This is a genomic window from Pseudomonas retamae (genome assembly GCF_043496865.1).
GTDB classification, from domain to species: Bacteria; Pseudomonadota; Gammaproteobacteria; order Pseudomonadales; family Pseudomonadaceae; genus Aquipseudomonas; species Aquipseudomonas retamae.
In genome coordinates this window covers 113,658-171,328 of record NZ_JBIEIL010000008.1, presented here as the reverse complement: position 1 = coordinate 171,328, position 57,671 = coordinate 113,658, and the positions used below count along the sequence as shown (strand labels likewise).

Here is a 57,671-nt window from a genome sequence, read left to right as displayed (position 1 = left end):
TTGGCATTAACTGGGTGCTTACAGCGTCTGGTGCGGTAGGAGCTTTGGGTTTGGTGCTTGCCATGCTCATACCTCAACCCGGGACTTCAATCGTTGGCTTTATCCTGGTGGGGATTGGACTGTCGAATATGACTCCCCTGCTTTATAGCCAGGCGAGCCGCGCATATCCTGGAGCACCTGGGTTGGGTTTAGCCATGAACGGCACTTTGGGATACGCTGGTTTCCTACTGGCCCCGCCCGTGATTGGCTTTATGTCGGACTCGGTGGGCCTAAAAATGGCGATGATAGTTCCTATGATTGCGTTCATGATGCTGATGAGCAGTCATCTGCGAAAGACCAGAATTGATCGTCGCGGCGCACAGGCTCGTTTGCTGCGTTCGACCTGATTTTATTCAGTATGTCAGCCTCATGCCTCGTTAGTCGAAGGCATCATTTCCGATTTTTAGGGGATGGTTTTGGATTATCTCGCGGCGCTAACGGCCTTTGTTGAAGCGGCCAATGGCAACAATTTTTCTCGAGCTGCGGAGCGGCTCGGGATAAAGGCATCCACGGTCTCGCGCTATATCAAGGATCTTGAGCAGGATCTCGGCATCGCCTTGTTCAATCGATCTACTCGCACTCTTCATTTGACCGAGGGTGGACAGACGTTCCTTCATCACGCACGACGGGTGCTCACAGAGCTGGATAATGCCAAGGCGGCAACTTCAGCCCTTAATCAGCACCCCAGGGGCCTACTTAAGCTCAACGTGCCGCCTGCGTTTGCCAAGCACCATTTGCTTCCAGTCCTAGGCAATTTTCTTGAAAAATTTCCTGAGATCAAAGTTGATCTGACGCTGGAAGACGCGCACGTGAATTTGATCAATGCGGGCGTCGATCTTGCTATCAGAATCGGCGTTCTTCCCGACTCTAATCTCAAGGCACGGAGGATTGCGGAGGAGCAGATGGTGTTGTGCGTGAGCCCTTCATTTTCTGAGAGCCATGAGTCTCCTGTTACTCCTAATCATCTAGATGCGTATCCGCTGATTTGCGCAACGGCATCTTCTTTCGATGTTGCATTCGTTCGTGCGGATGCGAGGGTCGAAGTGATGCTAACGACAGAGTTGCGAATTAACGACCTGGACGCGCAGCTGATAGCTACGAAAAATGGGTTGGGGATGGCATTACTGCCTAGCTGGCTGGCGGCGGAGAGTCTGAAAGAGGGGAAATTAGTCCGATGGGTGCCCGAATGGAGCAGCCAGCTCGCTCCGACACCCGCTTCACTGTGGTTCATTTATCCGCCTAAGCGAATAGTCTCTTCGAAAGTCCGTTGCTTTATCGACTTTATCGTGGAGCGCATCGGTGATCCACCATATTGGCAACAATAGGCCCCGACTCAGAAAAAAATCAAACCGAGGCGTTTTGTTAGCTGAATCGGATGTCCAGGGAGCGCAAGTGCGTCTGCAGTCCGGCGTCCTGAATCGGGATCAGATATGCCTCGGTATCCGACTCATTGAAGTGGGCGTGCCAGTAGCCAGGCGGCGTAACAAATGCTAGCCCAGGTGCCCAGTCAACTCGAGTCGGGTTGCGGATTTGACCGTTGCTATCCAGCTCAGTGCCTACGAGGGTGTAGCAACCCTCGGGGCAATCAATGATGAAGTCCAGAGCGATCGATTGGTGCCGATGAGGTTTTTGGATCGAGCCCGCCGGTAGGATTCCGTACATTGCCCACAGTACGTGAGTCACGGTACGAGTCTGGGGGAAATTGCGATTACCCAGCAGAATACTGATTCGGCTTCGATCCTGAGCGCGGGGATCATCGGCCGCTTCACGCAGCTTAGCGTTCGCCACGTCCGCAGGATAAAGCGTCGCATTGAAGCGATCTTCAGTAACCTTAACGCCCAGATAGCGAAGCAGCGGCTCATCATGAACGTAGTAAAAGCGAGCGTCTGAGGACGCCTTCAGCTCAGTAGAGTGCGTCCCAGGCAGCGCGATGAAACATCCTTTTGTCCAATCGAACGCTTGATCTCCATAGCTAAGACTCCCATTGCCTTCTATCACGTACAACACTTGTGACGTCGCATTTGGAGCGAGGGTCAACGTATCGTTGGTGTTGAGCCTGATGAAGTTTGCGCACAGGCCCGGGCCAGTGGCGGGGCCTTCACACCCCAAAGATTCACTGAGGTCGAGAGGTAGCAGTCGCGACGGGCCAGAATCGTATAACGATGATGGAAAGCAGTGGTAAGGAATTCGGCTGATCAGATTTGCACTGATTGGGTTTGCCGCTTTGCTGTACTCAAAATATTCGGCTTCAAGTTCGTGAGTAGCTAACTCCACAGCTAGATCAGGTTTGAATTCAGTGTTCATAGGCTTCACTCGTAATTGTAAGATCCTCGTTGCGCTGAGATTCGCGCGCATCACGGTGAGATCACTATACGAACGTCGACAGGCCGGATTAAGCGCCGCAGCGGAACAGGTGTTGTGCAAAAAAAGGAATTGCCATTTTCGCACAAATTAAGGGCTAAGCGCGGAATGCCAGACTGCGGCACCCTGAGAAAGGAAAGGTTAAGACTTACGTTTTTTTCTTGAACCCGATGACACCGCGTCATCACCTCTTCAACACTACCCGGATCCATCAGATACTAGACATTAGGTCTTACCGATCAACCAATCAGTCACCTGTAGTCCATAAAACAATTCAGCGCTGTACTCCTTTTTTTGAATAGCGATGAAGCTAGGGCTGTCGCAGCAGGTTTCGTCGTTATTAGCATTCACCATCCGCTGTCGTTCGGCAAACCTTGAGTGTACTTCGACACAGAACCGCGTAGCGGTGCTGTATCATTATGGTTAATAACTGCAATTCGAAACCCCTTGTTGTGGTTAATTCGACGAGCGCCCACGCGGAATCATCCGTCATAATTGGATTCGTTGAGCAGTAGGACAGGAGTTCAGGTCGTACGAAAATTGTCCGACCTGATGTTTAATGCATAATGAGCAAAAATTATGTCACAGCGGGATGTGGTGGAGCTTGGTTATATTTAGGCTTGGTTTGGGAAAGCCATTTTTCGATCTCCGCGACGACGTAACTCATAACTTGTCGATGAGATGAATCGTTCGGGATATCGTGGTGGCCGCCTGGTATTTCAATTGCAGTCGCCGTGGGCATCATCGCAGCCCATTCTCGTGCTAAAGCTGGCGGAGCGAATACATCGTGTTGCCCGTTTATCAGTAGAGCGGGCACCTTAAGTTGTGCTAAACCTTTTTTCAGTGGCTGAGTTTTCTCTGAAATCGCCGCCCACAAGTAGGGCTCTGCAGGGGCTGTATCGAATTTGTACGCATCATATTTTATAGCATCCAAATAGCTCGGATCCTCAGACATAACCAGTTCTATCGTACTGTCCATAACAGGCAGCCCTTCAAATGGAGTTCCAGTTAGCACGATGCCGATAGGCTCAGGTCTAAGTTCCAATGATAGAGTTGCCGCAGTGATTCCCCCTAACGAATGTCCACAAATTACTATTGGTAATCGAGGATAAAGATTTTGAATAAGCGCAGCAAGATTCTTAGCATTAGCAGACAATTCGTCAATAGAGTCGAAGCGGCCTGATATGCCGCCTGTCAATCCATGACCTACGTGATCAAGTGCCCAGACATCAAATCCGGAATGTACCAGCGACGCAGCGAATCGGTGGTAGTGCCCGCTGTGTTCGCCAAAACCATGTAGCAACAAAACAGCAGCACGTGGCGTCTCGCAGCCCCAATGCCGGTAGTAAAAACTACCATCAGTATCGTGGTGGAATGGCATATATTCAGACCTTCTTGTTCTGCGATTGGCGCAAATCTTCAAACCAGGTTGGTGAAATCAGCCACTCCACTGGAATAGGAGGGCTAGGGTAGCCAGCTACGAGAATCACATTGCTGTGGACGCCATAATCACCTGTTTGGATAAAAACCTTGCAGCGGTTGCGCAGGTCATAAAACTCCGGAAGATAGCGAAGTTCATGTATATGCTCGGGGCCTGTCATTCCTTCAACCCTATCTCGCGCTTTCGGGTTAGCTAGACGCATATTTTCAGTCACGAAAGCTGCTTCAAAGTCTCCCACTTCCCAAAGTACTCGGAGCAAATCTCCCACTGTTGGGCAGCCTGTGGAAATCGCCACATCGATGACCTCGACTTGAGGCGACAAAGGCACCAAGCTTGCAGCTGCAGTGCCGCTTCCAGCGTCTGCGATGTAGACCATTTCTCCATGGCGGAGGGTGCTAACGACTGCGGCAAGGCGTTCATGAAGTAGGCGATTCTTATTACTCATTATGACCTCTTAGGTGATGGCGATCGCGATCGCGATTGCACGATCGAGGGAACGGCACTTAGTGCCGTCTGGCGTTTGCGAGTTTATGAGAATGTTCTTGCTGATTATCCAAATCGATTTTTGATCCTGCAGTTTCTTTCAATGTCAGGACACTGAGTGTTGCGATGATTCCAGTTGTCAGTACGAGTAGGGCTGGAGACAGCGGTGAGCCTGTGAAGTCGATTAGGTAGGTTGCTACGTACGCAGCGCTGCCGCCGAAGATCGCTACGGATAAATTGAATCCCATCGAAAAGCCAGCGTATCGAACCCGGGTAGGAAAAATTTCCACCAATGCTGGGCCTGATGCCGACATGAAGACGGCAAGGCAAACTCCTAAGATTGCATGTCCCATCACAATAAGGCCGAATACTCCGGTGGAGAAAACCAAAAAGATAGGATAAATCGCTAGCGTGCACAGCAATGCACCGAGCAACAGAACAGGCTTGCGACCGATACGATCAGAAATTCTTGCGAATATGAAAATGCTGACTGACGCTAGAAAAAGGCATGTCACGTTAGAGACTGAGGCTTGTAGGAAGCTAACGCCCAGTTGCACCTTGAGGTATGTCTCTATGTAAACAAAAATGAAGTAGAACGCGGCGCCTTGAAGAGCAATGCACCCAGCTGTTTGCAGTACCTGACGCCAGTGAAAGCGAAGTGCTTCGGTGAGAGGTGCCTCACTGACGCCCTCGGTCTCTTGCATGGTTTTAAAAGCATGAGTGTCTTCGAGCTGAGAGCGTATGTAAAAAGCCACGACGCCCAGAACACCGGAGATCAAAAAGGGAATACGCCATCCCCAGCTCTGCAGCGCTTCGGCACTAATTGTCGCAGTAAGACCGAGAATGAATGCAGATGCGACAGCGTTCGCAAGAAAACTCGAGCAATGCCAGTAGCTCACTGTCCACGCGCGCTTTCCTGGTTGGGCAGATTCGACCAAGAAGGTTGCAGCTCCGCCAGGTTCACCTCCTGAAGCAAACCCCTGCAGCATCCTCATCATTACCATGAGGATAGGGGAGGCAATGCCAATAGCTGCATAGCTGGGTAACAGCCCAATTACGAAGGTTGACCCAGACATAAGTAGGATGACGCTGGCCAGAATTTTTTTCCGACCAACCCTGTCGCCTAACCGACCGAAGAATAGGGCGCCTAGCGGGGCCATGAGAAAGGAAATCCCGAAGGCTGCGAATGTTGCAAGCAGGCTTGCTGATGGGGTGCTGACGGGGAAAAACACTCGTCCCAGAATTACGGCAAGGAAACCGTATGAGGCGTATTCGAACCAGGTTATGAAATTGCCGATCGCAGCGGCAATGATTGCTCTATGCAGGGCAGGTGAGATGGGCGTAGTCGTTCCTTGGTGTTTCATAAGAATCTTCCCTTACCGTAATGGTTTTTGTTGGATGGAGGGGCAGATCAGGAATAGAGGTAAAGCAAACCGACGCTTTAAGACATTTCTTGTAATCGATTTCAGTCTTTTTTAACAGTTTTGAAAGGAGCTAGTCAAGGGCGGCGTTTCCGCTGATCCATTCACATTAAGATCGGTCTTTGAGGAATCTGGGGAAGTACAATTTTCAGTTTTCAAGCGCGCTTCATCTCGTTTTACCCACGTACTTTCAGCCGACAGGAACCAGAAAGCAGCCGTCGGTAGTGCGGCTGTACGTCTAGAGAAGAGGAGGCGAGCTATGCGATTTTTTAATGCATTGAAGAGGAGCGTGGCTATATCGTGTGAGAGGTTTCGCCAAATCCGAGGGCAAGAGTGAGCTCTGGCGTGAACGGAGATTTGATGTCGAGACAGTGGCGTACGGCGCCCACTGTTCGCCGGCCAGGTCAGGCCGGCAGCGTTCTGAAGTTCATTATGGAGAAATGTGTTAAATCGAGTGACTTGATTGACGAATCATTAGTTGAGTCCCAAGGAGTAACGATTTGATTTCAGTGCCGTTTTTCAAATTCGCAATTAGCGCCTCTGCACTACGCAAGCCCATCTCTCCAGCTGGTATTGCTAGGGTCGTAAGAGGTGGATCCAAATACTCGGCGAACTCAAGATTGTCATACCCCACGACCGACATTTCCCTAGGGACATCAATTCCCAGTTTTTTGCAGGCTGATAACACCCCAAAAGCGATGACATCGCTGTTGCAGATGACGGCAGTAACCTCAGGGCATTCAAGGCGGATTCGACGAAGGGTCTTTTCCCCAAACTCGATGGTGTACCCCCCAGCGCTTTCATAGGTGAAGTGGGTGCATTTCGATTTGTGCTCCTTGAGCGCGTCCAGGAATGCGCTGTGGCGTGCTTGCTGCCGATCATTTCCCTGCATGGGGCCTGTCAGCATTGCCATATTGCGGTGCCCAAGACCCAACAGGTACTCGGTCAATTGCTTTGTTGCCTGGTAGTTGTCAAAGCCAATAAATGGGAAAGATCTGTTTTCAAAATAGGAATATGTGCACACAACTGGCATGCGGTACTCCTTGAGGTAACGCGTCAGGTCGGGATCGGCAACATCTCCAACAATCAGCAGTGCCTCCGCTCCGCGTTCCACTAACAACCTCACACTCTCGTAAATTGAATTGGAATCAAATCCGCAACTCAGCACATATACGACATACCCATATTCAGCAAGTTTGTCTTGAAAGCTTTTAACCATCGTGGCGTAGATGGAGTGATCGAGAGTGGGAATGATTGCCCCAATAACATTCGTTTTTTGTAGCCTTAGAGCCTTGGCCGCAGAGTTGGGTGTGTACCCCATTTTACTCGCCGTCTGTAGGACTTTTTCTCGAACATCGTCGCGAACATGATGGGGTAGGTTGAAGCTCCTGGACACGGTAGCAACCGAGACGCCTGCAGCTTTTGCCACATCAGTGACGTTCACACGTCCTGACGGTTTTCGCTTAATAGTCACACATATTCCTCATTTTGGCGCATGCAGCTGATGACGCTGAGTCTGGAATGTCACTGATACCGTCTATTGCTCAACGCTGCTGTCTCTCCCCGAAGCTTTTCTAAGGGTCTATAAGCTGATTTTGCGGCATCCGGCCGCTTCCCGCATCAAAAAAATGCGAACGATTACATTCAATCCTCACTCTCACTCGCTAGGTGCTGTTTTACCGTCGGAGCATCGCTTCGTCACATGTAAATCGCAAAACCGGGAGATAGATGAATGACCCAGCAAGACGAAAGTTACACCGCGTGGTTGGTGAGTCAATCCATGCTGCAGGCCGCAAAGGACAGGGCTAGACTTTACTCCGGGCAAGGACGACTCTGGGCGCATCCGTACGCCGAGGGGCGGCCTAGAGACGCAAGCGCTATTGCTTCTGTCTGGCTTACAGTTTATCCGGATTCGATCATCGTCCCTGAGGAAGGAACTGTGTTGGCCGCGCTTGGAGACGATCAGCTTTGGCGGAGCCTTTCCGAAATCGGAATTCAAGGTATCCATACCGGCCCGCTTAAGCGTGCGGGAGGAATAAAGGGTCGTGAGCTGACGCCCAGTGTCGATGGCAATTTTGACCGAATTAGCTTTGAGATCGATCCGCGGTACGGCAGTGAGGATGAGCTAATTCAAGTAAGTCGTGTAGCAGCGGCTCACAATGCGGTGACCATAGATGATTCGATCCCTTCGCATACTGGCAAGGGGGCCGATTTTCGCCTCGCTGAAATGGCTTACGGTGATTACCCGGGAATCTACCATATGGTAGAAATTCGCGAGGAAGACTGGGGCCTTTTGCCTGAGGTACCAGAGGGGCGAGACGCCGTTAATCTTACTCCCGCACTCTGCGATGAACTGAAAGAGCGCCATTACATTGTCGGTCAATTGCAACGAGTGATTTTCTTCGAACCTGGAGTCAAAGAGACAGATTGGAGTGCGACTCCCCCAGTGAAGGGCGTTGATGGAAAGGTTCGACGGTGGGTCTATCTCCACTATTTCAAGGAGGGTCAACCTTCACTGAATTGGTTAGATCCATCCTTCACTGCTCAGCAACTGATCATCGGTGATGCCCTACATGCGATTGATGTTCTGGGGGCGAGAGGACTTCGTCTCGATGCAAACGGCTTTTTAGGTGTTGAGCGTCGAGTCAACGAAACGGCTTGGTCAGAAAGCCATCCTTTATCTGTAACTGGTAATCAATTGCTTGGCGGCATGATTCGCAAGGCCGGCGGTTTTAGTTTTCAAGAGCTGAACCTCACTCTGGACGACATTGCAAGCATGTCTAAAGGGGGGGCCGATTTGTCTTATGACTTCATCACTCGGCCGGCATATCAGCATGCGCTGCTGACCGGTGATACCGAATTTCTGCGCTTGATGCTGCATCAGATGCACGCTTATAAAATCGATCCTGCTTCGCTGATTCACGCGCTTCAAAATCACGATGAGCTAACCCTCGAGCTTGTCCATTTTTGGACGCTTCATGCTCATGATATGTACCTGTACAAAGGGCAAACCTTCCCCGGAAGCATCCTGCGCGAGCACATCAGAGAGGAAATGTATGAGCGCTTGGCTGGTGAGCATGCTCCCTACAATCTGAAGTTCGTCACCAACGGTGTTTCATGCACTACGGCGAGCATTATTACCGCCGCGCTAGGTATTCGTGACCTCAGCACCATCGCCGAAGCTGAGATCAACCTGATCCAAAAAATTCACATCCTGCTAGTGATGTACAACGCAATGCAGCCAGGCATTTTTGCCTTGTCTGGATGGGATTTGGTTGGAGCTTTGCCACTCGAAGCTGAACAAGTGCTACATATGATGCAAGACGGTGATACACGATGGATTCATCGTGGAGCCTACGATCTGGTTGATCTGAATCCTGGGGCTGAGTTGTCTGGAGAGGGCGTTCCTCGTGCGCGATCTTTATACGGCAATATCGTTGAACAGCTCCAACGACCGGATTCGTTCGCGTCTATGGTTAAGAAAATATTGTCCATTAGGGAAGGTTACTCCATCGCAAGCAGTCGGCAGATCCTTATTCCTGACGTGGCGAATCCTTCACTCCTTTTGATGGTGCATGAGCTGCCAGCAGGAAAGGGGATACAGGTAACTGCTTTGAATTTCGGGGCTGAAGCTATCACCGAAGATGTTCATTTGCCCGGTATCAGTCCTGGGGTTGTGGTCGATATGATCAATGAGCGGGTGGAAGGCGATCTGACTGAAGACGGGCAGATGATAATCAACCTGGACGGTTACGAAGGCCTGTCTCTGCGTATCGTCAACAGTACCCAGTCAATGTAATCCTTTGCAGAAAACGTTACCAAATTTCGCACATATTGAGTGCGGTAACACTTCAGAGGGTTGCGTTTTGGTGTCAAGAAGGGTTTCTCCGAAGCTTCAAATGGGGTCTGAGCGGTAATTTGTCATAAATTGCATTTCAGGCATGCGATTTGCTTCTTCCAGGAGCACAGATCCAAGAAACTGCAGTGATTTCCATATGGCGATTACCTTGTTTTTAGCGAACGGCTTTGTAAACGATTACAGCGGCGCTGACCGCGGTGAACCGACTTCTAGGTGAAAAAATGCGTGATATCAATGGGCGTAACATTTCCAATATCTATGACTACATCGTCATTGGCTCCGGATCTGCTGGCAGCGTTATAGCGGCCCGCCTTTCCGAAGATCAGGGCCGATCCGTCTTGATGTTGGAGGCTGGGCCGTCAGACAAGAGCATCTTCATCCAAATGCCAGCCGCTCTTGGCTTTCCTTTGATGAATGATAAATTTAACTGGTACATCCATTCGGAGCCGGAAAAAGAGTTGGATGGCCGTACGATTTATGAAGCCCGTGGCCGGGTTCTGGGCGGTTCATCCTCCATCAACGGGATGAACTGGGTTCGTGGTAACCCTTGGGACTACGACAACTGGGGCGCAATGGGTCTCAAGGGCTGGAGCTACGATGAGTGCCTTCCCTACTTTCGTAAAGCGGAGACATTTGATCAAGGCGGGAACGACTATCGCGGCGACAGTGGCCCAATGCACATCCAGACGTGCGAGGCGAATAACCCGCTCTATAAGGCATTCATCGAAGCGGGCGTGCAGGCAGGTTATCCCTACATGCAGGATCACAACGCGTATCGCCAGGAAGGCGTTCACATCACGCAGCGGAACGTGCACAAAGGGATTCGTTGGAGTACTTCGCAAGCATACATTCACCCGAACAAGCATCGCGAAAATTTGCATGTGTGCGACAAAGCTCAAGTCACCCGAATCGAGTTTGTAGGCAAGCGTGCGGTCGCTGTTAGTTTCCTGCGCGACGGAAAATCCGAAGTCATAACGGTCAACAAAGAAGTGATTTTGTGCGCTGGAGCTATCCACTCACCACATCTTCTGATGCTGTCCGGCATCGGCAATGCCGACCATTTGGCTGAGTTCGGCATCAAGTGCATTGCAGATCTACCGGGTGTAGGGGAGGGCATGAAGGATCACATCGCTGCTCCTGTGCAGTACCGAGCTACTCAAAACGTTTCGATCGCCAAGCAACTCACACCGATTGGAAAATTCAAGCTGGGAGCTATGTGGACTTTGTTTAAAAAAGGACTAGGTGCCACTAACTTCTTCGAAGTCGGTGCGTTCATTCGTACCAACGACGAAGTAAAGGTACCGAATGTGCAGTTTGAATTCATACCTATGCTGGGTGAGTTCCAACACGGCAGCGTGAAGCTGGAAAACGGGTTTCAATACTTTTTCAGCCTAATGCGTCCTACCAGTACTGGCCGCGTGTGGCTGGGTTCTGCTGATCCACTCGCAGCCCCGAAATTTAATTTCAACTTCCTTTCGACTCAAGAAGATCGGGATGACGCTGTCGCCGCCGTCAAGGCCATCCGACATGTTGTGTCTCAGGCCGCATGGGATCCATACCGTGGAGAAGAAGTCACTCCCGGCCCATCCGTTCAGACAGACGAAGAAATTCTCAAGGCTCTCCGTGGCCTCGCTGGCACCAACTATCACCCGTCATGCACATGCCGCATGGGTACGGACAACATGAGTGTGGTCGATGCTCGAGCACGAGTGCATGGCATAGAAAATCTCCGGGTCGTTGACGCTTCGATCATGCCGGAGATTGTCAGCGGTAATCTTAATGCTCCAGTGATCATGATGGCGGAAAAGATTGCTGATGATATTCGTGGAGTCGCGCCCCTTACCAAAGCCAAAGCTAAGTACTACTCGCCGGCGTGAGATGGCAGGGCTTTGCCGCGAAATCTAATTAATGATGCTTAGCGATACTTGAAGGAACCGGACAATGAAATTGCAAGATAAAGTCGCACTCATCACGGGTGCTGGTGCAGGAATCGGTGAGGCTACTGCCAAATTGTTTGTGAGTGAGGGGGCGAAGGTTGTCGTCGCCGATCGCAATATCGAACAAGCGTTGGCGGTGGCGGAGGCCTTGGGCAACCAAGCATTTGCTGTTCAAGCGGATGTTTCCGACGCTGCTCAAGTTAAAGCTATGGTAGAAAAAGCAGTCGCCCATTTCGGTGGAATCGACATCCTCGTCAACAATGCTGGCTTCGGTACCCTGGGTACGGTGGTCACCGTGGATGAAGAAACCTGGGATCAGGTAATCGACGTCAATCTCAAGGGAGTATTCCTATGCTCGAAATACGTCATTCCTGAAATTATTCAGCGTGGTGGTGGAGCTGTCGTGAACCTGGCATCCACAATCTCTGTAGTTGGCATCAAGGATCGAGCGGCCTACGTCGCTGCAAAGGGTGGCGTAGCTGCATTAACTCGCGCGATGGCACTGGATCACGCTCTCGAAGGCGTTCGTGTTAATAGCGTGGCTCCAGGTGTGATTGCATCCAGTTACTACGACAAGATGTTTGAAACCGTTGAGGATCCAGTAGCGTTCAAAAAGGGCCTGGCGGCGCGTTCCCCTTTGAACAAAATGGGTGAGCCAATTGATATCGCAAACGTGATTCTGTTTTTGGCTTCCCAAGACTCGAGTTTTGCGACGGGTGCTATGTTCACTGTGGACGGCGGTTACACCGCCTGGTGAGGACATGTCGATGATTGATGAACTGCGCGAGTATCAATTCACTGCCCAATCTTGGGAAAAGTATTGGGATCTCTTTGAGAACCTTTGCTTGCCTATCCGCGGTGATGAATACGGCAAGCTGCAGGGGATGTGGCAGGAGCGGGTAGGGGACAAAGTCACCTTTCGACATATCTGGCGCTACGACTCGCTGGATGAGCGTACTCGTTTGAGGGGAGAGTTGATCAAAGTCGACGCGTGGCGGGGATCTTTCCTACCCCAGGCTGCCTCACAAATTAGTGAGCAGTTCTTGCAGGTTCTAACGCCCAAGCTCGAGACAGATCTCGACAGCTTGGCCCCCGTGCGATACCTGCACATTTATCGCTGTCCAACTGGTAAGGCGGCTGCTGTGATTCAGCAAATCAGCACCGCTATCGCTCAGGAGCGTGTCCAGGTGTGCGGTTTGTGGGCAACAGAGTTTTCTGATCCCAATCAAGTGGTTGTTATGGGGCCAAGCGCCGAGGCGCCTTCGGTCGACATCCAAGCCTCATTGGTCATTGAAACTCGAACCCTCAAGCCTTTGGGTATCAACGCCGTTCAACGCTAGCGCGTTACCGCTCGACCCTAAACTGCTTTATTTTTTTTTGATTAGCTTGTAAACGTATACAGCGCCCAAATCAGAGGAACACCTAATGACTTTCAGAAAATACAACCACTGGATCAATGGCGCTGATTGCGCTCCAGACGGCCAGGAATTCATCGAACGCGTATCTCCTGCCCATGGCGGTCTCATTGCAAGCTTTGCTAGCGGCAACGAGAAAGATGTCGACGTCGCAGTTGAGCATGCATTCAAACTCCATCAGTCAGGAGCATGGTCGTCAGTACCAGGTTCTGAGCGCGCAAAACTGCTAAACAAATTGGCTGATCTGATTGAGCGTGACGCCGATCGTCTGGCGTTGATCGAAGCTGAAGAGGTTGGTAAACCGATCTCCTATGCGAAGGGAGAGGTCTTGTGGTCGGTTGAGTTGACTCGATTTGCTGCGTCGCTTGCGTGGCAGATCAAAGGTGAAGCTTACAACCATTTGGGTGATGACAAGCTGGGCTTGGTTACCCGAGAAGCTCGCGGCGTGGTCGGGCTGATCGTGCCTTGGAACTTCCCTATGGTTTGCCTCTTCCAGAAGCTTCCTTACGCCCTCGCTGCAGGTTGCCCAGTAGTCATCAAGCCGTCCGAGTTGACTTCCGGTACCGCTCTGGAAGTGGCCAAATTGGCTGCAGAAGCAGGGTTCCCAGCAGGTCTGATTAACATTGTGACTGGACGTGGTTCTGTTGTTGGCGAACGTATGACTCGTCATCCGAACGTATCGATGATTTCCTTCACCGGCTCGACTCGTGTAGGTAAGCAACTAGCTGCAACAGCTGCTTCCGATCTTACCCGTGTTGCGTTGGAGTTGGGCGGTAAGGCTGCGAACGTAGTCTTCGCTGATGCAGATCTTGACGCCGCGTTGGACGGTGTTCTTTTTGGCGTGATCCTCAACCAAGGGGAGGAGTGCGTTGCTGGCACCCGTCTGTTGATTGAAGAGTCGGTGGCACAAGATTTCGTTGCCAAGCTAGTTGAGCGAGCCAACAAAGTTATTGTGGGCATGCCACTGGATGAGCGGACTCAGATTGGCGCTCTCATCCATGCCCAGCACCTAGAAAGTGTTTTGAACTACATTGAGATTGGTAAGCAGGAAGGTGCCAGTCTGGTTTGTGGTGGTAATCGTTTGACTGATGGCGGTTTGGACGCTGGATACTTTGTCGGCCCAACTATTTTCACTGACGTTGAGCGTCATCACCGTATTTTCCGTGAAGAAATCTTCGGCCCAGTGCTGACCGTCACTACCTTCAAAACTCTGGAAGAGGCGGTCGAGCTGGCCAACGATACCGAGTATGGCCTGGGTAATGGCCTCTGGACGAAAGACATCGATAAGGCCTTAAAGGTCTCGCAAAAGCTGCAGAGCGGGACAGTTTTCGTGAATACCTACCTAGAAACGTCACCACAGCTGCCTTTCGGTGGTTACAAGCAGAGTGGTTATGGGCGTGAGAATGGCGTTGATGGACTTAACGAATTTCTTGAAGTGAAGTCGACCTTCATCAAGATGGGAGCTCGTTCGCCGCTCTTAGCTAACACCGTCGGCTGATTCTTTTTATCAGCAGTGCGTGAAGACGTGCTGCTGAGCACATCAGCTAGATTGCTTCTCACTAACTCAGAAAGTGACTTATGAAATTCAATCGAATGATCAATGTTGTGGGTGCTCACGTTGGTGGAGAGCACAATAACGTAGTTACGGGCGGTGTCCTGAACGTGCCTGGTAAAACCATGTTCGACAAGATGAAATATCTTGAAGAGCAAGGCGATGATTTGCGTAAGTTCCTGCTCCAAGAGCCGCGCGGATCAGTGACCCAATGCATGAACTTGGTGCTCCCTTCCTCGCATCCGGAAGCTGATGCCGGTTTCGTCATTATGGAGTCAGAATTCTACCCTCCAATGTCGGGCAGTAACACGATCTGTACAGTGACTGCTCTTCTGGAGACCGGCATGATTCCAATGGTTGAGCCGGTCACCCGCTTGACCTTGGAAGCACCTGGTGGCCTCGTTCGTGTTGAAGCTCGGTGCCAAGACGGTAAATGTTTGAGTGTTAAGTTTTCCAACGTGCCTTGCTTTGTGTTCGCTTTAGACAAGTACATTGAGGTACCGGATTTAGGAACTATCAAAGTCGACGTGGCATATGGCGGGATGATTTACGTCTTAGCAGATGCGCGATCGCTTGGTTTTGATATCACACCTGACGAGGCGGCGACTCTAGTTAGTGTAGGTGAAGCGATCAAGGCGGCTGCCGCAGAGCAGATTCCAGCGGTTCACCCCGAAGAGCCAGAGATCCACACCATCAATCAGACGCTGTTCGCAGGGCCGATGCATGATGATCCGATGGGTAAACGTTCGCGAAACGGAGTGATTGTTTCACCAGGTCGTCTTGATCGCTCTCCCTGTGGTACGGGCACTAGCGCACGCCTGGCTGTGATGCATGCACGAGGACAAATCAAACCCGGTGAAAAGTTTATTCACGAGTCTATTCTGAGCACTGAATTTGTAGGTGAAATCGTTGAAACGCTAACCATCGGCGACCGTCCAGGCATTCGACCGACAATCAGTGGTCAAGCGTTCCTTACCGGCTTCCACCAGTATGTTCTTGATCCAAACGATCCATTTCCGACTGGGTACACCCTCAGCGATACTTGGCGTAAAAATAACTGATTCGCCCCTGGTGCCCGGTCGCAATGACCGGGCGTCAACCATCTCATACTTCCTGCCAGACTTTTCAACACAGTTGATGTCCTTACCCCAAAGGTGCAGCAGATCAATGTCTGTCGTGCGGGGCATCTGTACGTCTGTGTTGCTTGAAAAGGATTTTAGTCATGAATGTCCAAAGCGACCTTGCCGTAACTACACGCCAAATACCATCGCTACGCGGTATGCAGATCACCACAATGACGATGCTGATCTTCGCTGGCCTCATCAACAATCTCGATCGTAGCGCTCTTTCAATCGCGAATCCGATGATCAGTGAAGAGCTCCAAATCAGTGCTGCTGGCATGGGTGTATTGATGTCAGCGTTCTCACTGGTCTACGCGTTTTCCCAGCTACCGATAGGCATCATTCTTGACCGACTGGGGGCGCGCCTGGTTCTTGGGTGGGGACTTATCATTTGGTCTTCGGCGCAAGTGTTTTGTGGATTGGCAAACAGTTTCAGTCATCTTTTCATTGGCCGTGCGGTGCTCGGAGCAGGTGAGTCTCCCCATTATCCCGCGAGCGCAAAAGCTGTCAGTGAATGGTTCACCGCGGAAAAGCGTGGTGGGCCAACAAGTCTCTTTTTGATCGCGGGTACGATTGCACCAGCTATGGCGCCGCCGCTGCTGACTCTCCTGATGCTGAGTCTTGGGTGGCGTTGGATGTTCGTCGTGCTTGGTGTAATAGGCATTCTTTTAGGTCTTGCTTGGCTCGTCTTTTATCGGAACCGTGCTGACTTTGATCAAGCGGTAGCAAAAAGCGATGCGCCGGTGATCGTGAAGGAAAAGATCTCTTTAAGAGAGTGGGGTAGCCTTTTTCGCCAGCGTAATACCTGGGCGATGATCTTCGGATCCGCTGGAGTCATCTACATGATCTGGTTGTACATGTCCTGGCTGCCAGTCTATTTGCAGAATGAACGTCACGTGAGTATCGCACTGACAGGATGGTTGGCAGCTATTCCTTATGCGTTGGGCACTTTAGGCCAACTCAGCTGCGGGGTGCTTATCGATTGGCTCGTACGTCGAGGATGGTCAATTTCGGCAAGTCGCAAGCTGCCGATTTGCGGTGGTCTGTTCGGCGCTGGCATCGCGACTCTGTGTGCTGTGTTCGCTCCGACAACGACTGGAGCGTTAATTGCGATTTCTGCTTCCATGTTCTTCATCTATTTCGCAAACGTTGGCACCTGGGCTTTGGTCGGTGTAATGGTCGATACGCGCTTTGTTGCGACAATGGGCAGTTTGCTGACTTTTGGTGGATATCTTGGTGGATCCGCGGCGCCTGTGATCACTGGCATCCTGGTCGATCAAACACATTCCTTTTCCTTGGCCCTCAGCATCAGCGCTCTTTTGGCGTTCGTCGCGGCGCTGATCTATTTGTTCGGAATTAAGCTAAGTCCCACCATTAAGAGGTAGGTTCTCCAGACGTGGCTCAAAGGAGAGGGCTCATGGCGGGCTGCTGAATAGCTCGGTTGAAGAAAATTCATGCCGGAGCAGATGAATGAGGCGCGCAAGCATTGGTGGTCATACCTTGCGGCGCCTCGCGCTCACCACATCAAACTTTAAAATTGCGCATTAGCGTCTGCTGCTGATTCGCCAGCTCATTTAGTGTCTGACTAACACTTGCAGACTCACGTGCCTGCTCTGCAAGTAACTCGGTCACGTCTCGGATTGCGGACACGTTCCGGTTGACCTCCTCGGAGACAGCACTTTGTTCTTCGGCTGCGCTCGCGATCTGTATCGTCATATCGTTTATCACTTCAATACTTTGGCTTACTCGTGCGAGCGCAATCACTGCCTTTAGCGCATGCTCAGCACTTGAGTCAGCTTGGCGGTGCTGTGACTCCATCGCATTGACCACGCCTCGTGTGCCGTTCTGTAGATTTTCTATGACACCCTGAATTTCACTCACTGAGTCTTGTGTTCGCTTGGCCAAGTGACGAACTTCGTCAGCCACTACCGCGAAGCCACGACCGGTTTCGCCTGCGCGTGCCGCTTCGATCGCAGCATTGAGTGCGAGTAAATTCGTCTGCTCTGCGATGGAGCGAATAACGTCAAGGACACTGCCAATTTTCTCGCTGTTATCGGAGAGTTGATGAACCTCTTTCATCGCATTTCCCATATTTTTCGCCAGCGATTGGATTGAACCTGTTGTGGCTTCAATAATTTCTTTGCATGACTGAGTAGCACCGTCGCCATCGCGCGCGGCCCCGGCAGCCATTGAGGCATTCTTTGCGACATCTTGCGAAGTGGCGCTCATCTCGTGAGCCGCGGTGGCGACTTGTTCGACCTCTCGAAGCTGTTGCTGCATACCAGTACTGGTTTCATTTGCAACTGCTGCCGCTTGGGTGGCGGTACTACGAGTTTCTCCCGCGGCTTTACTCACTTGGGCAATGATGGGCTGAAGCTTGTCTAGAAAGGCGTTGAACCAGCCAACCAACTCTCCCATTTCGTCGCGTCGCTCAAAATCAAGGCGACGCGTGAGGTCGCCCTCCCCATTTGCGATGTTTTCAAGCATGGAAGAAACTCGAATAATTGGTTTGCTGATGCTCGCGGCGAGCAACCACATCAGAGTGAGACCTGCTATTGCGACCGAGCTTCCAATGATGATTTGTTTGCCAATGCCTTCAGCATTAAATTGCTGAAGCGTTTGCTGTAGCTCCTGCGCCGGTGCCATTAGAGTCGCTTCCGGGACACTGATGATGACTTGCCAGGGTGATGCGCCCTGTACAGGTGAAAACGGGACAGCGATCATCAGTTCACCAACACTGGTATTTTCTGTCACCGACGAACCATCTTTACGAGCCTGCTCTATTGTGGTCGTTGTTCGTACAGGTTCGACTGTCTTCAGGGCTTTACCTAAAGCATCTGCGGCATTGCTTTTTCCTGCAATGATCCCTGAGGCGCTGACAAAGGTCACTTGGGATTGACCCTCATAGAGGCTCGAGCTGGCTTGGATTGCCAGGCTCTGAAGGCTCTCTAGTGTTAGGTCAATACTGATGACCCCTATAACCTGCCCTTTATCAATCATCGGCATGGCGATGCTCGACATCAGCGTCGGCACGCCATTGAGAGGGTAGGTGTAGGGTTCAATTACACACGTTTTTTGCGTCTTTTTCGGGCAGTTAAACCAGAGTTTCGTCGCATCACCGTCATCGACAAGGTCAGCTTCTGGAATCGTGAAGTTTTCCTTTGACGAAGCAAATGCGGCAAATCGGCCGACTTCGTTCCCCGCATGATCTGGCGCGTTGATCGCAGCACGGTCAGCGTTATCCAGCTTGTCTTTATCAAAAGCTACGGCGATGCCGAGAATTTCCGGTGTGGCGGCTACCTGTGCTTGCATCAGTTGAAACAGGTGAGTGCGAAGTAAAGTGCCAGGAAGGCCATCCTTCATTGCCTGGTCGCGCATTAGCACGATTTGACTTGCGACCGTTCGAGTGAAGACGTTCCCACTCACGAACCGCTCCTGGATGACATCGGCCTGTTGTTTTGCTGCGGCGTTCAGGTATCGAAGGGCGCCATCCTTCAGTGAGCGCGTTCCTGATTCATCAACCAAATATGACGTTTGCCTTATGTGATCAATAGAAAAAAATACCAAACCAATGATCACGCCAAGGAGGCAGAAACCGGAGACCAAGATGATTTTTGTTTTTATTGCTAGGTGAGAGAAGTGCATGAAAGCGCCTCGCATAAGGGAGTAATCTCTTAATCGGCAAGGTAAACGATTACATTAGGGTGTGGGTCTTGATTTTACGAGGCGATGTATGGCTGAAAAAATGAGTTCAGATGGTTGACATGAAAACTCGTAAACGATTACATTTGGTTTGTCAGCGACATCTCCCAGTTTTTACCGAGAGCTGGAAGGGGCAAGGCAATTTGCTTCACGGCAAATTTTTCGGCTCTGAATGTAATTTTTACAGTCAGGTGCCAGCTCAAGGCACGGTTTGGTCACCCGCTTTGGTGCAAGGTTGTAATCCTTCGTTAGAGTTTTTGTGTCGTGTTTTGACCCGCTGATTTCAGCGGGTATTTTTTCTTTGTCGATGCTCTTTCTCACCCGCTTTCACACCGGCGGGTTTTTTTTACGTTAAGAAAAGGGTCAGCCATGGGGCGTTGGGTTTCGATGTCGGAGGGCGGGGGGGCCGATTTTTCGGGTTACCTCTGTGTGCCTCCCTCTGGCAAAGGCCCAGGCCTTCTGCTGATTCAGGAAATCTGGGGAGTAAATGCCCATATTCGAGCGATGGCAGATAATTATGCTGCTGAGGGTTTTGTGGTGCTCGCCCCAGATATTTTTTGGCGGCAACAACCCGGGATTGACCTGGTATATGACGATGCAGGTACTGAGCTGGCCTATAAGCACTACAACGCGCTGGATATGTACCAGGCGTGCGATGACCTTGGTCGAGCTGTCGAATTTCTGAAAAATTGTGAGTTTGTCGAGGGTAGGCTCGGTGTGTTGGGCTATTGCTTGGGCGGTACCTTGGCCTACTCCCTTGCAGCTAACGAACACTTGAGTGCCGGTGTCAGTTATTACGGCAGCGGGATCGGCGGGATGCTAAACAAAACTCCGCGGATGGCTTTTCCTTTCCTTTTTCATTTCGCCGGAGACGACCACCTCATCACGTTGGAAGAAGTCAATAGGCTTAAGCCTCTTCTCAGTGCTACCGGTGATGCTACTTTTCGTATTCATGAGGGGCAACGCCATGGCTTTAATTGTGTGGAGCGAAATAGCTATTCGATGAGAGCAGCGTTGCTGGCTAAGGGCGACACGCTCCGGTTTTTTGCTCAACACCTGGTGCGCTGAGTCATGCGTGGCTGCTTAGCGCTTGATGCAAATTCTACAGCGTCCCGACAGAGCGCCGCGCTTCTGGTATGCATGGCAGCACTTTTTCTTGCCATCCATGATGCAATGGCCAGGCACCTGATCGCCACGCTCCCTGTAGTGATGTTGATATGGGTTCGTTATTTTTTGCAGGCGGTATTGATGGCCGCTTGGGGATGGGCTCGATCAGGCCCTGCAGTATTCAGTACGAGGCACCGAGGACTGCATTTTTTAAGAGCTCAGTGCCTTGTGGCGTTGAGTGTTTGCTTTATTGTCGGATTGAAGTACGTCCCTCTCGCAGAGGCTACAGCGTTGAATTTTTTATCGCCTCTGTTCGTGCTTGTGATTAGCAGGCTTGTATTGCGTGAGTCGGTCGTGTTTTCTCAATGGGCAGCGGTTGCTGTGGGCCTGGTTGGCGTGCTGATGATCGTAAGGCCAGGAGGGGAACTATTCGTCCCTGCGGCGTTATTGCCTTGCTCTGCAGCTTTCTTCTTGAGCATCTATCAGTTGGTGACACGAGCGACATCAAGGTTTGATTCGCCGGCGACATCCACTATATGGCTCGGCATTTTTGCTTTCTTGATCGCAAGCTTAGCTCTTCCACTTTTTTGGATGTCCCCGACGCTCGATGATTTGTCCTGGATGCTTCCTATGGGGTTGGCGGGCACCATTGCCCATTGGTTATTGGCTGCTGCATATCAATCTGCGAGTCCCTCATTTCTTGCGCCGTTCAGCTATATCCAAATCGTTTTCTCGGTTTTTTTGGGCTTCGTTTTTTACTCGACATTTCCTTCGTTTGGGGCGCTGGGTGGGGTTTTATTGATCTCGATCAGCGGATTGATTGCAATCAAACGTTATAACTAACGGGCTTTCGAGAGACACGAAGGCGAATCCACAGTCTTCGGCAGATAAGGTGCGCTGGTTGTTCTGACCAATGGCGTGAAAAACGCTTGCGAACTGGCTAGTAAACGATTACAAATAAAGTACCTTCATATGTTGTGGTTATCCGTATGAGCTCGAGGTTATGGAATCGCAATGCTTGGTAGGTTCCATGGATCGCTGGTTTATTCGGGGTATACCCTGTCGTAAGGCGGCTGATAGCGGATGTACGTAGTTTTTGTCTTGAAATGTAAACGATTACGAGCCTTGAAAACCAAGTATTGACAGGCTCGCCCAACAAGCTTGACGGAGGTTTTTGTGACTAATACAGCAATCGATTCGAACGAACCCGCAGAAGCTAAAGGGACTCTGGTCTACGTCACTCGTGAGACCGAAGTCAGCTACTGGCAGCCGAAGCCTGCAAACGGCTATGTCTCTGTGGCGGTTTCACCTCAGTTGTTCAAGATGAACCGTAACTTCTCCGTGGGTACGCAAATGCTGCCTCCTGGCGGTCGTGTTCGTGAGCATGCGCATGCGGCTAACGAAGAAGTCTTGCACTTCGTATCTGGCACCGGCACCGCAGTTGTCGATGGCAAGGTGTACAAGCTTGAACCAGGCGTGACCCTGTTCTTGGGTGAACACAACTCTCACACGTTCAGCAATGACGGCGAAGTAGATCTGCACTGGGTATGGTTCATGAATCCAAGTGGCTTGGAGACTTTCTTCCGTGATGTTGGTCGCCCTCGTCAGCACGGTGAGCCTGCTCCGGAGCCATTTGAGCGGCCAGCAAATATCGAGCAGATCGAGTCCAGCGGTATTTTTGCCTACACCAAAAACTGAGATTGATGACATGGCAGAAAAGATCTACGCCCAGGAGAGGGGGTCGGGTATCCCTGTAGTTTTGATCTCAGGATTGGGGGGGCTGGCCGAGTTTTGGCAGCCGGTTGTCGATCAACTCAAAGATGACTACCAGGTGATTACGTTCGATCACCCCGGGGTAGGTCGAAGCGAAATTGAAGGGTCGCCAAACATTCTGGGCATCAGGGACGCCTTGCGCAGATTGTTAGATGAAAAGGGCGTTGAGTCGGCTCATATAGTGGGACACTCGACCGGATCATTAGTCGCACAAAGCATGGCGCTGGATCACCCCGAGCGGGTAAAAAGCATCGTACTGAGTTGTGGCTGGGCTATGCCTGACAAGCGCTTCAAGGACTTTTTTGCCTATCGTCAGTTTCTGCTAACCAAGCTGGGTGGCGCGGCTTACAACGCGCTCACTCGCTTGGTTGCTTATCCATCGCAATGGTATGGCGACAATTTCGCAATCGATGATCCGCTCGATTTTGAAGAGGCTTCATCGGTAGATATCGAGATGACTTATGCACGCATGGAGATGCTTCTGAACTTCAGTCGTCGCGATGAGTTGTCGTCTCTCAATCTGCCTGTGTGGGTCATTGGCGCTCAAGATGACTACATCATTCCTTTTCATCATTCACAGGAGCTGGCCAGCCTCATTCCTGGTTCCAGCCTTGTTGAGCTGAGTGGTGGTCATTTTCCACCGGTTACACGCACCAAATATTACACCGCACTGCTTCGTCAATTCTGGGAGTCCATAGCATGAGCACTAACAAAATCAGCCGCGTCGGGATCATCGGACTTGGGGCAATTGGTAAACGCGTCCTGAATGCCTTGCAAACCCAGCACCTTCCACTGGCGTCCTACGCTGCAATTGATCATGCCCCTCATACTGACGACTTCGTCAAAGAGCATAAGCTGGAGCTTTTCACTGAAGCCCAGCAACTGATCGATTGGAAGCCAGACCTGGTTATCGAGTGTGCAGGTCACGGTGCGGTCGTACATGCAGTCCCCGTGTTCCTTAGTGCAGGCATTGACGTGGTAATCGCTTCTATCGGCGCACTCGCTGACAAGTCGTTGGCTGCAGATCTTGAGCAAGCAGCGGAATCAGGTGGTGCACGATTGATCCTCGTCTCTGGTGCGATCGGTGGCTTGGATGCCATGCGCTCTGCTCGAGCTGCTGGCCTGGACGAAGTGTTGTACGTAGGTCGAAAACCACCGCAAGCGTGGGCTGGTACTCCTGCCGAAGAAGAGTTCGAACTTGATCAAATCAAGGTGCCAACGACGATCTTCCGTGGTACCGCTGCCCAGGCATCCACTCGCTTTCCAAAAAATGCGAACGTGACGGCTGCTGTTGCATTGTCTGGTGTCGGTTTCGACGACACACAGGTTGAGTTGATCGCTGATCCGACCGTTGGAAAGAACGTGCATGAGGTTAATGCCAAGGGAGCGTTTGGTGAATTGTCGATTCGACTGATCAATAATCCACTGCCTGACAATGTGAAGACATCCTGGTTGGCGGCATTGAGTATTGAGGAAGCCGTCAGTAAGCAGCTTCTGACCACCGTCTTCTAGTTTTTGATTGTAAATGTAATCGAATACAAAAAAGGCGATGTTCTTCATTTGAGTGACGGATAAGAGTTTCTTGTTCCTATCACGGGACTCAAGAACAAAACCTTTATGACGAAGGAAAAGTCGGCGCTTGCGCCGCTTTTTCGTCATGGTTTTAAAGCCAGAGGTGGTCGATGTGTTTCTATCGATACCTTATCTGACGATCTCAGCCCGAGTCATTGCTCCTCAGCCTCCTAGGGTTTTGCGCTGATTCCATAGCCTATCTCAGCGCAAGGTATGGGCAGTCAAAGCATGGACTGAGGGCATCAAAGAATTTTGATTTGTTCCTGAGTTTCGTGCGTGATCGAAGCCCGGGTTGGAGACTGTTTTGACAAATTTTTCGCCTGCTACGTATACCGACCTCAGTGTCGAACGTTTGATAAATGAAGCGATTCTTCGCAAAGAGGGCGAGTTGTCCGATACCGGCGCACTGGTTGTTCGTACCGGTCACCGTACCGGCCGTTCGCCAGTCGATCGTTTCATCGTTGATGAGCCGAGCACCACGGGCGCCATCGCCTGGGGCCCGATCAACCGCAAGTTCCCGGCCGACAAGTTCGACGCCCTGTGGGCTCGCGTTGAGGCATTCAACAACGCGCAAGAGCATTTCGTTTCCCACGTGCATGTGGGTGCGGCTTCCGAGCACTACTTGGCCGTGAAGATGACCACCCAGACTGCGTGGCAGAACCTGTTCGGTCGTTGCCTGTTCATCAACCCGGCCCAGTACAACCCGGCTGGCCGTGATGAGTGGCAAGTGCTCAACGTTGCCAACTTCGAGTGCGTGCCAGAGCGTGACGGCACCAACTCCGACGGCTGCGTGATCATCAACTTCGCACAGAAGAAAGTGCTGATCGCCGGCATGCGTTACGCCGGTGAAATGAAGAAAGCCATGTTCTCCGTGCAGAACTTCCTGCTGCCGGCTGCCGACGTATTGCCAATGCACTGCGCCGCCAACATCGGCGAAGAGGGCGACGTGACCCTGTTCTTCGGTCTGTCCGGTACCGGCAAGACCACCCTGTCGGCTGACGAAAGCCGTTACCTGATCGGTGACGACGAACACGGCTGGGGCGAAGGCGTGGTCTTCAACATCGAAGGCGGTTGCTATGCCAAGTGCATCGACCTGTCCGAGAAGAACGAGCCGGTGATCTGGAAAGCCATCAAGCACGGCGCGGTGTTGGAAAACGTCGTTATCGATGACGCCAAGCACGCCGACTACCCCGATGTCAGCCTGACCCAGAACAGCCGTGCCGCCTACCCGCTGGAGCACGTTGCCAAGCGCTCCGAGAAGAACCTCGGTGGCGAGCCGAACGCTGTCATCTTCCTGACCTGCGACCTGACCGGCGTGCTGCCGCCCGTGTCGATCCTCAACGAAGAACAAGCGGCCTACCACTTCCTGTCTGGCTACACCGCGCTGGTGGGCTCGACCGAAATGGGTTCGGGCAGCGGCATCAAGTCGACCTTCTCCACCTGCTTCGGCGCACCGTTCTTCCCGCGTCCGGCTGGCGAATACGCTGAGCTGCTGATCAAGCGCATCCATGGTTTCGGCTCCAAGGTCTATCTGGTCAACACCGGCTGGACTGGTGGTGGCTACGGCGTCGGCAAACGCTTCAGCATCCCGACCACCCGCGCGGTGATCGCAGCGATCCAGAGCGGCGCGCTGATCGGTACTGAGACCGAGCACCTGGACACCATCAACCTCGACGTGCCAGTGGCCGTACCGGGCGTTGAGACTGGCCTGCTGAACCCACGCAACACCTGGGCTGATAAGCCATCCTACGACGAAGCCGCCATAGCACTGGCCGGCCTGTTCATCGAGAACTTCAAGAAGTTTGATGTCAGCGAGTCAATCAGAGCGGCAGGCCCGGCCTGCGTTAAACCGGAATATTCTGGGAGTTGCGAGTATGTTTAACCATGTTCAAGCTTATACCGGTGACCCTATTTTGTCCTTGATCGAAGCCTTTGAAAAAGATCCGCGGGCAGACAAGGTCAATCTGAGTATTGGCCTGTATTACGATAATCAGGGTGAAATACCTTTACCATCTGCTGCGCGTGAAGCAGAGATGAGTCTTTTCGAGACTGGGCAGCATGCATCTCTGTACCTGCCTATGGAAGGTCTCGCCGAATACCGTGAGGGTGTGCAAGACTTGCTGTTTGGTATGGGACATCCCGCGGTCAAATCGAATAGGGTTGCAACTGTACAAACGATTGGGGGCTCCGGCGCTCTCAAGATTGGCGCTGATTTCCTCAATCGTTATTACCCCAATTCACAAGTTTGGGTCAGTGATCCGACCTGGCAAAACCATCATTCAGTATTTGCTGGCGCTGGCTTTAGGGTGAATACCTATCCCTACTTTGACGCTGCTTCAGGGACGGTAGATTTCGCAGCGATGGTTCAAGCTCTGGAACGTCTTCCAGCGCAAAGTATTCTCGTGCTTCATCCTTGCTGTCACAACCCAACGGGTGCTGACCTGACCCCTGATCAATGGGATTTGGTGACGTCGATCGTAAAAGCAAGAGAGTTAATTCCTTTTCTGGATATTGCCTACCAAGGGTTTGGCGTTGGTATGGACGAGGATGCGTATGCCATTAGATCAATGGCTCAAGCAGGTGTCAGTTGCTTGGTCAGCAACTCTTTCTCGAAAATCTTTTCCCTATATGGCGAGCGAGTAGGGGGGCTTTCAGTGGTGTGCCAGGATGAGCCTACAGCTGACAAGGTTCTTGGACAGCTTAAGGCAACGATTCGACAAAACTATTCAAGCCCACCTCGACATGGGGCGCAGATCGTCTCAGCAGTCTTGGCTCACCCGGAACTCAAAGCGTCCTGGATTGCGGAAGTGGAGACTATGCGTCTGCGCATCGTCGAAATGCGCAAAGCGTTAGTGGCGAGATTGAGTACTGCTTTACCTGATCGAGATTTCAGTTTTTTTCTGACTCAGCAGGGTATGTTTAGCTATACCGGCTTCAACGCCGATCAGGTGATGCGCCTGAAGGTCGAGAGCCGTGTTTACCTTATCGGTAGTGGTCGGATCTGTATGTCTGGATTGAATCCTCAAAATATTGATCAGGTTGCTGAGGCAATGGCTAGGACATATGGCATTCGAGAATGCGCTTGATTGCGTAGATCTGAGGTTGAATAAGACTGAGCCCTTTTTTACACGGGCTCGGTCAATTCTATTGCTGTAAAAGGCTCCTCCATCGTCATCCAGTTACCGTCGAGTCTTGGATTGTGTAAAGGCCTTACCATTTACCTAGTCAGGCGTGCTTCTATCGGAAGCAAATTACTTTGGAGGCTTGCGCCTCAGCATTGGAGGGGCAGGCAATGTTTGATTCGTGCCAGTGGCTTAACGAGCCCAAGATCTGGTCAACCGATGGAAGTGAGTTGTCCGTCACGACGGATGAAAATACCGATTTTTGGCGAGGTACCTATTATGGGTTTTGTCGTCATAGCGGCCATTTCTTTGGAGCTAAGATTATCGGCGACTTCACAGCGCAGATCCGTGTAAAAGGCGATTTCAAAGAGCTATATGACCAGGCTGGGTTGATGGTACTCATTGATGACCAGCGCTGGATCAAAACGGGCGTGGAGGTGAACGACGAAGCAGTCGTGAGCAGCAGCGTGTTGACCAATGGCCTATCAGATTGGGCTGTTAGCTCGGCATTGACACGTGGTAATGAGTTTTGGCTCCGCATCACGGTAGCCCATGGCTCTGTTCGGGTTCAGATTTCTGAGGATAATATCGTTTGGCCGCTAGTGCGGCTCGCGGCGTTTCCGGTTGCAGAACACTACCTGGTAGGCCCCATGTGCTGCACACCTGAGCGAGAGGGACTGCGCTTGAGCTTCAGTGAGTTCAGTGTCGGGCCTGCATTGAAAAAAGAGTTACATGATCTCAGCTGAGAGATGCGGCGACGCCATGAAGGTTGCGTCGCCGTCGCTCCCTAATCAGTGAATCTGATGGGAAAGGAATTGCTGCGTCCGTTCATTTTTGGGTGAATCGATCACCTGCCTTGGTGGGCCAATTTCTGCAATCTTTCCGGCGTCGAAGAATGCGACCCGGCTGGAGACTTCTCGCGCGAAAGCGATTTCGTGAGTGACCAGCACCATCGTCATCCCTTCAGTCGAGAGCATCAACAGCGTATCCAGAACTTCCCGTACCAGTTGAGGATCAAGTGCCGCAGTGACTTCATCAAAAAGCATGTAGCGGGGTTGCATCGCTAGCGCTCGAGCAATTGCCAAGCGCTGTTGTTGTCCTCCAGAAAGCTGAGTGGGGGACATCGACGCCTTGTCGCCCAGACCTACCTTTTCGAGCTGCGCGTACGCCACTTCCTCTGCGCTTTGTCGTTTCATCTTGCGCACAACTTTGAGAGCCAAGGCGGCATTGTCGAGCACAGAAAGGTGAGGGAAGACGTTATATTGCTGGAACACTATTCCCACGTTTGCTCGCAGCGCATTGAGATCGGTGGCTCGCGAAAAAACATCAACACCATCGACGCAAATATTGCCGTCACTGATGCTTTCCAATCCATTTATGCACTGAAGCAATGTTGATTTTCCAGATCCGCTCGGGCCGATAATGGACACGACTTCACCCTTTTCAACGCTCATGTCGACACCCTTCAAAATGTTCAGGTTGCCGTAGGATTTGTGGACGTTCTTGATTTCGATCATTGACCTAGTCCTTTTTCAACTTTGGCGCCCAGGCGAGCGATGGGGTAGCACAGCAGGAAGTAAAAAGTACCGACGATTAGTAAGACCAGTAGGGGCTCCTGGGTTCGGGTGACGATGATTTGTGATCCGCGTAGAAGCTCGATATAGCCAATAACGGCTGCCAATGAAGTGTCTTTGAGCACCCCCAAAACAATACCGATCCAAGAGGCAAATGTGCGTCGAAGCATGATAGGTACCGTCACATTGGCGAACTCTTGGAGATAGCTCATGCCAAGTGAACGTGCTGCCTTCTGCAGATTTTGAGGTACTGCTTCAAATCCTCCTTTGTAGATCTCCGAGCAGAACGAAGCCATATACAGAGTCAGAACGACAGCACTGCAGTAGAAGGGGCTTAAGGGGTAACGAAAGGCGGCAAGAGCGGCGTTCACTACGATCAATTGGATGAGTAGGGGAACGGAGCGAGATACATCCACCAACACGACAATCAGGCTATTTCCGATTCTGGATACCGATCTGAGCCAGCCCATCAAAAATCCTAGTACGGAGCCTAGGACAATTGCCCATAGTGCTAACCAGAGCGTGTGTCCTGCACCCTGGAGAAGGAAGATAAGGTCGTTTGGCTGAAGGCCAGAAAATAGCGGCACACTGTTCATGCTTGAACCCTCCTTTTCCCGCCATACAGTCGTGCAGCACCGTAAAGCGCCAAGGTCACGAGTTTGGCCAAGGCGTAGTAGACGATTGCCGTAGCAATGAAAAACTCAAATGAGCGGAAAGTTAGAGACTGGGCTGTATAGGTTGCTCCTGTCAGTTCCTGAAGACCCACCACCATACCCAACGAGGTATTGAGAAGGCTCCAGATCAACTGATTGCCTGCGCCAGGAAGAATCAAGGGCACCAATTGTGGAAGGATAATTCGGCTGAACGTTTGCCAGCAGTTCATCCCCAATGCTGCTCCCGCCCGATATTGCCGCGGATCCACGCCGTCTATTCCTCCGCGAATAACCTCGGCCAGGTAGCCCGCGGTGTTGAACGTAATAGCTCCTAGGACTGCATAGAAGGAGTTCACATCCACTCCAATGGCACCCAACCCGAAATACGCCATGTAGATCTGGAACAAACATGGCGTGTTTCGCGCGATCTCAATCCAGGTGACACACACTGCTTTCGCGGATTTGTTACTCGAAGACTTGCCCCATGCCAGCAAAAACGCAATTAGAGAACCCAGTACAAATGATAGGAACGTCAATTGCACAGTCATGATCAGACCGGGTAGTAAATCAGGAAAAGCTCGCCAGACCGGCGCCCACTGGAAGTGATAATTCATAGCGTCGCTCCTCGTTCATTAAGGGTGCGAGCTTGCGGCTCGCACCCACTACGGGCTTAAAGCTTGTCTAAGGCAGGAGCGTCTGCCTGGTACCACTTTTTGTAGAGCTCGGAATATCGGCCTGTCACTTGCTGCTGATGTAGAAATAGGTTTGTGAAGCGAAGGAAGTCGGTGCTATCGCGGGTCACCATCATTCCGACGGTGTCTTTGGGGAAAGGAGCATCGCAGCAAGTATGAAAAGCTTGGAACTGGGGTAACTTGGTCAATTCCGCTGCGGCTTGGACGTTGACGATGAATGCGTCAACTTTTCCTTGGGCCAAGGCCAGGTTCCGGTCGCTATCATTACTGACGGTGAGATACTTGCCCTCTGCATCATTCCATTGCTTAAAGTATGCTTGGAACAGAGCATCTTCAGCAGCGCCGCGTACACCAGCGACTTTTTTGCCTTTTAGGTCATCAAAGGATTTAATGTTGGAGTCTTTACGCGAGACTACGACGAAACTATAGGAGGAGTAGGGGGACGTGAAGGCAACCGTTTTCGCACGTTCCAAAGTGATGGTTGCGCTCGCAATCGAGATGTCTACCTGGCTCGAAAGCAAAGCTGGAATCCGCTGCGGAGACGACGTTTCAACAATCATCGGTTTGACACCAAGAGCCTTGGCCAGATCCAGGCAGTACTCAACGTCATAGCCAGCTGGGTTGTTTGCAGAATCCCTGAAGCCATTAGGTGGATAATCCAGCATGACCCCACATTTGAGCTCTCCTGAAGAGATCACATCGTCTAGCTTGTCGGCCATTACAGGCGTCGCAACGGTCATGATCGCGACCATGGCGGCGGTGAGACTCAGTTTCTGACATATTTTCATGATCTAGTCCCCGCGTTGGTGTTACTGGTTGTAATCCTTTACATGAAAGAAAGCAGAACATGTGCCAAATTCTCTGAAGCAGCCACGAACGCGGTCAAAAGGAGAAGGCCAATCTCGGTAATTACTCTTTATCTCGTTGTTTCATAATGAAAAACTAAAAAATGTGGTTTGTTATAGGGCCATTGCGATTGGGTAAGACGCACTCGCTAGTTTTAAATTTTTGCCCAACTCTGCGTAATTTTTTTGTAAACGATTACGAATGTACTCGAATGAGTGCGGAATTCGTAACATCGTCATGTGCGTACCACGATAAAGTACAAGGCAGCCCTATGACAGATCCCAGATGTTGAGGTGCGCAAGATCCCTGGATACGCTGCTAACTGAGGCGTTAGGAGTTGAAGCACGCATCGAAATGCTTTTATCCTTTCTGATCCCTAGCGTTTCGTCCTTTACCCCTGAACGACCTCTGCAAGAAACTCAGTCAACGTTGTTTGCCGGTCATCCTCCTCTGATACCAGCATCTCTATCCCCAATGACGTAGCACCTCTTCTGCCACTGGATTAACTCGATTGTTGAACAGATACGATTTCGGTCGCGCGGGTGCACGGGCGTGATTGCCCCACATTTTAGGCAAAGGTAAAAGAGCAATCCGATGTTCAGATCCGAAATATTGTACCCGACGAAAAGTACTGAACTTCCTCAATGCGGACGCGGCTGCGCCTCGGCGTAGCGAGGGAGTCGAGCATCCCGTGATTGAGTGCTTAGGCTCTCTCGGTTTTGCTGACAGACTCTGTGTAGCAAGCGCCTTCCGTGGCGCCGTGCACCGGGGTGTACTTCGCCAGGGAACAGTTGATCTAACCCTTCAGAGAGTGCATGTCAGTGACGTAGGTTGTTGCGAATGCTCAGCCAAACAAGTACGCCAAAAAAGCAATCAGCAACGCGCCGATAAATACAGCCCAGCTGACGTACCGGCTAGCTTTGTGCTGCTGGGGTGGATCGTTCGTACCCGATTACAACCGCTACATCGCATAAGCTAAACCTCGGGGTGATGCCGAGGCTGTCCTGACCGATTTCTAGCTGAACATCTCGTTGACCTCCGTAGAAGCACGGCCCAGCGACTTCATCGTGATGTTGCCTGCATCATTTTCACCGACGTGCCAGAGCGAAAATTTCGGAAGGTTTAGCCAGGCCGGTGGCTTCGCATCAACTGGAAAAGCCGAGCGGGTATGATACGTTTGTGCACCGTCGATTATCGACACCAGTGCAATACCATGCACCCTTGCGTATTTTATCGCTCCGGATTGAAACCCTGTTGTGGTAACCAGCATTCCTTTATGAGCGCCCACAGATCTCACCTTGTCGTGCAATACCTGAACTAGCTCTCGCTCGACTGCGTTACGGTATTTTTTGCACTCAATCAGCACGATGAATTCGGCCCCTGCAAAAGCTTGGAATTTCGCCAGCACGTCGATCTGGTAGGTAGAGTCGTAGGCCTCGACCTTCACGTCGTGCTTGACCTCCAGCGATGTCAGTTCACCTCCCTGTTTGAGGATCCAGTCTCTGACCAAGAACTCGAATTCAGTGGCGTTAATTTCGAGGTTGGGATTCGCCATTGGTGGGAACATTCTTTTCCTTATCGTTCAGTCGAATTGGCAGTGCGCGATAAGTGCGCAGGGCTCGGGGTAGCAGCACCTAAGACTGTCGAATCCTCAAAATGGAATCGGTGATGGCTTGAGCATTTGCGTCCAGCGCTTCCATGGCCGACATCGCATGAGCGGCGACGCTTCCCACTCCATTTTCTGAAAGCCACTTCGTTATTTCTTCTATTGCTGCACCTAGTGCGTGCTGGTTATGCAGCAGCAATGTCAGGGTGTCCGCCGTGGCGATCTTGTAGTCCGAGGTATCTGGCATGACAGTCTTCCTTGAGAATGAGGCAGAGAGCCTAGTTCATCTCACCGCTGGCTCAAACGGTGCGGGTGGTCGCATAGGATTGCCCGATTTTTTGGCAGAGCACGACCTGGGGTGACAGGGGGCCAGAAGGCTGCACTCACCGTCTGTGATTGCGCGCCGTGCTTGGTCTGTGGAAAACGCGGTAGGAATACTTATCTATCCGAGCTTCAGGTTTGCGTACGCAGCCAAGCTTCCACTTTTTGCCATCGGCCAACCTCGGAAAGCTTTGACCTTCCAGTGTCTAGAATCTCAAGCAGTCGCTGTCTTTCCGCACGAGAGGGGAACCAATCATCAATCTCGACGCTGCAGTGGATGGACTCGCTCAATGCCCATCTAACGATCATGTCCGCAGCGGCTCTGTAGTGATCGGCCATGAATAGGCGATGACCACCCACAGACCAGCCGCGCTCTGCTAGCTCATCGGTCACGTCAATAATGCCAAGCTCACCAAAGTAGGCTGTGGTGTCAGGGTAATGAATGCCTGCTAACGACACCTTAGCCACGCCGGATTCCCGATCAAAATATGAAAGGAAATGCCACCCGCCCGTGGTACTTCCTGGATGCGGGAAATTGATGGCGGCTTTGCCTGTTATGTAGTTTTCGCGGCAGGCGCGTTTGAGGTCAAAGTCGAACAGAGGCTGCTTCATGGAAGTTCCGTTTGGCGATCACACTGAGTAACAGCATAATTCCTCGCGAGCTAAAGTTTCGCCGCCGCGAAAACCGTGAGGTATATAAAACCATGCGGAGTGTCGGCAATGAGCGCAGTACCGATCAAAAACTCTTGGCTATCTAATGTGCCGCAAAGTGTCGAGTTTGCGCACCGGGCAGCCAGTCATGTTTCTGCCACAACGGAAGACGGTCGCGCTGTCGACATGTCACTCGGAGACTCGCGATAAATTGAGTGCTCACCAGGCCGACGCTATAGCCCAAGGTCAGTTGATGTCTGTAATGCGCACACGCTTGGACATTTGGAGCATGCCTTGGGAGAGCGGACGTCTCGTGAAAATATCTCCGTTCCTCGGAGAGCAAGGGGCTCTCAGGTTTTCGGACGATACGATCCATGGTAAAGGCGCGTCGTTCCGATTTTTTGGCGTTTGTTGGACATATGAGGGTGAAGGCAGACCCAGACTATCCGGCAAATGCGCTCTGCATCCGGACTATGCGTGACGGTGGGATTGTGTTCAGTAGGTAATGTCGGTTACACAGAGGCGCCGACATCCAGTTCGAACTCCTGCAGCGCCTCATTGGGAAATCGAATCGCACCGTCGCCATCCCATTCTTCGATCATAAATTTCATAGGTGGCGTTCTCACGTTGATCTCCATTGCTTTTGATTCGGCAATCGTAATGTGCTTTTGCGTATGGCCCAGAGCACAGTAGTGAGAAAGCTTCGAGCTGTTCTCCTTCCTAGGCGCTCGAAAGGCCGATCTGGATCAGGTCAGCCCATAGGATGATGTTATCGGAAAATCGCAACTATCGATTGCGGGCTGACGATACGACAGGTATGAGCCAAAGCCAGGGCAGCTAGCACCCAAAGCAGGCGGTACCATTACGCCAGCTTCCTCGCGCGCTGAACCACTCCACCTATGCTAATGCGCTTACTCTTTTGAACGCACTGGTGAAAATTCCACCGAAGAGACTAAGCCTAAAGCCAAGTTATGCATTATTCCTTTTGAGCGGTCTGATGCGCATTGTTCATGAGCGTATCGCAACTCAGAATGAGCTGTCGACCATATGCCCTAGACGCATCCCATACTGCCTTTTTATTTACAGAGAAGATCATGTAGGCAGTGTGGAGCAACACAGCAGCCATAACTATAATCAGTTTTTCATCGATTCGTGGAAGCTCTTCAAAATAAGTTGGTTTGAAATATAAAACGGCTATGCACAGTGCCAAAACTAAGAAATTGCACATGATCGCAATCGTTTTTAGGCCAAGCAAATTTCGACGAAAGCCATAGGTTATATTTTCGCCAAACAGCATCGAAAATTTACTCGTGTCGCGCGTGCGATCACGCAACCAAGCGTTGGCAGCACGATAGAAGTCGTTAGCCCTCGTAGTATCAAATTCTTCTTCGTAGGCTGTAGGAGCCTCTTGCTTCAGCTGATCAGCTACAAAGTTTCGAAAGAGGCTCTTTGAAATCTCTGGCAAATCAGGATTATCCCGATGCCATTGCTCGGGCGTCTCGCCAGATCCCAGTTTGGTTTGGATATTCTTACCTCGGTGTCTAGCCATATCGGCAAATGCAAACACCAATACCACTCCCATCAAGGACGCGATGGCTTGCGAAATGCCTAAGTGATCCCAAGGCACAATTATGAATAATAATGCAAGCGTAGGGAGACCGGCGATAATCGCGGGAAATACCCTTGCCTTAATGCTGTATGTGTCGAATTGCTTTAAGAGCTCCATCTACTTGCCGTCTCTATTTCTGGTCATAATTTAAACGAAGAGGTAAATAAACGACTCCGCCCCTGCTACTTTACGGCAGACAACACTGACATATCAGCCATGACTCACTACATAACATTTTATCGTCCCTGATGTCTATTTAGCGAGTCAGTGCAATCCACAGTGTAGGGGTCGTCTGGGCTGGGTCTGTGGCGGAAATGTTGCATCCATCGAGAGGGGAGAGTGGGCAACTCCTCCAGCGCGAGCGTTATTTTTGCTCGCCGCTATCTTTCAATGCTTCGAGCCAATCACCAATTTAATCGACCGATACGCTTTAATAAACGTATCGACCGAATAAGATGAGATATGACGACAGTATTCTGTCTAAGCCTCTGAGATTTTGTCTAGGAAGATGTAATGAGTTTTTTTTCGGTCACTCTTCTACTTCGTCATAGAAAGGAACATAGGAGATAGGCCCCCATCCTTCGCGCTGTGGCATGCCAGGGGTGAAGTGACAAATTGTGCCCCCTTTCGTTCTGCCGACCTTAAAGCCGCGACGGGCAAATGCGTTTGTTACAGCTCTTTTGGGATGACGCGGTGCTTTTGCTGCAACTGAAACAAAGGCGGTACGAGTAAGCACCTCAGGCGCATTTGGCAGCGGCTCACCAACGAGCATATTCAAGGTCTCAGAGGAGACGTTGTGACGCCCTCCATGGTGAGGGATTTGCACGAAAGTGACACGCCGTGGCAAATCGATACCGATGCCAGCGGCATATTCTGCAGAGGCGCGAAGCGTTTGGATTCCTGCATCCCCTGTCAACAAATAGCCCCTATCTCCCACTGACGCGAACAGAACTGCGCTGCTTTCGTTTTCAGCAGAAGTCGACACGGTATCCGGAAGGTATTCCACGTCCCAACGATCGGCGATGAATCCCAAAGCCCCTTTGACTGCGTCAAAGACTGAAGCCAGTGCGCTCTCGTTTTTCTTTAGGTCAGGAGCTTTTTCGAATTGTGGTACTAACTCATGGACATAACGGTCTCGGGCGGGAGAGAGGACAGTAAAAATCCCGATCTTGCTACCGGCAAATGGCTCGAAGATTTTAACCCCTCGTTCTCGGGCCGCCTCTTCCAAAGCGTACGCGGCCGACATTTTTTCCTTCAAACGTTCTTCTAGGCTGGTGTTAGTGATCCGGCGGTCACGAAAGTAATGGCGAATCTCGGCGCTGTACGTCCAAGGTTGATGCATCCAAACCTCGCCGACTGTCAGGTTCTCCAGGACATACAGAAGTCCCCCTGCGTGATCATTATCCGGGTGAGAGTTAACTACGTAGTCGACGTAATGAGAATGAAAATGCGTTTTCACGTGGTCAACCAATGCCGAGCCAAAAGCTTTGGTTCCCCCATCGTAAATCAGTATTTTGTACTGATCATTTTCACGCCACCGAACAGCAATGGCGTCTCCGCTGTGTTCACCTTCCCCAACAGGTAAGAAGTCAATTTCTATGCTGTCTGCCACAACAAATGCTCCGTAAGAATTCCCCGAGATCTATCGCGGGTAGGGGTGGCCTCTGGCCACTAATAGGGTTAGATTGGGGGATGAATCCAAAAACTTCAAGGCCCGTGGCAATTCAGAAGCGCATTTTTGGTTTGCTGTTGCGATGTCTAAGGCAAGAGTTGAGCTATCGCCTTGGGCTGCTTACTCAGCGCCGGCTATTGATTCGGCCAAAGCTCGGCTCGACAAGTCAGTTTGATGGTTCTAATCCGCTGATTCCGCCACAGAAAGCATGTAAGAATCAGCCTGATATAGGAGGCGCTGATCGCGTATCTAAAGAAGGAGTGGGTAAGCGGCGTGTGAAGACGTCAGTCAGGGTACGTTGTAGAACTTTAATGAATAAGCGCCGCTCTTCAGTGTCCAAGGCGAAATTCATAAAACTGCGTCTGGGGGCTCCACAATTTCTTCTCGCAGAAGCACTATTTGTTGATTTTCGTCAATGGAGTGGTGTTCTTGATGGTTTAGATTTAGTCTACGTTTGAGATAGTACAGCTGAGCGAGTCTAGTTCTGAGGCGCGCCTCACCATTGTGCATTTGGTAGTCATGTTCTATTACCATCTTTTTCTTTTCGGGGTAATAGGGGTTAGGCCCAATCACGACATCCACAAAAGTATTCCACTCTTTGTCTTCAGGGACAGGTAGTGGTGGTGCGATCTCAGTTACGACTACGTCAATACGCCCCAGAACAAAATCTTTGAATTTTAAAGAGTTGAAGCAGTACGCACGCAAGTGCCAGCGAAACCCGTCATTAGCAAATGAGGAGGGGAATAAAATTCTAGTTGTAGGCTCCTCAAAGTTTTCCATCGATCGGTAATCGACTACCACTGCCTGCTTTTTTTGCATAGCCCGTATCAAAGCTATCAAAACATCAGAGTTAATCTTTCGAGTCGGAAACGGGAGGTTCGCGACCGGCGGTGCCCAACCAATGAAGCTTTCGTTTTCTCGACCGCTTCCAAGCTCCTTCCACTGAAGCTCGCTCAAATACTGCCCTCCATCTTTGTTTGCAAAGATTGGCTGAAATCCTTTGGAAGCCACGTACGACTTCAAGGTGCGGTCATACACAAGGTTTTCAGGGGCGAGGTCAGAGTATTTGGCTAGATCGAGAGATGCCTGTGGCACCGAGATCCTAAAAAATGATGTGAGGTCGGAGCGATTCACGCGGCCTTCCCACAGCAAGCGGAAATCTATGAATTCGAGACGTCTGTCCTGGCCCCATCGCCCCACTCGTGCCGTCTGCTCTGTCATGTCTTTGATTTGCCTACAAAATTAATAAGTATAAAAATTATTCGATGAGTTCGTTGATCAGTATAGTTTGTATGCGTATCGTATGCATACCGTCCTGGGCTGGACGCCGACACTCGCTGAGGGTATTCACATGGCAGCAAAGTTCACTTTTTTTAAAGTCGGCGATGGGGACATGACCCTTATCCGGCTCGCGGACACACGAGTAACTACCATTTTGGTTGATTGCAACATTCGGGTAGCGGCTGACGATCCTAATGATGACACGGCAGACGTGGCTACTGAGCTTCGTAAGCGGTTGCAACTCGACGTTAATGACCGGCCGTTCGTAGACGTAATGTTGCTGAGCCACCCTGACGAAGATCATTGCCGTGGGCTGATGACGCACTTCTGGCTGGGCAAACCTGAAGACTATCCCGACGATAAGCTTGAGCGTTCCAAGCGACGCATCATCATTCGAGAAATGTGGTCTTCTCCATTGGTTTTCCGTCGCCGTTCCGAAGACCACGTCCTATGTGAAGATGCAGGTGCGTTCGATAAAGAGGCCCGCAGGCGTGTGACGCACTGGAAAAATCACCGGTGGGCAACCAGTGGTAACCGTATTCTCATCATGGGTGAGGACGTCAAAGGTAAAACGTCGAAGATTGAAGAAATCGTGATCAAGTCTGGTGACTGGTTCAACACGATTGATGGTTCTCCTTCAGATTGTTTTTCAGCCCAACTGCTGGCGCCGGCACCACACGATGACGACCTTGATCTCGAAGAGCAACTTTCCAAAAATGAATCTAGTGTCATCATGAAGATGGAGCTCAGGCCGACTTTGGGTTCACATAATGTTGCCCGTGCACTTTTGGGAGGGGACGCTGAGGTGCTCATCTGGGAGCGTATGTGGACGCGCTTTAAGGACACGCCGTCTACGCTAGAATACGATCTGCTCCTCGCTCCTCATCACTGCTCATGGCACACACTTTCTTACGATAGTTGGTCGAAAAAAGGAAAAGACGCCAAGGTATCTGAAGAAGCGAGAAATGCTCTGGGACAGGCGCTGCAGGGAGCTACCATTGTCTCCAGCAGCAAGACCATTAAGGATGACGATAGAGACCCTCCATGCATTCGCGCCAAGCGGGAATATGAAGGCATCCTTCGACCTGTCGACGGGTGGTTCGCCTGCGTAGACGATGTCAAAACCGAGAACGTTTTGGAACTTGAGGCTACAAGCAATGGGAGCTTCAAACGCTTAGTGGCTGGGGCAATCGCGGCGGGTGCCAGTACCGCTGCGGCCGCTGCGCCTCGTGCAGGTACGGCCGCAAAATGACTGAATACTACGAAATCGGAACGGTCATTCAGGATCCGGATGAGCTCGCGCTTTACCCGGAAACAGCCGCGCTCTGGCGGGCGTGTGAGCGCAGTCCTTACATTGAGTTTATTGAGCTTCGGCGAGAAGGCTATCAGGGAGGGCATTCCGAATTCGTGGTAATCCACGCAGGTAATGGCAATGTGGCGACCGGGAATCCAGCGAATATACGCCGAACGGAGAGGCTCGCCATTGAGGTCAATCCTGCTCTTCGCGTGCCAGTGATTGTACGAACCCTGCGTAAAAATTTTCCCGCATTGTCACACCAACATTGCTGGGTACCCGGCACACCACGCACGCTTTGTCTGTACGAGGTGAGCTGGAGCACTGTGGAGCGTAGTTGGACTGCTGAGCGCTATCTGCAAAAGATGTTCTGGTGGTTGGGTGAGTCTTCTGAGTTGAAACTGCATCGCGATGATCAGCCGATGGAACAGCTCTTCTACGACAGTCCCTACAAGCTGATCCTTCCAGCAAACCATGCTGAATATGCCAAAGATGACAGCAAGCGACTGATATTGGAGCGCGTGGATCAGACTGCGAGTATCACCCTTAAGGCTGTACCGGCGGGCGATGTGGAAAAAACTGGCGCTATACAGGTTGTGGCACTGTGCGTTGAGCCTGTTGCTTCAGCAGAAGTAGTAATGTTCCCTTCCACCCTTGGTGCACTTGATGATCAATTAACTGCTTGGGGAAGCGGACTTTTTGACCAGCTTGACGCATCAATCCGGCAACAGGCTGCAGCGGGTATCAAAGAATCTGATCACCATCAGGAGGAGGGGCTGCTTATTTTGGTGTGGGTGCCGAGGCTGCGTCACGGCGAGGTTGCCGGCACCGATGTGAAGGGATACTTGGTTAAAACCACGTTACTCGAGCTGGCAAAGAAGCTTGATGTGGTGGGGCCTGCTGATAATGAAGGGCGCCACTTCGTTATCCAGTTAATCGGTGTCGCTGGCGGAGAGGAATGGAAAAACATTAGCGTCCTGCCAGTCGAAGTTTGGCCATCGTTAAATGAAACGATGGCTTGCGATATGTCGGCCATTGATGCAGAAACCGCAGAGTTCTCGGCAGTCCTGGCAGGAGTGGGAGCATTAGGAAGCGCCCTTGGAGTTCTCTGGGCAAGAGCAGGCTGGGGAAGGTGGACGTTCGTCGATCCAGATCAACTGCTGCCGCATAACCTCACACGGCATGTAGCGTTCAACTTTCACACCGGGTTTAGAAAAGCTGAGGTGCTTAGGGAGATCAGTGCCGAGATCTATCCGTACGCATCGAAGCCGAAAGCCTTCGTCATGAGCGTCGTTGATCCCGATCCTGAGCTGCGCGAAGTGATTTGTACCAGCCAGTTAGTGGTCGACGTCACGACGACATTCGAAGCGCCTCGAGAGCTTGCGCTGATGGATGCTGCGCCCAGGACGGTAAGTTTGTTCCTGACACCCTCAGGATTGTCCAGCGTAATGCTACTGGAAGATAATAAACGGTCGATCAGGGTAGATGCGCTCGAAGGACAATATTACAGAGCGATCATTCAAAGCGATTGGGGTAGCACGCATTTGAAGAACCACTTGGGCGATCGATGGGTAGGCGGTGGCTGCAGAGATGTCTCCCTGCGTATGTCTGGCGAATGCATTCAGCTACACGCAGGCATTTTGTCAGGGCAACTGCGAAAATCCGTATTGGCTGAATCGGCCCGGCTCTGCGTATGGGAAGTCGACGAAGCTTCAGGTGGGGTCGCCGCTCACGAAATCCCGGTCTACCAGGTGATCACCCATGAAATAGCTGGTTGGCGGGTCAAAGTAGATTTTGGCCTAGTTGAAAAAATTAGAGCCACACGGGCCAAAGCACTTCCGCTTGAAACGGGTGGCATCATCGTTGGTATCACGGATCTCAAAAGTAAAACCATCGTCATCGTAGACGTTCTTGCTACGCCACCAGACAGCGACGCCAGCAACACGCATTTTATCCGGGGTCGTGAAGGGCAGACTGAAGCCTTGGCAGACATTCATGATCGTACCGCTCGAATCGTTGATTACATCGGGGAGTGGCATTCCCATCCTGAGGGGCACTCCGCAAAGGCGAGCCCAGACGATGAGAAACTCCTTGCCTCACTTAGCGAGCGTATGTCAGTTGAGGGTTTGCCGGCGTTGATGCTGATCCTTGCTGGAAGCGAGCTTCAGCTATTTGTGAGATAGTCAGTGCAATGCAAAATTAACACGGGCGATTACCTACCAAGTCAAAGACTGCAGTGACTTCGTTATTCAGTACGTACTACCTCAGCTGGATCTACCCCTCTATGGGATCTCAATCGCGGAAGCCCAAGCTGCGCTGAGGGTTTTTCTCGGCAGTATCGACGGCCAACTGGAGGTCTGCTCGAACGCTTTAGACTGGGACTTGGTTTTTTTGTCAGCACGCATATGTCGATCACAAGTGGCCAAGCAACGTGGCGAACAGACCTACCAATTTGATCCATTTTTTTCAGCCATTTTGAAGCCGACAAAATCGGTGACTTTGCGCTTCCCGAACTTCCGCATCATGCCTTGCTCGATGCACGGCTCCTTGCCCATATTTACCAATGCTTGGTAGCACGCCGACAGTCGCCGAGAGCATAGAATGATGCTAGGGCTGTCCTGCTATCGCTCCTTCGAGCCTTGGCTCGGCTGCGAGGACACTGAATGAACCGTACGGTCATCGCACGAATCGCTTGAGTCGATGACGACTCGCTATCACTTGCTCTCGTATCTCGTCGGGGTCAATCGACATACCGCCGTCCGGTGTCACGTGCAGGGATTTCAAATTGTTGAGGGCCACTATGAACGCCCGATCTCTCGCTTGTTCTTTGCTTGTTCTTTTGTCTTTCAATAAAATAGCCATGCATCGCTCGAACAATTTCATACCGCGCTCCGTTGCCCATGAATCATGGAACGTATCTTCAGCGAAAGGGACGAAATCGTCCTGCCTTTTTCGACCAGTATCTCGTGTGGCCTCAGTACTTGAGCCCGTGCGTTCCTCCTTTGTAGGTGAGAGAGTTGCCAGCGCTGATAAGCTGAATACACCACGCGGCAGGTCGACCTATATCGACTGCTCCACGACCCGAGAGCTTTCCACAAATGAAGCCTTCCGATGCCATTAAAGGTAAAACGGATGAGATCCGAAAGATCATAAAGTCCTACGGATTTGTGGCCCCTGGGATTTTTGGATCGACAGCGCGCGGAGAAGATCGGGAGGGAAGTGATCTTGACCTGCTGGCGACCATCCCTGACCATATGGCCGGCCAGATTTCGCTTTTTGACATCGCTAATCTGCAGGACGAACTCGAGCTTACGCTCGGCGTGGTTGTAGATTTCAATGTCGAAAACAACATGCCAGAAATCTACAGGGCGTCGATTGAGCTTGAGGTGATCAAGCTGTAGTAGGGGTTCCTAATTGGCCATTTTACTGACTTAACCGGACGAGTTAAATGGTTGAGCGAGTAGCAGCTAGGTACTCTACGACTTGTTCGAGTCCAGTTTTGCGCGCGATGAGATCACGTGGTCGACCACCCAGACCTCGATTCTTGCTATTTAGCCAGACCTTTGCATTTTGCTCGTTTCCTGCGACGGCGAGCAGTGACTGATACAACTCAACCATGAGCATGGCCTGGCTCCACGCTTCGGTGCTAGGTTTGAGTTGCTCATGTCCGTTACGTAGACGCAGCACAGTGGAAACCTGCTCGCCCAGGACAGCTGACAGATCAGTGTCATCAAGACCTAAGCTTTCTCCGGCTCGGATAAAAGCTTTGCTAAGCACAGCGTTTTCCGCGATCGATGTGACTGATTTCATGCTCCACCAAATGATCTGTGATGGCCGAGTTTAATTATCCGTCTTCATCGAACAGTATGGCCGCTTCTGATCGGTGAACGGCTCCGCCAGCCAGCATCAATGGTCTGTAACGTAGTTTTGTGCTTTGTAACTCTGCTTACGTTACAGCGCACAAAACTACGTTACAGACCTCAAAGGGCGAGGGGGCGAAGGCAAGCGGAGCGCGCAGGCGTGCGGATGGAAGCCCGTCAGGGCCAAGACCGGCGCCTCGCGCCAAGGCTTGGTTTACGACAGCCATCCCCGACCAGGGGCACGCCCAAAATCATCGCCTCTCACCAGCCTGCATAATGAGTAACCATATTGCCCCAATCCGAGAGCGCCGGCCCGTCGCTGCGAAGGATATCCATTGCCTGGGCAGCAGGAATTTTGGTCGGACAGCCCCCAGTCAAATATGTCTTATCTTTGCCCTGGCAGTACAAGTGCATGATCGTTAAAACCATGATCTGTTGCAGCGGCGACATGGCGCGATAGCTCTTCCGCATTTCCTTCATGGATTTTGAGTTAAGCTCTTGATCGCCTGACCAGTTGAAACCTCGAGGCCGTAAGTTGTAATGCCAGCCTGGACTGCCCCAGGCCCGCTCGACACGCTCAAAACAACCTTCAAGCGAGTAGGCCTCTACGATGCCCCAAACTGCTTGTCCAAAAATATGTCCTCGTTCTGATGCACTGGGAAACGTAGGGATGGATGCACCGCAAACCATCGCCAACGCCGTGTGCTCAATACCATCCATGCAGGGCACTTTGTCTACCATGTCGACCAGCGCCCAGTCAGGGAAACGGCCAGCAGCAAACGTGACGTTAACTGCTGCGTAGGCCGCCAAGGCTACTGGTTCTCGCGAGTGATGGATGTAGGCGTGGTTGGCAGTGTGAACATCCGTGAATGCCCATACACCTTCAGAAAGCTGGTGTACACCAATCGCAGAGAAAAGGCCTTTAGCTTGTTCAACGTAGTCGTTATTCACTAATTATAATTCCTTGTACAAATTTGGTGTCCCATTCGCCACTGTTCCTGTTAAGGGCGCGCACGGCATACAGTAGTTAAAGCCGTTACTCGAGTTTCATCGGGGTTGGCCCGACTCGTCACTGTCATCGTTGTCGTGAGTCCGCCAGTCACCCGCCAGGGGTATGACTGCACTATGTTGATACCTCCCGAATGGTGATTGAGCGTCGTGTGGAGGAAGCTGGAATGAATGCATCCGCTCCAATAGCTCAGGAAAGCGCTTGAAGACCGTCAAGTGGTGCTAGGGGATGGTTTGAATGTAGGCGAAGAGATTGCCTAGGTTGATGCTGACGTTAGGTTTTCCGGGCTTTCGAAACTCATCGCTCAGTACATGCGAGAGACTCCACTCGATCAAATTGATATCGATGTCAGGTCGGGCATCAGTCGAGGACGATGCAAGCTGCGTGGCGTGATTATAGCTACGGTAGCCTAGACCTTTAGCGAGCAGTTCTAATGCTTGGGTATGCATGATCGGTTTTAAGCCCGGCCAAGTTTTGGTGAGGAAGCGAGCAGCTTTCTTCATGCCTCTAAGGCGTTCAAGATCAGCGGGAAAAAGGGGAAGGATCATCGCAAGCTCCGGTCGTTAGAGGTGTCGGCTGCCGTATTTTTCACGCGGCAAGACATTGTGTACTTAACGTATGTTTCATAAGACGGGCCTCTTTTGCGGTGATAGATTTGCTTTAAGTGTGTTGCACCTAATGTGCTTCAGTAGGCCAGATATTTGTTATCGCTTCAAAACCGTGAAATGCCAGTTTTCACTTCGTTATAATTCAATATCCTTGAAGGCAAAATACATCTCCTCATAAGGGTAAACTCCAAAGTTTTCGGTACTCAAAATATCTGGGCCATTGAGACGAAGTACGCTATTTGTCTCCAAAAAAAGAAGGTCATCTGGGCCTAGCCGCTGCAAATCCCAGCTTTGCCATTGGGTTTTCAAGGGGTACTCCTTCCACCGGCGATCGTAAGTCAAAGAAATCACATCAGCGTTTTTACCTTCCGGCAGAGTAGCGATGATGGTTAGTCTTTCTGAGGAAAGATGAAGCATCGAAACGGGTGATAGAAGATCACTTACCAGTGCCCGATCGATTAACTCAAAAATCTCGTACTGCGGGTTTTTGTCCCAAAGGATTGCGAACCGCTGCAGTCCAAGTTCTTGCATTTCGAGCTGCTCACTAAAGCGCTGAGGCGCAGCGTAAACGGTATACTTGACTTCACCATTCTTCGCGCTGACCATGTCGTACTCCGGCTGGAAGAAGCGGGAGCAGGTACGGATTGAGGGCGGTCTCTTGTGCGTCACTTTTTACTCCTAAAGTTGGAAGCGCCGGCTTGAGCGCTGCTAGTAAGCGGAGCGCGCAGACGCGAGGATGGAAGCCCGAAGGGCCATGACCGGCGCCTGCGCCGAGGCTTGGTTCACGACACCCGTCCTCTGCAAGAGGCGCGTACAAGAAGATATTCGACTGCTGGCACTAAAATTTATGTCATCATCAAATGAATCAAAATCGTATCGACCCTCAGATCCTTCTTGACGCTCCTCTTGAGGCTCTGATCCGACAATATTTTCAGGATCCCACTCATCCCAAAACAGAAACATATCGGATGTGAAGTCCGTAATGCCTAATACATAGTTCTCCAAGATTTCGGGAGCGTAATTTCTAAACAGCCTACAGCTCTCGACTCGATTGGTTACTTTAAGATCAACAGTAAATAATGGCGTCCAGCAGTCATATAAAGCGCCAGATGCGATATCTGCCCAGCGTTAACAAACTCTGCATAATGGCCGTCGCCCAGCATGGAGTCGTATGCGATGAAAAGTGTGCCCTTAGAAGCATGTAACAGCTTTACAGGGGCTAGCGCTCCTTTGATGATGCCTTTTTCGATCAAGTCGATTGCCCGAGTGTCGGGGCGACCTTCCCATAGAACAGCAAACTTCTGCAAAGAAACTGCACTAAGAGGCATGGAATTAACGTCCCTTGTCTGCTGAGTGCTGAAATTAGTGTATGCGCCCTCACCATATTTATCATGGGGATGCTCATGCTCGGTATACAGTCAGCGAGAATAGATCATGATGGACACCATTTTGGCGAATGGACTGTGATGATCGTCATTCGGAAAGTGGCTATGCATCTACAAGAAGCATGGCCGCTCGACTGAAGTTTAGGCGTCTCGTTTTTTATGAGCCGTGCGAGCGTAAAGCTCCGTCATCAGATAGTTGTTGTGGCCCATCATGGATGCTATCGAATCCACCACCATTGGACAGAGCTCAGTGGGTGCTGCTGGTTGAGGGGTGAAGGACTGGCGTATATCAACATGAAACTGATGAGATACCGGCTCATCACCGTTGAGTATCTTTTCTGCGCAGTCATGCAGAGCAGGGATTGAGTACTGCTCAATCCCCAAAGTATTCGATTCAAGGACTTCTTTGACATCAGCCCAAAACAAGTAATCGGAACGGCCTGAACAGGCTTCGTGCTCGCAAGAAAAATCTATTTCCAGTCTTCGATTGAGATCCAGATCTTTGATCGGCTCCCACAAGGACTCAATCGCATGGAAGGTGGTGCCCGCCACCTCGTCACTCAGAAATAGACGGAGCAGGTTTTTGTGAACAGAAACCACCTTCACCCCGGACATGGCGCCTTGGATGTGCGCTTGCTCCAGGGTCTCCATCATGAATCTTTCCTCTAGAGGCTGGTTGTAAAGGACGGCGAAGCGCTGCTTGGCCGCCTTTGGCATCACTTTCAAGTTGGCGTCTTTCCACTGCAGAGCGCTGAACACGACGTACTGGAGGTTACCTCCGAGCGTTACAGGAGCGCTTTCAGGATGAAATACGGATAAAAAGGGCATGACTGCATCTCCTAGGTGGTACCTAGAATGAAGACCATGAGATAGGGTTGGTCAAGGAGAAAAGGCAAATATAATTTAATATTTCCTTTCTGAATCAGTATCTTACGAGCATACCCTTAGCGGGTGAAGGTCTCGATCATTTCCTAGAAGGCGGCTTTGTTCAGGCAGCCGATTGGAAGTGGCCCGGTTATCGTGCAAGCGGAGCGCGCAGACTAGGACGGTCGAAGGCATGAGGATGAAAGCCCGCAGGGCCAAGACCGGCGCTTGCCTCGGGCCTGGCTCACGACAGCCCACTCCCTGAAAGTGCATGCACAAAGCATATCTAGTTGAGATCCTTGTCATTCTAGCGAGCAAAAATTTTTCACTTTTTTGCTTAAGTTTCTCTTGAAAACATCCGTTTTTATTTTAAACAGCAACGAAATAGTGATTTGTGAGTGACGTGGAAATGCAATCGGCAATGTTCTTTGCGGAACGGGAATTTACGTGCAGGCGAGAGATGGAGTGCAATTGCGTATACCCATGTCAGGTGTCTAGGCAAGCTGGTAATGATGTGATCCTGAAGCTCGATGATACAACGGTTAGGTTTGAAAAGGGTATAGCGCAGGAAGTTTCGCGCTGTCTGAAAGATGCTTTTTTGGTGAATTTTGGAAACACGGTCAACGTAATTTTTACGTCGGGAAAGCGTAAAAGCAAGCTGGAGAGGGTGTTTGAAAAGGATGCAATTGGTCGATGGAATTATAAAGGTAACGGAAGATTAAAGTGTCGGCTGACCGCTAATGAAATATATTTCAGCAAAATTACAGCAGTTCAGGGGGATCCGATGGGGGAACTAGCGGTTTACACAGTTGAGGGCGGGGGGGGGAGGGCTGGTATTCGGAGATATATGTTATTCTTTTAGTATGCTTGATGCGTCTTGGCTTGCTGATAATTTGATAAAAGCCAGTAATATGTGACTCGCTTAGTACCATTGCTGCCTTGGAAGCCGCTAGAATTTATTGCAGACAGATAGCGGCGTCGACCTTGATGGGTCTCCACTGCGTTATTTTGAGAGCACGGTACGCAAGCTTACATTGTGCTCGGGTTGATAGATCAGGCATGACGAAGCATCTTTCTAATTGACGAGATTTCTTAGGTGAATGGTTTGCTTGGTCAAAATTAAATATTGAGCTGAAGTCATATGTTGGTAACTTTTGGGGGGGGGAGACAATTTTCCCATTAAACCTATAATCGCAACGTAGGAGAAAAGTGATAGCTTAACTTTAAATAGCTACGGATTGTCAGTTCGTAATAGATCTCGTCGCAATGCTCCTTAGTGATTTTTCGTATTGGGCGTGACATCGTGCATGCATGGCACATTATCTTTTAAACATCTTGAGTGGTATGCAGTCGTTTATCCTCTTGAATTTTAGGGTTCCAAATTAGTAATTTGGCGCATGAAAACCTGCGATTACACGATTCCGAATTTTCTCCGGGATGTTCGGCATTCCTGCGCTAAGGGTTACACGAATAGGTTTTCAAACCAATGAGCGTGTTGATGAACTCGCTCTGACTTGACTTCTTTGTCTTTCTACAATTATCCGGTGCTCCGCTCAAAATATCTCAGGGTTGTATATGGGTTCGCCGATAATCAAAAATCTACATCGTCATAAAAAATAATTGAGTCGTCACGAAATTTTTCCAGTGAGCTAGCAACTTCTAAATAGTCTTGACCAAATATTTTTTTAGGTTGCCAATTGTCGTTTAGCAAAAACAACTCGGTCGTGAAGCTTGTAATGCCGAGATTATTATTATTTAGAATGTCGCGAGCGTATATTTTAAGCAGCCTGCCACCTTCAAAGCTAAAGCTTGCTTCGATTTCGCTAATGAATCGCACACCCCAGCAACCATACATGACGCCGGCGGCAATCCGTTCCCACATCATTTTAAAGTTTTCATATTTTTTGCCAGCCAGTTCAGTATCATAAACAACGGTGAGTACTGCGCTAGAGACATGTAGCAATTTCACTGGTGAGAGCTGGCCAATGATGATGGACTGCTCAATCAATTCAACTAACCTTGTGTCCGGATGTCCTTTCCACAGGACAGCAAAAGTTTGGATGTAAACCTCACCAATTAGATTTAAATTTTTATCAAGCGTTTGCTGGGTGCTAAAAATGGTGTACGCACCCTCACCATTTTCGTTGTGAGGATGCTCATGTTCGGTGTAAAGCAATCGGGAATAGATCATATGCGTACCTTTTGGTAGTGTTACGATAATGACAATTGCTATGAAATTGGCCAGTGCCTTTCACAGGTATGTCTCTTCGGGTAAGCTTATTGTACGTCAGGCTTTCGACAATACAGGAGGGTGCGCGCGTGATTGCAGTTATTAATATTAAGAAAGTTGCAAAAATTCTCCCAGTCCGCGAAATGTTGCCTTTTCATGAGGGTCGCCTTAATAGCTTCAGGCTTGGCATTAATCCCTTGTGAATGGTTAGGCCGCTGAGCTTTGTTAGTGAGATCTTCATCCGAGGGATCAACGGGAAGCTTCAGTTCATATTGCTCAATCCCTAAACTATAGAATTGCAGAATTTCTTTCGCATCCTGCCAAAATAAGTAGCCGAAGAGTCCAGAGTAAGCCTTGTTAACGCTCGCAAAATCTACTGTCAGCCGAGTGTTACTCATACACATGACTTGTATCCACTGCGACTCAATTTCTTGGAAGGTGGTGCTTGATACTCCAGCCCCAGGAAGAGGTACAGAGAGTCCTCGTGTATGGCGACCAGTTTGACCGGCGATATGGCGCCTGATATGTACGCTCGCGCCAACGTTGGGGCTACATGCGGTGTTATAGGATTTGCGGGGGCGCCATACGATTGCAAAATACTGCTTGCCTGCCTGTGGCATCACCGACAAGCTTGGAGTTTTCCACTGCAAGCAGCTAAACATCGCATGATCGGGGGCGTCAGCTGGTTCTTCAGGATCGCATTCAGGATGAAAAATATCTGAAAAGGACATGTCGGCTTCCCTCTGCTTGTAGGTAGATCAAAGTCGACTTTTGAGCGTCTGTCAAAGATGAAAACGATTTTATAGAAGATATTATCCTTTTTATTCAATACCTTAGAGTATACGGACAGCATACCCATTGGATCTTCAGGTGCTGATTACGACCTCCATGGGCGCATGGAACGAATCTGTCTAGGCGTGCCGAAAAATTCCTCTAGAGCCGCCCCGGAGCCCGACCGTTTTCCGGATCAAGGGTGATTTGCGGGAATCGATTGTGCTAGCGCATTTCTTAAGATTTGGCTGCCATCGTTGGAGTTTGCCGGTTCGTTTCGTCGTGGCGATTCTTTGCGCCTGTCCAGACTAGCGGGTTCTCCATTCTCGCGGAAAAATGAGTGCTACAGGGTAGGCTCCGTATTCGAGTGAGTGTGGTGACGTCGTAATTCGTCGACCGTCGCAATCATTAGGAGGTCGACTTCGTGTCGATCTGTTCGCTGTCAACAAGTGCCTGGACATAGCCTTCAGTTCGCGCTGCGGCTTTGTCGAACGCTGAAAGGGAGTCGGATGATTCGATGTTGATATCCAGCTGTCGGTGCTTGATTTGCCGCCTCTTCACTTAGGAAGTCGGTTCTGCGCTCACGTTGGTTGTAAATGACAGCCCTGAGTTTGTAAGGTTCTGGTCTACACCTACTCCAAAAATCAGTATGGTGATGTGCGTTAGCCGGGTCGCTGGCGGTGTCATCGCTGCCAGGAACGGTTCCTGAGAAACTTGCAGTCAGAAAATTCCGATGAAAAACCGAAAACATTTGAGAATTGAAGCCTTGGAGCGTTCTTGAGCACGAACATCATCACGGTCGAGGGGCACGAGGCTCTCAAGCGGGAACTCGACTATCTCTGGAGGGAGAAGCGTCCAGATACCACTAGAAAGGTCACTTGGGCTGCGTCTCTGGGAGATCGAAGTGAGAACGCGGACTACCAGTACAATAAAAAGCTACTGCGGGAAATTGACCGAAGGGTCAGATACTTGCGCAAGCGGTTAGAAGATGTCCGAGTGGTACACTACTCTCCCGAGCAGGAGGGGCGAGTGTTTTTCGGTGCGTGGGTTGAGGTGGAAAACGAGACGGGCGAACTTAAGAAATTCAGGGTCGTTGGATACGACGAAATCTACGGTCGCAATGATTACATCTCCATCGACTCGCCTATGGCACGTGCGCTGTTGAAGAAAGAAGTGGGTGATGAGGCTGTGGTGCAGACTCCAAATGGAGAAATTTTGTGGTGGATAAATTCCGTGACGTACGACAAATAGTATGGAATTATCAGTATGCATACTTTTTCTGAGGTCTTGATTTTAAAGGCCTGTAGCGAATTTAGTATGCGGGGTGAGGTTCTTGGTTATTTTCGGCGTTTTCCGAACGATCGCCTTGCGCCGCCGCTTCACTGACTGCTTGCGTCACTTGTGGCCGGCGCACATGCCACAACTCATGAAATTCGGCGCGCATCCGCGCTTCACCTTCAGGGGTAATCAGCGCGGTGCCGGCGGTGCGGGGAGGGCGATAACGGCTCATGGCAACTTCTTGTGATAGAGACCGCCGGAGTCTATCAACCCTCGCGCAACACTGTCAGCGGGCTGGCGTTCAGCGCACGACGAGTGCCGAACACACCGGCACCGCCGATCAGCACCGCGCCAATCAGTGGCAGCACCAGCAACCATGGATGCGGATGCCACGGCAGGTCGAAGGCAAAGCGATACAGCACCAGGCTCACCACTTCCGAACCGATGGCGGCGAGCAAACCGCTCACCGCACCGAGCAAGCCAAATTCGATGCGTCGCGCCTTGATCAGCAATTGCCGCTCGGCCCCCAGCGCCCGCAACAGCGCGCCTTGGCGAATACGCTCATCCAGTGTCGCTTGCAAGCCGGAAAACAGCACCGCCATTCCCGCCGCCAGGACAAACAACAACACGTACTCCACCGCCAGAGTCACCTGGGCGAGGATGCTGCGCAGTTGTTCCAGCAGCGCTTCGACCTGAAGAATGGTCACCGCCGGGAAGGTCCGCGACAGTTCGACGATCTGCTGATCATGACCGGACGCCAGATAGAAACTGGTCAGGTACGTCGCCGGCAGATCCTTCAACGTGCCGGGCTGGAAGATCATGAAGAAGTTCGGCTGGAAATTGTCCCAGTTGATCTCGCGCAGGCTGGTTACTCGGGCTTCACGGTTGACCCCGCCGACGCTGAATACCATGTGGTCGCCGAGTTTGAGTTTGAGACTTTCGGCGACTTTGCCTTCCACCGAGACCCCCGGCACATCGTCACCTGGCTGGTCCTTCCACCATTCACCGGCGGTGAGCTTGTTGCCGGGCGGCAGGTCCGCCGCCCAGGTCAGGCTCAAATCCCGTTGAATCGCACGATCCCCCGCCGAATCCTTGCTGACGATTTGCTGCACCGCTTCGCCGTTGATGCTGATCAGGCGCCCCGGCACGACCGGATAGAGTGGCGCGGCTTGCGCAGAGACTTTGATCAGGTGATCGGTAAAGGCTTGTTTGTCGCCCGGCAGGATATTCAGCGCAAAATAGTTCGGCGCGTTTTTCGGCAACTGGTTCTGCCAGGTGTCGAGCAGTTCGCCGCGCAGCAGGGCGATCAGGGCCATCGACAGCAGAATCAGACCGAATGCCAGTGACTGGCCCGCCGCCGCCAGCGGATGGCGCAGCAGTTGTCCCAAGCCCAGGCGCCACGGCAATGAGGCACGGGCGAGCATGCGCCGCAAGCTTTGCAGCAACAGTAACAGCAAGCCACCCAAGACCAGCGCCGCCACCACACCGCCGCCGAGCAGGGCGAAGGTCAGCAACAGATCCAGGCTCAGCCGCCACATGATCAGGCCGAGTGCGCCCAATGCGGCGCCGTAGACCATCCAGGTGCTCGACGGAATCGGCAGCATGTCGCGGCGCAACACCCGCAGCGGTGGCACGCGACCCAGTGCGGCCAGCGGCGGCAAGGCAAACCCGGCAAGTGCTACCAGCCCGGTGCCGATCCCGGCAAGCGCCGGAAACAGGCCGCCCGGCGGAACATCGGTCGGCAGCAAATCGTGCAGCAGCGCGAACAGGCCCAGTTGCGCCAGCCAGCCCAGCAGCGCACCGCTGAGGGCGGCGAGCAGGCCGAGGACCGTCAGTTGAATACTGAACAACAGCATGGTTTCGCGCCGCGACAGGCCGAGACAGCGCAGCAAGGCGCTGGCGTCAAATCGGCGGCTGGCGAAACGATTGGCCGACAGCGCCACCGCGACACCGGCCAGTAACACCGCGACCAGACTGGCCATGTTCAGATAACGCTCGGCTTTGCCCAGGGCGCCGCCGATCTGTCGGTTGCCGTCGCGCGCGTCCTGAATGCGCTGATTGGCGGCGAGACCGGGTTTGATCAGTTCCCGGTAGGTTTCCAGCGCCTGCGGTTCACCGCGCCACAGTTCGCGGTAACTGACCCGGCTGCCCGGTTGCACCACACCGGTGGCGGCGAGGTCGGCGAGGTTGATCATCACCCGCGGCGTCAGGCTATAGAAGTTGCCGGCGCGATCCGGCTCGTAGGTCAGTACTCGCGTCAGCTTCAGGGTTTTCATGCCGACGTCGATGCTGTCGCCGATTTTCAAATCCAGTGCAGTCAGCAGGCGAGCCTCGACCCAGGCTTCGCCGGGTTGCGGTTCGCCGCCCACCTCTTCGGGCGCGAAGGGTGCGGCGGCGCTTTTCAGTTCGCCGCGTAGCGGGTAGGCGTGGTCGACAGCTTTGATGCTCGACAACTGAATACCGTTGTCGGTCGCGATGACACTGGAGAATTCCACCACTTGCGCGTGCTGCAGGCGCAGTTCGCTGCCGCTTCGGATTTGTTCTTCGCGCGCTGGTGAGCTGCCCTCCAGGACCAGGTCGGCGCCTAGAAATTCGGTCGCGCGCAGGGTCATAGCGCCATTCAGGCGGGCACCGAAGTAGCCTATGGCGGTACTCGCCGCCACGGCCACTACCAAGGCAAAAAACAACACACGCAACTCGCCGGCGCGGGCATCGCGCAACAGTTGGCGTATCGCGAGACTGCACAGACGCAACAGCGGCAAACGCACCATCAAGGCTCCAGAGGGGCGACCAGGCGCCCGGCTTCAAGACGGATCAGGCGCCGGCAACGATGGGCCAGGCGTTCGTCGTGGGTCACCAGCACCAGGGTCGTGCCGCGTTCCTTGTTCAGCTCGAACAGCAGATCGCTGATGCGCTCGCCGGTGTGGCTGTCGAGATTGCCGGTCGGTTCATCGGCGAACAGCACGTCGGGTTCGGCGGCAAAGGCGCGGGCAATGGCCACGCGCTGCTGCTCACCACCCGAGAGCTGGCGTGGCGAGTGGGTCAAGCGTTGGCCGAGGCCGACACGCTCGAGCAATTGCGTCGCGCGTTCGCGGGCATCTTTGCGGCCGTCGAGCTCCAGCGGCAGCATGACGTTTTCCAGCGCATTGAGGCTGTCGAGCAATTGAAACGATTGAAAGACGAAACCCACATGTTCGGCGCGAATCCGTGCGCGCTGGTCTTCGTCGAGATTGCTCAGGCCTTGCCCGGCGAGCACCACTTCGCCGCTGCTCGGCAGATCGAGGCCGGCGAGCAGGCCGAGGAGGGTGGATTTGCCCGAACCGGAGGCGCCGACAATGGCCAGGCTGTCGCCCTTGTTCAGTTCCAGGCTGAGTTCGTGCAGGATAGTCAGTTCACCTTCCGCGCTGGCTACCACTTTGCTGAGGTCCTTCGCGGTGAGAATGCTTGCGCCCATGGAGAATCCGATGCGAGTGTGGTTTTTGAGTGCTGGCCTGGCCTTGATGTGCATGGCCCAGAACGCAGCGGCGGGTACGGTCCTGATCGTTGGCGATAGTATCAGCGCCGGTTTCGGACTGGATACCCGCCTGGGGTGGGTGTCGTTGCTCGAACAACGGCTCAAACAGGAGGGTTTCGACGACAAAGTGGTCAATGCCTCCATCAGCGGCGACACCAGCGCAGGAGGCCAGGCGCGGCTGCCGGCGCTGCTTGCAGAGCATAAGCCGGAGCTGGTGATCCTCGAACTCGGCGGTAACGACGGCCTGCGCGGAATGCCGCCAACGCAATTGCAACAAAATCTTGCCTCGATGATCGACAGCTCGCGCCAGGTGGGCGCCAAGGTGCTGTTGCTCGGCATGCAATTGCCGCCCAATTACGGCAAGCGTTACACCGATGCGTTTGCCGAGGTTTACGGCAAGCTCGCCGAGGAGAAAAACATCCCGCTGGTACCGTTTTTCCTCGAAGGCGTCGGCGGCCATCCGGACCTGATGCAGGCCGACGGTCTGCACCCGGCAGCCGGGGCTCAGGGCAAGTTGCTGGAAAATGTCTGGCCGACGCTAAAACCGCTGCTGTGAGGCTTTTCTAGCGGCAGGCTTTCGGCTAATGTGGCGCCCCCTTATTCGGAGGCCCCGATGCCGCGTCCTGCCTGGTCCCTGTTCGCCTACCAACTGATCGAGCCTGACGAACAGCTGGATCTGTTCGCCTGCCAGGAAGTGCGGGTGCATCTGGTGACCCGTCAGCTCGAGCTCGGCGGTTCGGCCGATCGCACCCTGTGCGGCAGTCTGTTGCCGGCGCAACCGCGCTGGTCGAGCGTGGATCGCCGGGTGTTTCAGGATCAGCGCCTGTGTTCGCTGTGCCGGGCGATTCTGGAGTCGCAGAAGCGCGGCACCTCGCCGATCTGGCCGGAGCTGCGTTTCGAGCTCTGAATGCTGGAAATCAAAATGTGCTCGCGAAGGGGCCTCGGCAGCTGACATTTTCGTTGCTGACACCCCGCCTTCGCGAGCAGGCTCGCTCCCACCCTGAACGCACCCTGTCGCCTATAGCGGCGCCACCTCCCCGAATTCCCGTGCCGCGGTGTACAATCGCGCGCTTATACCCTTGATGATCATGCGAAGGATTTTCCGGATGTTGCCGCGCTTTCCTGCCGTCACCCGCTGCCTGTCACTTGCCGCCCTGTGTGTGGCCGGTCCCGTTGCTGCATTGGAGCTTCCCCTGCCACCGCCCGGCGAAGACATCGTCGGCCAGGTTCAGGTGATCAAGGCCAAGTACGAAGATACGTTTGCCGATCTGGGCACCACCTACGATCTGGGTTATTCGGAAATGGTCGCGGCCAACCCGGGCATCGACGCCTGGCTGCCGGGCGCCGGCACCGAGATCGTTCTGCCAACGCGTTTCATCCTGCCGCCGGGCCCGCGCGAAGGCATCGTCATCAACCTCGCCGAATACCGTCTCTACTACTACCCGAAAGGTCGCGACGTGGTGTACACGTTCCCGCTGGGTATCGGCCGTGAAGGCTGGGGCTCGCCGATTGCGCATACCTCGATCATCGCCAAGACGCCTAACCCGACCTGGACGCCGCCAGCATCGATCAAGGCCGAGCACGCCGCTGATGGTGACCCGCTGCCAAACGTGGTGCCGGCCGGCCCGGACAACCCGCTGGGGCCGTTCAAGTTCACCCTCGGCACGCCGGGTTACCTGATTCACGGTTCCAACAAGAAATTCGGCATCGGCATGCGTACCAGCCACGGCTGCTTCCGCATGTTCAACAATAACGTGCTGGAAATGGCTGGCATGGTGCCGGTCGGTACGTCGGTACGAATCATCAACGATCCGTACAAGTTCGGTCGCAGTGGCGGCAAGGTCTATCTGGAGGCGCACACGCCTTTGGACGACAAGGGCAACCCGTCGGTGGTCGACAAGCACACCGCGGTCATCAATGCGATGCTCAAGCGTGAAGACATCACCAGCAACCTGCGCATGGACTGGGATGTGGTGCGGGATGTAGTCGCGGCAGAAGATGGCCTGCCGGTGGAGATCGCTACGCCGACCAACGCCCCGGCGCCGATGGTCACCAGCACGCCGATCGACCTGCAATAAGCCTGATCAAAAACCCGCCGATGCGTGCCGCGTCGGCGGGTTTTTTTATGGCCCGGACAAAAGCACCGGGCACAAAAAAGCCGACCCAGAAAATGGGTCGGCTCGATAACAATCCCGAGGGATTATTACTTGCGGCTAGCTTTTTCCAGCATGCGCAGAGCACGCTCGTTAGCTTCGTCAGCAGTCTGTTGTGCTTTTTGAGCAGCAGCCAGAGCTTCATCAGCTTTACGGTAAGCTTCGTCTGCACGAGCCTGGGAGCGAGCAGCTGCGTCTTCAGTAGCGGTCAGACGTGCTTCGGTTTCTTTCGATGCGCTGCTGCAACCGGTAGCCAGAACTGCGGCCAGAGCCAGAGCAGAGAATTTCAGAACGTTGTTCATCGTGTTCCCCTTCAAGGACTTTCAAATTAAGTGGCTGTCTCCTCACGATTGAGGAAATAGCCGGCGTACATACTACCCATTACTTGTAGTAAGTAAACTGACGTAGCGCAAGAAGCAAAAAAAATTGTAGGCGTTGATTCTTTTTCGAGCAACTTTTAAACGCGCTGTATAAAAAACATCCAGCTGCAAGCCCCGCCCCGAGCGACTTGATCGGAAAAAGTTCCCTGCTCGTGATGCTCTTTTCGCGTCTTCGGCTAAAGTCTGTCTAAATGAATTCGTCCATACTTTTGTTCCGTTTCTGTGAGCGGCTTGGCGTATCTTTTTGATGTTCAGGTGACTTTATAAAAGGTTGCACGTCTCAAGTCTCAACAACCGGCAATGTTCAGCTGAGCGGCCCGCGAAGATCTTCTTCCGGGACTGTCCTGCGTCCCCCGGAGCAACCCTGCGCAAGGCGCTCGATGACGAGCGCATCTTGAGCATTCCCGCCAATGGTGCCTACTATTTATCAGGTGTCAGGGTGCGCGAGATCGGTGTGGCTCTTCTCGGTGTCCGTCAGGCACGGGGTGGCGTAGATGTTCCTTCGCCGGGAAAAC

51 protein-coding genes and 4 pseudogenes (1 of these 55 only partly in view) are annotated in these 57,671 nt (G+C 52.0%); 24 read left to right on the top strand and 31 right to left on the bottom strand.

Translation table 11 applies throughout. The features are described 5' to 3' along the window. Together ACGSLL_RS17310 and ACGSLL_RS17305 are read left to right on the top strand one after the other, a co-directional pair. Positions 1 to 386, top strand: partial view of an MFS transporter gene (locus ACGSLL_RS17310; protein ID WP_394507267.1) — the 3' end only. 811 nt of this gene lie to the left of the window's left edge; 386 of the gene's 1,197 nt are visible here — the last part of the coding sequence; its start codon lies beyond the left edge, outside the window; its stop codon occupies positions 384 to 386. 69 nt (positions 387 to 455) lie between these two features. After that, the gene (locus ACGSLL_RS17305; RefSeq protein WP_394507266.1) at positions 456 to 1,364 is read left to right on the top strand and encodes a LysR family transcriptional regulator; all 909 of its coding nucleotides are present in this window, start codon (positions 456 to 458) and stop codon (positions 1,362 to 1,364) included. 37 nt (positions 1,365 to 1,401) lie between these two features. Here ACGSLL_RS17305 and ACGSLL_RS17300 read toward each other — a convergent pair whose 3' ends face one another. The 5 genes from ACGSLL_RS17300 to ACGSLL_RS17280 all read right to left on the bottom strand — a co-directional run bounded on the left by ACGSLL_RS17300 (position 1,402) and on the right by ACGSLL_RS17280 (position 7,219). Continuing rightward, positions 1,402 to 2,343, bottom strand: coding sequence for a cupin domain-containing protein (locus ACGSLL_RS17300; RefSeq protein WP_394507265.1), 942 nt, complete (start codon positions 2,341 to 2,343; stop codon positions 1,402 to 1,404). 634 nt (positions 2,344 to 2,977) lie between these two features. Beyond that, positions 2,978 to 3,781 (bottom strand): alpha/beta hydrolase, encoded by an 804-nt coding sequence (locus ACGSLL_RS17295; RefSeq protein WP_394507264.1) that lies wholly within the window; start codon positions 3,779 to 3,781, stop codon positions 2,978 to 2,980. A gap of 4 nt (positions 3,782 to 3,785) precedes the next feature. After that, positions 3,786 to 4,286 (bottom strand): RbsD/FucU domain-containing protein, encoded by a 501-nt coding sequence (locus ACGSLL_RS17290; protein ID WP_394507263.1) that lies wholly within the window; start codon positions 4,284 to 4,286, stop codon positions 3,786 to 3,788. Between the two features lie 58 nt (positions 4,287 to 4,344). Next, on the bottom strand, positions 4,345 to 5,688 hold the full coding sequence (locus ACGSLL_RS17285; RefSeq protein WP_394507262.1) for an MFS transporter: 1,344 nt from the start codon (positions 5,686 to 5,688) through the stop codon (positions 4,345 to 4,347). Between the two features lie 502 nt (positions 5,689 to 6,190). Next, positions 6,191 to 7,219, bottom strand: coding sequence for a LacI family DNA-binding transcriptional regulator (locus ACGSLL_RS17280; RefSeq protein WP_394507261.1), 1,029 nt, complete (start codon positions 7,217 to 7,219; stop codon positions 6,191 to 6,193). A gap of 258 nt (positions 7,220 to 7,477) precedes the next feature. Here ACGSLL_RS17280 and treS point away from each other — a divergent pair, with 258 nt between their 5' ends. The 7 genes from treS to ACGSLL_RS17245 all read left to right on the top strand — a co-directional run bounded on the left by treS (position 7,478) and on the right by ACGSLL_RS17245 (position 17,014). After that, positions 7,478 to 9,544 carry a maltose alpha-D-glucosyltransferase gene (gene treS / locus ACGSLL_RS17275; RefSeq protein ID WP_394507260.1) on the top strand — a complete coding sequence of 689 codons (2,067 nt, stop codon included), beginning with the start codon at positions 7,478 to 7,480 and terminating at the stop codon, positions 9,542 to 9,544. A gap of 281 nt (positions 9,545 to 9,825) precedes the next feature. Continuing rightward, positions 9,826 to 11,481 carry a choline dehydrogenase gene (locus ACGSLL_RS17270; protein ID WP_394507259.1) on the top strand — a complete coding sequence of 552 codons (1,656 nt, stop codon included), beginning with the start codon at positions 9,826 to 9,828 and terminating at the stop codon, positions 11,479 to 11,481. A 64-nt stretch (positions 11,482 to 11,545) separates the two neighbouring features. Beyond that, a complete protein-coding gene (locus tag ACGSLL_RS17265; protein WP_394507258.1) occupies positions 11,546 to 12,298 on the top strand; it encodes an SDR family oxidoreductase in 753 nt (250 codons plus the stop codon). A gap of 10 nt (positions 12,299 to 12,308) precedes the next feature. Further along, positions 12,309 to 12,881 (top strand): NIPSNAP family protein, encoded by a 573-nt coding sequence (locus tag ACGSLL_RS17260; RefSeq protein ID WP_394507257.1) that lies wholly within the window; start codon positions 12,309 to 12,311, stop codon positions 12,879 to 12,881. Between the two features lie 85 nt (positions 12,882 to 12,966). Continuing rightward, a complete protein-coding gene (locus tag ACGSLL_RS17255; RefSeq protein ID WP_394507256.1) occupies positions 12,967 to 14,454 on the top strand; it encodes an aldehyde dehydrogenase family protein in 1,488 nt (495 codons plus the stop codon). 80 nt (positions 14,455 to 14,534) lie between these two features. After that, positions 14,535 to 15,569: a proline racemase family protein gene (locus ACGSLL_RS17250; protein ID WP_394507255.1), complete on the top strand. Its 1,035-nt coding sequence runs from the start codon at positions 14,535 to 14,537 to the stop codon at positions 15,567 to 15,569. 161 nt (positions 15,570 to 15,730) lie between these two features. Next, positions 15,731 to 17,014, top strand: a complete 1,284-nt coding sequence (locus ACGSLL_RS17245) for an MFS transporter (RefSeq protein WP_394507254.1) — start codon at positions 15,731 to 15,733, stop codon at positions 17,012 to 17,014. A 139-nt stretch (positions 17,015 to 17,153) separates the two neighbouring features. Here ACGSLL_RS17245 and ACGSLL_RS17240 read toward each other — a convergent pair. Both ACGSLL_RS17240 and ACGSLL_RS17235 read right to left on the bottom strand, forming a co-directional pair. Further along, positions 17,154 to 17,693, bottom strand: a pseudogene (locus ACGSLL_RS17240) (methyl-accepting chemotaxis protein); the annotation flags it as partial. A 366-nt stretch (positions 17,694 to 18,059) separates the two neighbouring features. Next, positions 18,060 to 18,941, bottom strand: a pseudogene (locus ACGSLL_RS17235) (PDC sensor domain-containing protein); the annotation flags it as partial. 759 nt (positions 18,942 to 19,700) lie between these two features. On the opposite strand from ACGSLL_RS17235, the gene ACGSLL_RS17230 reads away from it, so the two are divergent. From ACGSLL_RS17230 to ACGSLL_RS17195, 8 genes are all read left to right on the top strand, one after another. Next, positions 19,701 to 20,399 (top strand): dienelactone hydrolase family protein, encoded by a 699-nt coding sequence (locus ACGSLL_RS17230; RefSeq protein ID WP_394507253.1) that lies wholly within the window; start codon positions 19,701 to 19,703, stop codon positions 20,397 to 20,399. Positions 20,400 to 20,402: 3 nt separating this feature from the next. Next, entirely contained in the window at positions 20,403 to 21,281 is an 879-nt protein-coding gene (locus ACGSLL_RS17225) for a DMT family transporter (protein WP_394507252.1), read from the top strand. Between the two features lie 333 nt (positions 21,282 to 21,614). Continuing rightward, entirely contained in the window at positions 21,615 to 22,136 is a 522-nt protein-coding gene (locus ACGSLL_RS17220) for a cupin domain-containing protein (RefSeq protein ID WP_103395227.1), read from the top strand. A gap of 10 nt (positions 22,137 to 22,146) precedes the next feature. Then, positions 22,147 to 22,914 carry an alpha/beta fold hydrolase gene (locus ACGSLL_RS17215; RefSeq protein ID WP_394507251.1) on the top strand — a complete coding sequence of 256 codons (768 nt, stop codon included), beginning with the start codon at positions 22,147 to 22,149 and terminating at the stop codon, positions 22,912 to 22,914. Further along, complete coding sequence (locus ACGSLL_RS17210) at positions 22,911 to 23,723, top strand: aspartate dehydrogenase (protein ID WP_394507250.1); 813 nt, start codon at positions 22,911 to 22,913, stop codon at positions 23,721 to 23,723. The genes ACGSLL_RS17215 and ACGSLL_RS17210 overlap by 4 nt, the downstream gene beginning before the upstream one ends. Positions 23,724 to 24,087: 364 nt before the next feature. Next, the gene (locus ACGSLL_RS17205; protein ID WP_394507249.1) at positions 24,088 to 25,665 is read left to right on the top strand and encodes a phosphoenolpyruvate carboxykinase; all 1,578 of its coding nucleotides are present in this window, start codon (positions 24,088 to 24,090) and stop codon (positions 25,663 to 25,665) included. After that, on the top strand, positions 25,658 to 26,869 hold the full coding sequence (locus ACGSLL_RS17200; RefSeq protein ID WP_394507248.1) for an amino acid aminotransferase: 1,212 nt from the start codon (positions 25,658 to 25,660) through the stop codon (positions 26,867 to 26,869). Before ACGSLL_RS17205 ends, ACGSLL_RS17200 begins: the two co-directional genes overlap by 8 nt. A gap of 206 nt (positions 26,870 to 27,075) precedes the next feature. Further along, complete coding sequence (locus ACGSLL_RS17195) at positions 27,076 to 27,651, top strand: DUF1349 domain-containing protein (RefSeq protein ID WP_394507247.1); 576 nt, start codon at positions 27,076 to 27,078, stop codon at positions 27,649 to 27,651. A gap of 45 nt (positions 27,652 to 27,696) precedes the next feature. Here the strand turns inward: ACGSLL_RS17195 and ACGSLL_RS17190 are convergent, their stop codons facing one another. The 11 genes and pseudogenes from ACGSLL_RS17190 to ACGSLL_RS17140 all read right to left on the bottom strand — a co-directional run bounded on the left by ACGSLL_RS17190 (position 27,697) and on the right by ACGSLL_RS17140 (position 37,663). Then, positions 27,697 to 28,422 carry an amino acid ABC transporter ATP-binding protein gene (locus tag ACGSLL_RS17190; protein ID WP_394507246.1) on the bottom strand — a complete coding sequence of 242 codons (726 nt, stop codon included), beginning with the start codon at positions 28,420 to 28,422 and terminating at the stop codon, positions 27,697 to 27,699. Further along, entirely contained in the window at positions 28,419 to 29,075 is a 657-nt protein-coding gene (locus ACGSLL_RS17185) for an amino acid ABC transporter permease (protein ID WP_394507245.1), read from the bottom strand. Before ACGSLL_RS17185 ends, ACGSLL_RS17190 begins: the two co-directional genes overlap by 4 nt. After that, entirely contained in the window at positions 29,072 to 29,746 is a 675-nt protein-coding gene (locus tag ACGSLL_RS17180) for an amino acid ABC transporter permease (RefSeq protein ID WP_394507244.1), read from the bottom strand. The genes ACGSLL_RS17185 and ACGSLL_RS17180 overlap by 4 nt, the downstream gene beginning before the upstream one ends. Before the next feature lie 56 nt (positions 29,747 to 29,802). Next, entirely contained in the window at positions 29,803 to 30,612 is an 810-nt protein-coding gene (locus ACGSLL_RS17175) for a transporter substrate-binding domain-containing protein (RefSeq protein WP_394507243.1), read from the bottom strand. 1,073 nt (positions 30,613 to 31,685) lie between these two features. Then, positions 31,686 to 32,237, bottom strand: coding sequence for a restriction endonuclease (locus ACGSLL_RS17170; RefSeq protein ID WP_394507242.1), 552 nt, complete (start codon positions 32,235 to 32,237; stop codon positions 31,686 to 31,688). Between the two features lie 67 nt (positions 32,238 to 32,304). Next, positions 32,305 to 32,523 carry a hypothetical protein gene (locus ACGSLL_RS17165; RefSeq protein WP_008438054.1) on the bottom strand — a complete coding sequence of 73 codons (219 nt, stop codon included), beginning with the start codon at positions 32,521 to 32,523 and terminating at the stop codon, positions 32,305 to 32,307. Between the two features lie 206 nt (positions 32,524 to 32,729). Then, the gene (locus ACGSLL_RS17160) at positions 32,730 to 33,209 is read right to left on the bottom strand and encodes a hypothetical protein (protein WP_394507241.1); all 480 of its coding nucleotides are present in this window, start codon (positions 33,207 to 33,209) and stop codon (positions 32,730 to 32,732) included. A 554-nt stretch (positions 33,210 to 33,763) separates the two neighbouring features. Continuing rightward, positions 33,764 to 33,859 (bottom strand): annotated as a pseudogene (locus ACGSLL_RS17155) (AbrB/MazE/SpoVT family DNA-binding domain-containing protein); the annotation flags it as partial. A gap of 365 nt (positions 33,860 to 34,224) precedes the next feature. Then, positions 34,225 to 34,974 (bottom strand): hypothetical protein, encoded by a 750-nt coding sequence (locus tag ACGSLL_RS17150; RefSeq protein ID WP_394507240.1) that lies wholly within the window; start codon positions 34,972 to 34,974, stop codon positions 34,225 to 34,227. A 412-nt stretch (positions 34,975 to 35,386) separates the two neighbouring features. Next, positions 35,387 to 36,469 (bottom strand): ComEC/Rec2 family competence protein, encoded by a 1,083-nt coding sequence (locus tag ACGSLL_RS17145; protein WP_394507239.1) that lies wholly within the window; start codon positions 36,467 to 36,469, stop codon positions 35,387 to 35,389. A 408-nt stretch (positions 36,470 to 36,877) separates the two neighbouring features. Continuing rightward, complete coding sequence (locus tag ACGSLL_RS17140; protein ID WP_394507238.1) at positions 36,878 to 37,663, bottom strand: WYL domain-containing protein; 786 nt, start codon at positions 37,661 to 37,663, stop codon at positions 36,878 to 36,880. A 217-nt stretch (positions 37,664 to 37,880) separates the two neighbouring features. Here ACGSLL_RS17140 and ACGSLL_RS17135 point away from each other — a divergent pair, with 217 nt between their 5' ends. After that, positions 37,881 to 39,062: a ComEC/Rec2 family competence protein gene (locus ACGSLL_RS17135; RefSeq protein ID WP_394507237.1), complete on the top strand. Its 1,182-nt coding sequence runs from the start codon at positions 37,881 to 37,883 to the stop codon at positions 39,060 to 39,062. After that, entirely contained in the window at positions 39,059 to 41,287 is a 2,229-nt protein-coding gene (locus tag ACGSLL_RS17130; protein ID WP_394507236.1) for a ThiF family adenylyltransferase, read from the top strand. The genes ACGSLL_RS17135 and ACGSLL_RS17130 overlap by 4 nt, the downstream gene beginning before the upstream one ends. A 493-nt stretch (positions 41,288 to 41,780) precedes the next feature. Here the strand turns inward: ACGSLL_RS17130 and ACGSLL_RS17125 are convergent, their stop codons facing one another. Next, entirely contained in the window at positions 41,781 to 41,987 is a 207-nt protein-coding gene (locus ACGSLL_RS17125; protein ID WP_394507235.1) for a hypothetical protein, read from the bottom strand. Positions 41,988 to 42,202: 215 nt separating this feature from the next. Between ACGSLL_RS17125 and ACGSLL_RS17120 the strand changes: the two genes are divergently transcribed. Then, complete coding sequence (locus tag ACGSLL_RS17120) at positions 42,203 to 42,505, top strand: nucleotidyltransferase family protein (RefSeq protein ID WP_394507234.1); 303 nt, start codon at positions 42,203 to 42,205, stop codon at positions 42,503 to 42,505. Positions 42,506 to 42,548: 43 nt separating this feature from the next. Here ACGSLL_RS17120 and ACGSLL_RS17115 read toward each other — a convergent pair whose 3' ends face one another. The 8 genes from ACGSLL_RS17115 to ACGSLL_RS17080 form a co-directional block, all read right to left on the bottom strand. Further along, positions 42,549 to 42,914: an antitoxin Xre/MbcA/ParS toxin-binding domain-containing protein gene (locus tag ACGSLL_RS17115; RefSeq protein WP_394507233.1), complete on the bottom strand. Its 366-nt coding sequence runs from the start codon at positions 42,912 to 42,914 to the stop codon at positions 42,549 to 42,551. Positions 42,915 to 43,225: 311 nt separating this feature from the next. Next, positions 43,226 to 43,915, bottom strand: a complete 690-nt coding sequence (locus ACGSLL_RS17110; protein ID WP_394507232.1) for a hypothetical protein — start codon at positions 43,913 to 43,915, stop codon at positions 43,226 to 43,228. A gap of 279 nt (positions 43,916 to 44,194) precedes the next feature. After that, complete coding sequence (locus ACGSLL_RS17105; protein WP_394507231.1) at positions 44,195 to 44,521, bottom strand: hypothetical protein; 327 nt, start codon at positions 44,519 to 44,521, stop codon at positions 44,195 to 44,197. Positions 44,522 to 44,716: 195 nt separating this feature from the next. Then, positions 44,717 to 45,187, bottom strand: a complete 471-nt coding sequence (locus tag ACGSLL_RS17100; protein WP_236168487.1) for a hypothetical protein — start codon at positions 45,185 to 45,187, stop codon at positions 44,717 to 44,719. Between the two features lie 449 nt (positions 45,188 to 45,636). Continuing rightward, a complete protein-coding gene (locus tag ACGSLL_RS17095; RefSeq protein WP_394507230.1) occupies positions 45,637 to 45,909 on the bottom strand; it encodes a hypothetical protein in 273 nt (90 codons plus the stop codon). A gap of 198 nt (positions 45,910 to 46,107) precedes the next feature. Then, entirely contained in the window at positions 46,108 to 46,794 is a 687-nt protein-coding gene (locus ACGSLL_RS17090) for a hypothetical protein (RefSeq protein WP_394507229.1), read from the bottom strand. Positions 46,795 to 48,421: 1,627 nt separating this feature from the next. Beyond that, on the bottom strand, positions 48,422 to 49,021 hold the full coding sequence (locus tag ACGSLL_RS17085; protein WP_394507228.1) for a hypothetical protein: 600 nt from the start codon (positions 49,019 to 49,021) through the stop codon (positions 48,422 to 48,424). Between the two features lie 86 nt (positions 49,022 to 49,107). Then, complete coding sequence (locus tag ACGSLL_RS17080) at positions 49,108 to 49,791, bottom strand: hypothetical protein (protein WP_394507227.1); 684 nt, start codon at positions 49,789 to 49,791, stop codon at positions 49,108 to 49,110. Positions 49,792 to 50,608: 817 nt separating this feature from the next. Between ACGSLL_RS17080 and greB the strand changes: the two genes are divergently transcribed. Continuing rightward, positions 50,609 to 51,082 carry a transcription elongation factor GreB gene (greB, locus tag ACGSLL_RS17075; protein WP_394507226.1) on the top strand — a complete coding sequence of 158 codons (474 nt, stop codon included), beginning with the start codon at positions 50,609 to 50,611 and terminating at the stop codon, positions 51,080 to 51,082. A gap of 91 nt (positions 51,083 to 51,173) precedes the next feature. Here greB and ACGSLL_RS17070 read toward each other — a convergent pair. The 3 genes and pseudogenes from ACGSLL_RS17070 to ACGSLL_RS17060 form a co-directional block, all read right to left on the bottom strand. After that, positions 51,174 to 51,341, bottom strand: a pseudogene (locus tag ACGSLL_RS17070) (transcription elongation factor GreB); the annotation flags it as partial. Positions 51,342 to 51,375: 34 nt separating this feature from the next. After that, positions 51,376 to 53,880 (bottom strand): ABC transporter permease, encoded by a 2,505-nt coding sequence (locus ACGSLL_RS17065; protein ID WP_394507225.1) that lies wholly within the window; start codon positions 53,878 to 53,880, stop codon positions 51,376 to 51,378. Next, positions 53,880 to 54,563 (bottom strand): ABC transporter ATP-binding protein, encoded by a 684-nt coding sequence (locus ACGSLL_RS17060; protein WP_090284986.1) that lies wholly within the window; start codon positions 54,561 to 54,563, stop codon positions 53,880 to 53,882. The genes ACGSLL_RS17065 and ACGSLL_RS17060 overlap by 1 nt, the downstream gene beginning before the upstream one ends. 10 nt (positions 54,564 to 54,573) lie before the next feature. Here ACGSLL_RS17060 and ACGSLL_RS17055 point away from each other — a divergent pair, with 10 nt between their 5' ends. The 3 genes from ACGSLL_RS17055 to ACGSLL_RS17045 all read left to right on the top strand — a co-directional run bounded on the left by ACGSLL_RS17055 (position 54,574) and on the right by ACGSLL_RS17045 (position 56,701). Beyond that, positions 54,574 to 55,179 (top strand): arylesterase, encoded by a 606-nt coding sequence (locus ACGSLL_RS17055; RefSeq protein ID WP_394507224.1) that lies wholly within the window; start codon positions 54,574 to 54,576, stop codon positions 55,177 to 55,179. Positions 55,180 to 55,236: 57 nt separating this feature from the next. Continuing rightward, positions 55,237 to 55,530, top strand: a complete 294-nt coding sequence (locus ACGSLL_RS17050) for a hypothetical protein (RefSeq protein WP_003226812.1) — start codon at positions 55,237 to 55,239, stop codon at positions 55,528 to 55,530. 199 nt (positions 55,531 to 55,729) lie between these two features. Next, a complete protein-coding gene (locus ACGSLL_RS17045; RefSeq protein WP_090284982.1) occupies positions 55,730 to 56,701 on the top strand; it encodes a L,D-transpeptidase family protein in 972 nt (323 codons plus the stop codon). A 125-nt stretch (positions 56,702 to 56,826) separates the two neighbouring features. Here ACGSLL_RS17045 and oprI read toward each other — a convergent pair whose 3' ends face one another. Then, the gene (oprI, locus tag ACGSLL_RS17040; protein ID WP_003183784.1) at positions 56,827 to 57,078 is read right to left on the bottom strand and encodes an outer membrane lipoprotei OprI; all 252 of its coding nucleotides are present in this window, start codon (positions 57,076 to 57,078) and stop codon (positions 56,827 to 56,829) included. Between the last annotated feature and the right edge of the window lie 593 nt (positions 57,079 to 57,671).

Bases quoted from the DNA above. Each gene is read 5' to 3' on its own strand.
- ACGSLL_RS17120 (WP_394507234.1), top strand. From the start codon at position 42,203: ATGAAGCCTTCCGATGCCATTAAAGGTAAAACGGATGAGATCCGAAAG.
- ACGSLL_RS17300 (WP_394507265.1), bottom strand. From the start codon at position 2,343: ATGAACACTGAATTCAAACCTGATCTAGCTGTGGAGTTAGCTACTCAC.
- ACGSLL_RS17160 (WP_394507241.1), bottom strand. From the start codon at position 33,209: ATGAAGCAGCCTCTGTTCGACTTTGACCTCAAACGCGCCTGCCGCGAA.
- ACGSLL_RS17250 (WP_394507255.1), top strand. From the start codon at position 14,535: ATGAAATTCAATCGAATGATCAATGTTGTGGGTGCTCACGTTGGTGGA.
- ACGSLL_RS17135 (WP_394507237.1), top strand. From the start codon at position 37,881: ATGGCAGCAAAGTTCACTTTTTTTAAAGTCGGCGATGGGGACATGACC.
- ACGSLL_RS17150 (WP_394507240.1), bottom strand. From the start codon at position 34,974: ATGGAGCTCTTAAAGCAATTCGACACATACAGCATTAAGGCAAGGGTA.
- ACGSLL_RS17290 (WP_394507263.1), bottom strand. From the start codon at position 4,286: ATGAGTAATAAGAATCGCCTACTTCATGAACGCCTTGCCGCAGTCGTT.
- ACGSLL_RS17100 (WP_236168487.1), bottom strand. From the start codon at position 45,187: ATGGTCAGCGCGAAGAATGGTGAAGTCAAGTATACCGTTTACGCTGCG.
- ACGSLL_RS17255 (WP_394507256.1), top strand. From the start codon at position 12,967: ATGACTTTCAGAAAATACAACCACTGGATCAATGGCGCTGATTGCGCT.
- ACGSLL_RS17200 (WP_394507248.1), top strand. From the start codon at position 25,658: ATGTTTAACCATGTTCAAGCTTATACCGGTGACCCTATTTTGTCCTTG.
- ACGSLL_RS17175 (WP_394507243.1), bottom strand. From the start codon at position 30,612: ATGAAAATATGTCAGAAACTGAGTCTCACCGCCGCCATGGTCGCGATC.
- ACGSLL_RS17265 (WP_394507258.1), top strand. From the start codon at position 11,546: ATGAAATTGCAAGATAAAGTCGCACTCATCACGGGTGCTGGTGCAGGA.
- ACGSLL_RS17130 (WP_394507236.1), top strand. From the start codon at position 39,059: ATGACTGAATACTACGAAATCGGAACGGTCATTCAGGATCCGGATGAG.
- ACGSLL_RS17095 (WP_394507230.1), bottom strand. From the start codon at position 45,909: ATGCCTCTTAGTGCAGTTTCTTTGCAGAAGTTTGCTGTTCTATGGGAA.
- ACGSLL_RS17115 (WP_394507233.1), bottom strand. From the start codon at position 42,914: ATGAAATCAGTCACATCGATCGCGGAAAACGCTGTGCTTAGCAAAGCT.
- ACGSLL_RS17225 (WP_394507252.1), top strand. From the start codon at position 20,403: ATGCGTGGCTGCTTAGCGCTTGATGCAAATTCTACAGCGTCCCGACAG.
- ACGSLL_RS17085 (WP_394507228.1), bottom strand. From the start codon at position 49,021: ATGATCTATTCCCGATTGCTTTACACCGAACATGAGCATCCTCACAAC.
- ACGSLL_RS17210 (WP_394507250.1), top strand. From the start codon at position 22,911: ATGAGCACTAACAAAATCAGCCGCGTCGGGATCATCGGACTTGGGGCA.
- ACGSLL_RS17215 (WP_394507251.1), top strand. From the start codon at position 22,147: ATGGCAGAAAAGATCTACGCCCAGGAGAGGGGGTCGGGTATCCCTGTA.
- ACGSLL_RS17170 (WP_394507242.1), bottom strand. From the start codon at position 32,237: ATGTTCCCACCAATGGCGAATCCCAACCTCGAAATTAACGCCACTGAA.
- ACGSLL_RS17180 (WP_394507244.1), bottom strand. From the start codon at position 29,746: ATGAATTATCACTTCCAGTGGGCGCCGGTCTGGCGAGCTTTTCCTGAT.
- ACGSLL_RS17065 (WP_394507225.1), bottom strand. From the start codon at position 53,880: ATGGTGCGTTTGCCGCTGTTGCGTCTGTGCAGTCTCGCGATACGCCAA.
- treS (WP_394507260.1), top strand. From the start codon at position 7,478: ATGACCCAGCAAGACGAAAGTTACACCGCGTGGTTGGTGAGTCAATCC.
- ACGSLL_RS17090 (WP_394507229.1), bottom strand. From the start codon at position 46,794: ATGCCCTTTTTATCCGTATTTCATCCTGAAAGCGCTCCTGTAACGCTC.
- ACGSLL_RS17045 (WP_090284982.1), top strand. From the start codon at position 55,730: ATGTTGCCGCGCTTTCCTGCCGTCACCCGCTGCCTGTCACTTGCCGCC.
- ACGSLL_RS17105 (WP_394507231.1), bottom strand. From the start codon at position 44,521: ATGATCCTTCCCCTTTTTCCCGCTGATCTTGAACGCCTTAGAGGCATG.
- oprI (WP_003183784.1), bottom strand. From the start codon at position 57,078: ATGAACAACGTTCTGAAATTCTCTGCTCTGGCTCTGGCCGCAGTTCTG.
- ACGSLL_RS17125 (WP_394507235.1), bottom strand. From the start codon at position 41,987: ATGAAATTGTTCGAGCGATGCATGGCTATTTTATTGAAAGACAAAAGA.
- ACGSLL_RS17245 (WP_394507254.1), top strand. From the start codon at position 15,731: ATGAATGTCCAAAGCGACCTTGCCGTAACTACACGCCAAATACCATCG.
- ACGSLL_RS17295 (WP_394507264.1), bottom strand. From the start codon at position 3,781: ATGCCATTCCACCACGATACTGATGGTAGTTTTTACTACCGGCATTGG.
- ACGSLL_RS17055 (WP_394507224.1), top strand. From the start codon at position 54,574: ATGCGAGTGTGGTTTTTGAGTGCTGGCCTGGCCTTGATGTGCATGGCC.
- ACGSLL_RS17060 (WP_090284986.1), bottom strand. From the start codon at position 54,563: ATGGGCGCAAGCATTCTCACCGCGAAGGACCTCAGCAAAGTGGTAGCC.
- ACGSLL_RS17285 (WP_394507262.1), bottom strand. From the start codon at position 5,688: ATGAAACACCAAGGAACGACTACGCCCATCTCACCTGCCCTGCATAGA.
- ACGSLL_RS17190 (WP_394507246.1), bottom strand. From the start codon at position 28,422: ATGATCGAAATCAAGAACGTCCACAAATCCTACGGCAACCTGAACATT.
- ACGSLL_RS17270 (WP_394507259.1), top strand. From the start codon at position 9,826: ATGCGTGATATCAATGGGCGTAACATTTCCAATATCTATGACTACATC.
- ACGSLL_RS17185 (WP_394507245.1), bottom strand. From the start codon at position 29,075: ATGAACAGTGTGCCGCTATTTTCTGGCCTTCAGCCAAACGACCTTATC.
- ACGSLL_RS17050 (WP_003226812.1), top strand. From the start codon at position 55,237: ATGCCGCGTCCTGCCTGGTCCCTGTTCGCCTACCAACTGATCGAGCCT.
- ACGSLL_RS17260 (WP_394507257.1), top strand. From the start codon at position 12,309: ATGATTGATGAACTGCGCGAGTATCAATTCACTGCCCAATCTTGGGAA.
- ACGSLL_RS17165 (WP_008438054.1), bottom strand. From the start codon at position 32,523: ATGCCAGATACCTCGGACTACAAGATCGCCACGGCGGACACCCTGACA.
- ACGSLL_RS17080 (WP_394507227.1), bottom strand. From the start codon at position 49,791: ATGTCCTTTTCAGATATTTTTCATCCTGAATGCGATCCTGAAGAACCA.
- ACGSLL_RS17195 (WP_394507247.1), top strand. From the start codon at position 27,076: ATGTTTGATTCGTGCCAGTGGCTTAACGAGCCCAAGATCTGGTCAACC.
- ACGSLL_RS17230 (WP_394507253.1), top strand. From the start codon at position 19,701: ATGGGGCGTTGGGTTTCGATGTCGGAGGGCGGGGGGGCCGATTTTTCG.